The organism is Allobosea sp. GW821-FHT10B12 (assembly GCF_059415545.1).
The window spans coordinates 223,146-278,587 of record NZ_JBWKNL010000004.1 but is presented as its reverse complement, the minus strand read 5'-3'; the positions used below and the strand labels follow the sequence as shown (position 1 = coordinate 278,587).

Here is a 55,442-nt window from a genome sequence, read left to right as displayed (position 1 = left end):
GCTGCCGGTGCCGCCGGTCATCACCGCGTGGAACATGGAATTCATCATCGAGAGCGTCTGTGGCTGGATCACCGGGCCGAAATTGTTGGCCTTGCGGGCATAGACGACCTTGCCGCTGGTCGATTTGACCTCGCGGATGACATAGGGGAGCACCGACTGGCCGCCATTAGAAAAGGTGGCATAGGCCGCGGTCATCTCGAGCGGCGTCACCTCCGACGTGCCGAGCGACAGCGATGGGTTCGGCTGCAATGACGAGTTGATGCCGAGGCGCTGGGCCGTGCGAATGACCTCGCGCGGCGTCACCTCCTGGATCAGGCGCGCCACGACGGTGTTCAGCGAATGGGCGAAGGCGGTCTGCAGCGTCACCGGGCCGCGGAAGGTGCGGGAAAAATTCTCCGGCTCCCAACCCTTGATCGAAACCGGGGAATCATCGCGGATCGTATCCGGCGTCAGGCCCTTTTCGATCGCGGTGAGATAGACGAAGGGCTTGAAGGACGAGCCCGGCTGGCGATGCGCGGCAGTGGCACGGTTGAACTGGCTCTTGGTGTAGTCGCGCCCGCCGATCAGCGCGCGGATCGCCCCGTCGGGCGCCAGCGAGACCACTGCGCCCTGCGAGGCGTTCAGCTTGCCGCCCTGCGCCGCGAGCGCCTCGACCAAGATGGTTTCCGCCAAGCCCTGCAGCTTGGTGTCGATCGTGGTCAGCACGGTGACATCGCCCTCGATCGCACCGATGAAATCGTCGAGCACGTCCATGACATAGTCCGCGGCGTAGTTGACCGAGCCGGCGCCGACGCGCTCGGGCACCTCGGCCGGCGCGCCGAGCGCGGTCTTGGCCGTGGTCTGCGAGATCAGCCCCTGCTCGGCCATCGCCGAGATCACCAGCTGGGCGCGCTTCTCGGCCGCGTCGGGATTGCGGTTGGGCGCGAGCCGCGAGGGCGCCTGGACGAGACCGGCGAGCATCGCCGCCTCGGCGACCGAGACCGAGCGTGCCGACTTGTTGAAATAGCGCTGCGCGGCCGCCTCGACGCCATAGGCGCCCGAGCCGAAATAGACGCGATTGAGATAGAGCTCGAGGATCTGGTCCTTGGTGTAGGTCCGCTCCAGCCAGAGCGAGAGGATCGCCTCCTGGATCTTGCGCGCCGCGGTGCGCTCCTGGGTCAGGAACAGGTTCTTGGCGAGCTGCTGGGTCAGGGTCGAGCCGCCCTGGACGCCGCCGCGCTTGGTCAGGTTGTTGACGACAGCGCGGGCGAGGCCGATCGGGTCGATGCCGAAATGCTCGTAGAAGCGCCGGTCCTCAATCGCGACGAAGGCTTTCGGCAGATAGGGCGGCACTTCGCCGATGGTGATGGTGCGCCCACCGGTCTCGCCGCGATTGGCGAGCAGCGTGCCGTCAGCCGCGAGGATGGCGATGTTGGGCGGCCGTTTCGGCACGGTGAGCTGATCGATCGGTGGCAATTGCGCGGCGTGATAGGCGACGACGCCGCCGACGGCGAGCACCGCCCAGAGCCCCATGACGACGCCCCAGTAGAAGATGCGGCCGAGGAAGGAGCCGCGCCTGCGACGCTGCTTGCGGCCACCCTTGCTGCGCTCATTCTGCTGGCGGCGCGGTTGCTGGCGCGGTGCCACCGGATTCCTTCCTCCGCGATAGGGACGGTCCTCGGCCGACAGGCGCAGACCGCCGTCGTCGCGCTCGTAATCGTCGCGCGCACGCTCGAATGACGGCTCGCGCCGCTCACCGCCTCGTTTCGACCGGTCGTTCATCCCGCCCCGTTCAGGCCCCGTCACCGCGCTGCGATCCACAGCCCGACGATTTTCCAGACAGGATTCAAACATGGCGCTTTTAAGGGGTGGTTAAGCCCGATTCCGGCGAATTTTCCGCAATGGTGAACGAGGCCGCCGCTGTTGCGGATTTGCCGCGTAATGATTTTGCTGCACTGCAAACGAAAACGTGACTTGATCGACCTTGCTTGCACAGAGACAAGCGCATGGCGACGAGGAAGAGTTCTTCGCCAGCAAACCCAATCACTTAGCAAATTTTTCCAATTCGAAACCGGACGGAAGGCAACCGCCCATGCAGGCTCTCAACTCATTGACTCGCTATGCGCCGCAGGCGCTCGCGCTGCTGCGCATCGCCACGGCGCTGATCTTCATCGCCCATGGCACGCAGAAGCTGTTCGGTTTCCCGGCTCCTCCGGCCAGCGGGCTGCCGGCAATGTTCACCCTGTTCTGGTTCGGCGCGATCCTCGAAGCCTTCGGCGGCCTGCTCATCCTGATCGGCCTGTGGACGCGCCCCGTCGCCTTCATCCTCGCGGGCGAGATGGCTTACGCCTACTGGATGTTCCATGCGCCGCGGAACGTCTACCCGCTGCTGAACAATGGCGACGCTGCGATCCTCTACTGCTTCATCTTCTTCTATCTGGTCTTCGCCGGCGCTGGCGCCTTCGCGCTCGACAATCGCTCGAAGTGACCCGGCGCACAGCCTGAAACGAAGAAGGCCCGCCCTCGATGAGGGCGGGCCTTCTTGATTCTGCGATCGTCGGATCAGACCGCAGCCGAGATCCAGCGCGACAGATCGCTCTTGGGGGCGGCGCCCACCTTCTGCGAGGCCAGTTTGCCGTCCTTGAACAGCATCAGCGTCGGGATCGAGCGGATGCCGAACTGGGCTGGGATCTGCTGGTTCTCGTCGACGTTCATCTTGACGATCTTGACCTTGCCGTCGAGCTCGCCAGCGATCTCCTCGAGCGCCGGGCCGATCATCCGGCAAGGGCCGCACCACTCGGCCCAGAAATCCACCACCACCGGCTCACTCGACTTCAGCACATCGGCCTCGAAGCTCGCATCGGTCACTTTGGTCGTCGCCATGGCTTACCGCCTTTCGATTCGCATGCGGCCACACTGCCGCTATTCATCGCCGAAGCTATGAACGAGCGGCCGCAGGGTCAAGGCTGGCTCACCTTCCGGTGAAGCGGGGCTGATCCGTCATATTCGCCAGGGTGGCGTCAAGCAGCTCGGCGCTCGGCTCCAGCGGCTTCAGGCTCGCCGTGTAGATCGCCACCGCGCGGACGCGGCGACCGGGATAGATCTCGCCGATGAGCCGGCGATAGACCGCGAGCTGCGCCAGCGTCGAGGCCGGCAGCGCAGCTGCGTTCGCGGGCGGGCGGGCCGCGGTCTTGAAATCGGCGATCAGCACCTCGTCGTCGCTGACGGCGAGCCGGTCGACCCGGCCCTGCACCGGCCGCCTGCTGCCATCAGCCATGGTGATCTCGCCAGCAAGCGGCACCTCAGCGAGGCTGCCCGGTCCGAACAGTGCGCCGAATTCCGGCGTGGCGATCAGCGTAAGCGCATCCTCGATGATCTGCTTGCGACGCTCCTGCGGAAGCGAGCCGCCACGTGCCTCTGCCAGCACATGGGCGGTGCTGGCACGCCGTTCGGGCGGCACCTCCGGCAGGACCTGCAACAACAGATGCGCGAGCCGGCCGGCCGCCGCCGCATTGGCGAGGAAGGGACCGTCATGCGGCCGCTCCTGCGCATCGGCGGCGGACAACGCGCTCGAAGGTCGTAACGGCGGCGCCGGCTCGGCCTCAGCAGGCGCGGCATGCATCAACCAATCGGGCGGCGTGGCAACAATCGATGCGGCAGCGCTCTCCTCGGCCGCGATTTCCCCCAGCTGCGAGACCATGAAGCGACGGACCTCGCCGTCGCCATCGGGAGCCGGCACGTCCCGCAGCCAGGGCTCGGAGCCGGCGAGGCCGAGCTCGGCCATGGCGTACCAGGAGCCTTCCGGCGCCTCGCCCTTGGCCTGGACGCCGCAAAGGATCAAGCGCTCCTCGGCGCGGGTCAGCGCGACATAGAGCAGGCGGTGATGCTCCTCGACCATCTGCGCGACGATCGCGTCCTTGGCCCGCCGCATCGCCGCGGGATCATCGGCCCGCTTGCTCGGCCAGACCGGGACCTGCGCGCCGCGCGGCGGTTCGACCGCCATCAGCTTCGGCAGGCGCCGCTCGCCCGGGGCGATGCCGAGATCGGCGAGGATGACGACCGGCGCCTCCAGCCCCTTCGAGCCATGCACGGTCATCACCCGGACCTCGCCGGCACTGGCCGAGAGGTCGCGCTTCACTTGCGTCGCCACGGCACCGATATGATGCAGGAAGCCGGCGAGCGAGGGGCCGTAGCGGCGCTCATGATCGAGCGCGGCGCTGAGGAAGGCGTCGAGCGCATCGCCCGCCTCCGGGCCGAGCCGGGCGAGGGCGAGATTGCGGCCACCGCCCGGGCCGAGCAAGCCGGCGAAGAAGCGGAACGGGCCGCAGCGCCCGGCTTCTTCGGCAAGTTCTGTCAACCGTGCCTCGATCGCGGCATAACGTGGCTCATCCTTCGCAGCGGCGAGGAAAGCCTCGCGCAAAGAGCCCTTCCGCTCCGGCGCGAGCCGCATCAGGTCGTCGTCGTCGAGGCCGAAGAGCGGTGTCTTCAGCGTGATCGCCAGCGAGAGATCGTCCTGCGGCAGCAGGATGGTGCGCCCGAGCGCGACGAGATCCTCGACCGCCGGATGGTCGGCGAGCGTCAGCCGGTCGCGGCCGGCGACGGGCACGCCGCGATCCTTCAGCGCCTTGACGATCGCTTCGAACAGCGCGCCGCGCTGGCGCAGCAGGATCATCACGTCGCCCGGCCTGAACGGCCGGCCGATATCGTCGCGGCCAGCCTCGCTCCAGCGCTTCAGCACATCGGCGATGCGGGCGGCGAGCTTGACCAGCCCGGAACGTCGCTCGGGCGCATCGACCGGCGTCGTCCAGGCATCGGGCTTCTCGCCGGCATCATCGGCCGAGACCGGCCAGAGATCGACGGCGCCGATCGAGGCACGCCTGACCGTGTCGTGCCGCTCGGGCCCGGCGCCGCCGTCGAAGACCAGGCCGCGCCAGTGTTCCCGTGGCGCGAACACCGCATCGACCGCGCGCATGATGTCGGGCGCCGAGCGGAAGGAGGTGGTGAGGCTGATCGGCTCGAAGCGCTGGCCGGCCTCCTGGAGGCGCCGGCCGAGCAAACGTCGCTCCTCGCTGAAATGGGCGGGCGCCGCGCCCTGGAAGCCGTAAATCGACTGCTTCTCGTCGCCGACGACGAAGACGGTGCGCGGCCGGACCAGCTCGCGCGCACCCTCGCCGGCCGAGAACTCCTCGGCGAGGCGGCGCAGGATCGCCCATTGCGCCTCGCTGGTGTCCTGCGCTTCGTCGAGCAGGATGTGGTCGATGCCGGCGTCGAGCTTGTAGAGCGCCCAGGCCGGATCGACCCGGTCGAGCAGCGAGCGTGCCTTGGCGATCAGGTCGTCATAATCGAGCAGCGAGCGCTGCGCCTTCAGCCGGCGATAGGCAGCGAGGATATGCGTCACCAGCACGGCCAGTGCCGCGCTGCGCTCGCGAACGATGATGGCGTTGAGCTGGTCGATCGCTTCGGTGAGGCAGACGGCGAGCGCATCGAGCGCCGCGTCGAGATCGGCCGGCAGGACGCTGTTGCCCTTGCCGCGGACATGCTGGGCGACGTTGCCCTCGGCGGTGAGCAGGCCGGCGCGACAGGCCGCGACCGGATCGATTCCCGGCGCATTCGAGGACGCCAGCCTGATCGCGGCGGCCGCCTTGGCACGTGTCGCGCTGCCGGCCTCGAAGGCGGCGACGAGCCGCTCGAGATCGGGCACGGCGGCCAGTTCGCGCTGGAAGCGCTCGAGCACCGTCTCAGCCGTCAGCTCCGGCGCGATGCCGAGGAACGCCGAGAGCCCAGCGACGATCTCCTCGGGCCTCCGCGCCCGGCCATCGGCATCGCTGAACACGGCGCGCTGGTGCAGCGCCTCGCGCATGATCTGGTCGAAGGTGTCCTGCGCGGCATGCTCGGCCATGAAGCGCAGCGCCCGCGCCTGCGGCCCGTCCGGATCGGCCTCGGCGGCGGCGAGCAGGTCGCGCCTGGCATCGCGCATCAACTCGTCCTGGGCGAGGTCGTCGGCGACCTCGAAGCGCGGCGGGACATTGGCCTCGAAGGGAGCGCTCTGCAGCACGCGGGTGCAGAAGGCGTGGATCGTCTCGATCTTGAGGCCACCCGGCGTCTCCAGCGCCTGCGCGAACAGGCGCCGCGCCCGGCTGATATCGCTCGGGGCCGGCAGCTGCCCTGTCAGCGCCGACAGGGCCGCCCATAGCACGGAATCTGAGGCGACGGCCCAGACCGAGAGCGCCCGGAAGACCCGGTTCGACATGTTGGCGGCGGCGGCCTTGGTATAGGTGATGCAGAGCATCCGGCCGGGCGCGACGCCGTCGAGCAACAGGCGCAATACGCGATTGACCAGCACATGGGTCTTGCCCGAGCCGGCATTGGCCGAAACCCAGGCGCTGAGATCGGGCTCGGCCGCCAGCGCCTGGTTGCGGCGCGTCTGCTCGGGGATGGTCCAGCCGGAGGTCATGGCGCGCCTCGACGAAGCTCCGGAACCACGACAGGCCCTCTCTCCCGGAACGGGGGAGAGATGGAGAGGGGGCTGGTGCCGCAGTCGATCAGCGTTAGAGCAAATGCCCCCTCCCAACCCTCCCCCGTTCCGGGAGAGGGCTCCCGCGCTTCACAAGCACGGCCGAGACGCTGATATCGGCCCGAATTTCCCCTGCTCATGCCTCGTCTCCGGCATCGCCGCCGAGATCAGGCGCCGCCGACCATTCCTTGACCCGGGCGAGCTGGTCATAGGGGCTGGCGTATTTGATGTAGGCCGGCGCACGGCGCGACAGCCAGGGCTCGCGACCGGCGCGCAGCACGGCGAGATGGTCGAGCAGTTGCGCGAGATGGCGGGCGGTGACGTCGGCCTGCGCCTCGTCCTTGAACGACAGCTTCTTGTCCTTCTCCCAGCTCTTGGGATCGTGGTTGAGCCTGAGATAGAGCAGCGCCTCGACCGGGCCGGGCAAGATATCCGGCGAGAAGCCGTGGCGCTGGGCGAGCTCGGCTTCGAGCGTCAATTGCGGAGCGAAGCCGAGGCGGACCTGCTCCTCGCTCGGCGGCGCGCCGGTCTTGAAATCGATGATGCGCAAGGCGCCCTCGCGCGTGACCTCGACGCGGTCGGCCCGGCCGGTCAGCAGGATCGAGGAACCGTCGATCAGCGGGAACTCGGCTTGCGTATCGCGCTCGACCGCGACGCGGGCGAGCCCGGGCCGACGCCTTTCCTCCCAGCCGATGAAGTTCTGCGCGATCAGCAGGAAGCGCGGCCACCAGAAGGCGCGCACCTCCGGCGTCTCCTCATAGGCGCGGAAGAAACGCTCGCCGATCTCTGTCAGGCTGCCATAGGCGCCGGCCGGCACCTGCTCCGGATAGGTTTCGGCGAACGTACCGACGATGTCGTGCAGCAGCGAGCCGCGATCGGTCGCGCCAGGGTCCTCGACCAGCTCCGGCAGGGCGTCGAGCCTGAGGATCTTGCGGGCGTAGACCGCATAGGGGTCGCGATAGAGCGTCTCGACCTCGGTGACGCTGAGCCGCTTCGGCTGCAGATGCGCCGCCGGATAGGGTTTTGGCCGCGGCACGGGCAGGAGGTCGGCGGGCTTGCCGAGCAACCCGGCCCAGGCGGTGAGATCGCGCCCGCGCGCCTCGGCCGCCTGCCAGGCTTCGGGCGGAGCGACCGCCTTGAGGCGCTGCCAGAAGCGCGAGGGGATCGTCTCGGCTTCGCCGGCCTTGCGGGCGCGGGTCAGCGTCACCCTGCCGGCCAGAGCCGCCGCGACGAAGTCATGCGCGGTCTGGCCGATGCGCCGTTCCGGTGGCGAAAGGCCGAGCTCGGCCCGCATCGGCCGGTTGACGAAGGAATCGGTCTCGGTCGCCGGTGGCCAGACGCTCTCGATCAACCCGCCGAGCACGACATGCTCCGCTTCGAGCAGGCGGGCTTCGAGCAGGCCCCAGATCTTGACGCGGGGATGGCCGGGATCGCGACGCTGCACGACGCGCTCGCCGATCAGGCCTTCGAGAATGGCGATCCAGTCGCGGGCGCGGCCTTCCCCGGGCGCCTCCCGCAAGGCGGCATCGAGATCGTCGAAGAGCGCGGCGAGCGCCTCGCCATCCGGACCGCGCCAGGCGAGGACGGCGCCGGTCTCGTCGGCGCTCAGCTTTTCGACGGCGCGCTGGGCCTGCGCCGCGATCTCGCGCAGTTCGGGTGCAGAGCCGGCCAAGGCTGCCATGAGCGGCGCGAGCGCATCTTCCAGCGCCGCCAGCACCTCATCGGCCGCGCCGACATCCTCGTCTGTCAGCTTGCGGCGCGGACGCGGCGCATAGGTCGCCTTGCGCAGCTCCGGCATCGCCTCGAAGGCGCGGCGCAGGCCGGCGAAACCGGGACCGACGGCCTCACCGCGCCAGCAGCCAATCTCCAGCGTCGCCGCGCCCTGGCGCAGGCGGGCTTCCGTCAGTCCGAGGCGGCAGAGCGGATGCGCCAGCAGCGCAACCAGGCTCGCCGGCGAGAGATCGCCATCGACCGCATCGAGCGCCAGCCGGAGCAGGGCGCCCGCCGGCCAGCGGCCGAGCGGCATTCCGGCGGAATCATCGGCCTGGATGCCCCAGCGCTTGAGCTCGACCGCGACGCGCTCGGCAAGGCCGCGATCGGGCGTGATCAGCGCAGCACGGGCGCCCGGCTCCTCCAGAGCTTCGCGCAGGGCGAGCGCAGCCGCCAGCGCCTCCTCGCGCTCATCCGCCGCCTCGACGATCCGCAGGCCGTCGAGCGCTTCGGCTGCAAGGGGCGCGGCGCCGGCCCAGTCGTCGGTGACCGAGGCCGGCAGCAAAGCGCGGCGCAGCAGATCACGGCGGGCTTCCAGCCCGGGCGACGGCTCGGCGACGGCGACAACCTCGTCACGGCTTGCGCCGATCTCGTCGAGCAGGCGATGCAAGGCCGCCTGCGGATGCGAGGGCGCCGGCTCCTGGACAATGGCGCGCCAGCCCTGCTCGGAGAGCGCCTCGTCGAGATCGGGCAAAACGACGGCGCCGTTCGGGGCGCGGGCGAGCGCGGCAAGCAGGCGCGCCGTCGCCGGCACAGTACCGGTCGAACCGGCCGCGATCACCGGCCCATGGAAATCGCCGGCGAGCAGGCGCTCGCGCTCGGCCGCGAGCATGCGGTTGCGGAATTCGGCCGGATCGCACTCGCCGCGCTGTTCGAGAATCGCTGGCCAGGCTCCGGCGATGATGTCGAGGAAGCGGGCGTTGAACTGCCAGATCTCGTCGAAGCGGGCGGCGTCGAGCCCCTTCAATCGCGCCGGCGAGACGCCTTCGGTCTGGAGCTGGTCGAGCAGATGGGCGAGGTCGCCGGCGAGCGCCCAGGCCTCGGCCAGGGTCGCCGGCATCAGCGACGGTTCGGCCGGATCGAGCTTGAGATGCTGGCGGTTGGCGGTGCGACCCCAGGCCGAAATCAGCGTCGTCAGGATGAAGCGACGACGCAGCGGATCGATCGGCGCGACCCGCCCAAGCGCCAGTGCATCGCCCGCACCGGCGATCAGCGCCGTCTCGGCTTCGTCGACATCGCCGAGCGGGACGATGCGCGGCAGCAGCAATGGCCGGCCGCCGAGCTTTTCTGACAGGATCGTGCCAAAGGCCCGCGCCGCGCGCTGCGTCGGCAGATAGAGCGTGGTGCGCGAGAGGGCAGCGGGATCGCCGGGGTCGAAAGCCCGGCCGAAGCGGCCGGCGATCAGCGCTTCGGCCAGCACGGAGAGGAAGGGCGCGCCGGCCGGGATGCTGAACAGGTTGAGCCCGGCCATCGCGGCTCACCCGCTCTGATGGGCGGCGTAGGCCTGCTCCGCCAGCGGGATCGCCTCGGGCGTGCCGACATGCAGCCAGCGCCCGTCGAGCAGATGGCCGAACAGGGTTCCCCTGGCGATGCAGCGGTCGAACAGCAGGTTCAGCGAGAACGGCCCATCCGGCGTATCGACGAAGAGTTCCGGCTTGATGATCGCGACGCCGGCATAGACGTAAGGCGCGCTCGCTGCCTGCCCGCGCCGCGCCAGCCGGCCGGCTTCGTCACGGAAGAAGTCGCCGGCGCCGTCGAAGCCAACACTGCTCTCACGCTCGGCGAGCAGGAGCAGCATGTCCATGCGCGCCGCATCCCAGGCCACGGCCATGGCGGCAATGTTCGACGCTCCCCGTTCGCTCCAGAGCGAATCCGAGTTGATGTGGAAGAAGGGCTCGCCGCCGAGCAGCGGCAGCGCCTTCTTCACACCGCCGCCGGTTTCGAGCAGCAGGTCGCGCTCGTCGGAGATGGTGATCTGCGGACTGGTGCGGCCGGCGACGCGCGCCTCGATCTGCTCGGCGAGGTAATGGACGTTGACCACGGCGTCCGCGACGCCGGCCTCGGCCAGCCGGTCGAGCGCATGGTCGAGCATGGTCTTGCCGGCAATCGCCACCAGCGGCTTCGGCATCCTGTCGGTGATCGGGCGCATGCGCTTGCCGAGCCCGGCGGCGAGCACCATGGCCCGGCGGATCGGCGGCGAACTGGTCTGCATGACGTGAACGAATCTCCCGCCGGCCAAGACTGCTACATCAGCCATGGCCGGCGCGATTGCTCAAGTCCGGCAGCAGCTCAAAGGAAGCTGGCGATCTCCTCCAGCGGCTTCTTGCCGATGGCGGGCACGACGCAGCCCTCGGCGGGATAGCCGACCACCAGCAGGATCAGCGCCTTCTCGTTGTCAGGCCGGCCGCAGAGCTGGTTGAGGAAATTCATCGGCGCCGGCGTATGCGTCAGCGTCGCCAGGCCCGCCTGATGCAGCGAGGCGATCAGGAAACCGGCGGCGATGCCGACCGATTCAGGCACGTAATAGTGCTTCACCTTACGACCTTCGGCATCATAGCCCCAGCGCTGGGCGAAGATCGCGATCAGCCATGGCGCCGTGTCGAGGAAGGGCTTGTGCTCGTCGGTGCCGAGATGCTCGAGCGCATCGAGCCATTCCTCGCCGGCGCGGCCGGCATAGAAGGCGCGCTCCTCCTCCTCGGCGCCCTCGCGGATTTTCTTCTTGATCTCGGGGTCGGAGATGCAGACGAAGGTCCAGGGCTGCTGATTGGCGCCTGATGGCGCGGTGCCGGCCGTCGCAACCGCCGCTTCGATGATCTCTCGCGGCACCGGCCTATCGGAATAATCGCGCACCGTGCGGCGCTTCTTCATCGTCTCCAGGAATTTGAGCGCCTGCGCCTTCATCTCCTCCTCCGGCAAGCCCAGGAAGGCGAGCGGCATGGTGACATAGGCGTTCATCGATTTCCTCCTGACAGCTTCTTGCGGGCACTGCTGCTTGCACAATAGACCATCCCGGCGCGCAGCCCTATGGTCCCGGCCATGACGAACGACAGCTCCCAGCTCAAGCCCGGCGACCACCTCTTCCTGGTCGATGGCTCGAACTTCATCTTCCGCGCCTATTTCCAGTCGATCAACCAGGACCGGAAATACAATGCCCGCTCGGACGGTTTGCCCTCGGGCGCGGTCCGCTTGTTCGCGACAAAACTGTTCCAGTTCGTGCGCGAGGGCGTGCTCGGCGTGAAGCCGACCCATCTCGCCATCGTCTTCGACAAGAGCGAGAACTCCTTCCGCAAGGAGATCTACCCGGCCTACAAGGGCAACCGCTCCGACCCGCCGCCGGACCTGATCCCGCAATTCCCGCTGATGCGCGACGCCGTGCGCGCCTTCGGCCTGATCCCGGTCGAGCAGGACATCTACGAGGCCGACGACCTGATCGCGACCTATGCGAGGCAGGCGCGCGAAGCCGGCGCTGACGTGCTGATCGTCTCGGCCGACAAGGATTTGATGCAGCTCGTGCGGCCGGGCGTCGCCATGTACGATCCGGCCTCGGGCGACGCCAAGAAGGGCGCCGGCTTCCGGCCGGAGCGGCGCATCGGCGAGCCCGAGGTCGTCGAGTATTTCGGCGTCACCCCCGACAAGGTCACCGATGTCCAGGCACTCGCCGGTGACGCTACCGACAATGTCCCGGGCGCGCCCGGCATCGGCATCAAGACCGCGGCGCAGCTCATCGGCGAGTACGGCGATCTCGAAACGCTCTTGAAGCGTGCCGGCGAGATCAAGCAGCCCAAGCGCCGGGAGACGCTGACCAATCCCGAGGTGGTCGAGAAGGTCCGCATCTCGCACAAGCTGGTCACGCTGGTCGAGGACGTGCCGGTCGAGACGCCGGTCGGCGAGCTCACCTTGAACCAGCCCGATCCGGCCAAGCTGATCGCCTTCCTCAAGGCGATGGAGTTCACCACCATCACCAAGCGTGCAGCTGAAGCTTACGAAGCCGATGTCGCGGCGATCGATGCCGATCCCGACCTCGCCCCGGGCGGCGCCCGCGCCGCTGCGCTCAAGGCGCTCTATGCCGAGACGGACCTGCCGGTGGTCGGAGCGGCTGTGGCGGTCGCCACCGATGGCGACACGACAGTCGTCGCCGCCGCGGTGGTGGAAGGCAAGGCTGCGCCCGTGGCCGATGGCTGGCTGCGGCCGGCCGATCTCGCCGCGGCGCGCAAGGATGCGGCGATCGCGGTCAAGATCGATCATGCGGCTTACGAATGCGTGCGCACTATCGCCGATCTCTCGCGCTGGATCGGCTGGGCCTATGAGGCCGGCCAGGTCGCGCTCGACACCGAGACCAACTCACTCGACGTGATGCAGGCCGATCTGATCGGCATCTCGCTCGCGGTCGCGCCCGGCAAGGCCTGCTATATCCCGCTGCAGCACCGGGCCGGCGACGGGCTGTTCGATTCCGGCCTGCTCGAAGGCCAGATCCCGCTCGACCAGGCGCTGGCCGAATTGAAGCCGCTGCTCGTTGATCCCGGCGTGCTCAAGATCGGCCAGAACCTCAAATACGACATCGCGGTGTTCAACCGGCATGGCGTCGAGGTTGGCCCAATCGACGACACCATGCTGATCTCCTACGCGCTCGACGCCGGCAATGGCGGGCAGGGCATGGACCGGCTCTCGGAGGTTCATCTCGGCCACAAGCCGATCGCCTATTCGGAGGTCGCCGGCACCGGCAAGAGCCAGGTCACCTTCGACAAGGTGCCGCTCGACAAGGCGACCGCCTATGCCGCCGAGGACGCCGATGTCACCTTGCGGCTCTGGCTGGCGCTGAAGCCGCGGCTGGTGCCCGAGCGCAAGACCACCGTCTACGAGACGATGGAGCGCCCGCTCGTGCCGGTTCTCGTGCGGATGGAGCGGCGCGGCATCTCGATCGACCGGCAGATCCTGTCGCGCCTCTCCGGCGAGTTCGCCCAGTCGCTGGCGCGGCTGGAGGACGAGATCCACACGCTCGCCGGCGAGAAGTTCACCATCGGCAGCCCCAAGCAGCTCGGCGACATCCTGTTCGGCAAGATGGGCCTGCCCGGCGCCAAGAAGACCGCGACCGGGCAATGGGCGACCGGCGCCGGCGTGCTCGAGGACCTCGCCGAGCAGGGCAACGAACTGCCCGCCCGCATCTTGGATTGGCGCCAGCTCGCCAAGCTGAAATCGACCTATACCGACTCGCTGCCGACCTATGTGAACCCGCAGACGCACCGGGTCCATACGTCTTACGCCTTGGCTGCGACCACCACCGGCCGGCTCTCCTCCTCCGAGCCGAACCTGCAGAACATCCCGATCCGCACCGAGGCCGGGCGCAAGATCAGGACCGCCTTCGTCGCCGAGAAGGGCCACAAGCTGGTCTCGGCCGACTACAGCCAGATCGAACTGCGCATCCTCGCTCACATGGCCGACATTCCGCAGCTGCGGCAGGCTTTCGCCGATGGCGTCGACATCCATGCGATGACCGCCTCCGAGATGTTCGGTGTCCCGGTCGCGGGCATGCCGAGCGAGGTGCGCCGGCGCGCCAAGGCGATCAATTTCGGCATCATCTACGGCATCTCGGCCTTCGGCCTCGCCAACCAGCTCGGCATCTCCCGCGAGGAGGCCAGCGCCTATATCCGCAAGTACTTCGAGCGCTTCCCCGGCATCCGCGACTATATGGACCAGGCCCGCACTACGGTGCGCGCCAAGGGCGCGGTCGAGACGATCTTCGGCCGGGTCTGCCATTTCCCGGCGGTCGCCTCGAAGAACCCGTCCGAGCGTGCCTTCGTCGAGCGCCAGGCGATCAACGCGCCGATCCAGGGCTCGGCCTCCGACATCATCCGCCGCGCCATGATCCGCATGGAAGATGCGCTCGCAGCCGCCAAACTCGATGCGCGCATGCTGCTGCAGGTGCATGACGAGCTGGTCTTCGAGGTGCCGGAGGCGCAGGTCGAGGCGGTGCTGCCGGTGATCCGCAAGGTCATGGTCGAGGCGCCGCAGCCGGCGGTCGCGCTCAAGGTGCCGCTCGTCGTCGATGCCCGCGCCGCCGACAATTGGGACGAGGCACACTGAGAGCCGGCTTCGGACCGCCGGAACCTTCGCCGCAACAGCCGCGTTGAGCAGCCGAAGTGCGCCGGGGGGCGCAGCAGCGCGCTGGATGGTCAAAAATGCTCAACGCCTCGGCCTGGAGACCCTTTCCTCGCTACATGGCGGAACCGGAGGACGACGCGCCCTCCAGCGAGATCACGCCCCAGGACCATGACCTGATCGTCCGCTATGCGATCGTCGGCATCTTCGTCATCCTCGCCACCGCTTCGCTCTACCTGACGCGCGTCATCGCGCTGCCGATAACCGCCGGGGTGATCTTCGGCTTGGTGCTCGGGCCCCCGGTCGATGCGATGGTGCGGCGTGGCGTGCCGCAGCATCTCGCCGCGGCATTGGTGGTTCTCCTCGGGGCGCTCCTGCTGCTGCTGCTGATCGGCACGTTGACCGTCCCGATCGCCGCCTGGAGCGACCAATTTCCGAAGATGGTGGCCGCGCTGAAGTTCAAGCTCGTCGGCGTGCTCGCCTTCATGGAGGACTTCAAGAAGTTCGCCGAGAATTTCTCCGGCAGCGAAGGCGCCAAGGTCAGTGTCTCCGACGGCAACCCGCTGGTCTCGATCGCGGTCTCGTCGACCGCAGCGGCCGGCGGCCTTTTGATCTTCATTGCGACGGTCTATTTCTGGCTGGCGACGCGGCGCCATCTCAAGGCCCGCACCCTGCGGCTCTGCCTCGGCCGCGGCGCGCGCAAATCGGCTGGCAGCTTCTTCCAGGAGATCGAGACCCGCACGGCCCGCTATTTCGGCCTGGTGACGCTGATCAATCTCGGCATGGGCGTTATCTCGATGGCGATCGCCTGGGCGGCCGGACTGCCCTATCCAGTCTTCTGGGGCGCGCTCGCCTTCTTCCTCAACTACCTCGCCTTCATCGGGCCGATCATGGTCACGGTCGCGTTCTTCGCAGCCGGCCTGCTGTCGCCATCCTCGCTGCTCGTCGCGGCCTGGCCGGCAGCGACCTATTTCATCGTCCATCTGATCGAGGGCAATGCTGTGACGCCGATCGTCGTCGGCCGCCGCCTGACGATCTCGCCCTTCCTCGTCTTCATCTCCTTCATCTTCTGGCTCTGGCTGTGGGGACCGATCGGCGCGGTGCTCTCGACCCCGATCCTGCTCGTCGGGTTCGTCGCCCGCGAGGAGTTCGCCAATTATCGGAAAGCGCTGCAGGAGGCCGAAGAGGCCGCGAGCGAAGCGGCGTCCGCCAGCGATGCTCCGGCCGGAACCGCTCCAGCCCTGGTGCGTTGAGCTTTGCGCCACGTCACCGCGCGTGGCATCGTCATCATTCCAGCATCATGGGAGCCGTTGATGGCCGCAACCAGCACCACCGCCAAGCGACAGGCCGCGGCCTCGGTCAAACGCGCCAAGGACGAAGCAGCCGACGCCGCCTCCGGCACGGCGGAGCGCGCTCGCAGCGCCGGCCGCCGTGTGAAAGATGAAGCGGATGAGATCGAAGCCAGCCTGACGCGCGGAGCCGAGGACCTCGCCGCGACGGTCAGCGAGAAGCTGAAATCGGTCGGCGTCGACACCGACCGCATGGTCGAGGTCGCGCGCGAGCAGGCCAGCGATCTCGAGGAGCTCATCATCCGTGAGATCCGCGAGCGGCCCCTGCGGGCGCTGGGCCTGGCGGCTGCGGTTGGATTGTTCGTCGGCTTCCTGTCGGCGCGCTGACCATGCTTGGGGGGCTGACCGGTCTGGTCACGCGCGAGGTCGGCGGCGTCGTGCGCCGCAACGTCACGGTTCTCGTGCTCTATCTGCTGGCAGGGCTGCTGGCGGCCGGCGCCGTCGGCTACGGTCTCGACGCGCTGCACACCGTCTTGACGCTGCATTACGGGGCGATCATCGCCAGCTTGGCGATCGCCGGCGGACTGCTCGTCGCTGCGCTGCTCATGCTCGGCATCGCGCTCTATGTGAAGAGCCGGCCGCGCCCGGACCGGCGCCTGGCCGCTGCGGTCGCCGCCGCTCCGATCGCGGCCTCGCTGGTCGGCAGCCGCAAGCTCGGCTGGCGCGCCGGTCTGGTCGGCGGCGTCGTGCTGCTCGGGCTCATCCTCGGGCGGCAGTTCGCGCAAGGCGATGACGACGCTGAAAAATAAGGCAAACTCTCCCTGAATCGATCGACTTTCGGCAGTCGGTTCGCACAGACCTGTCTTTTTACCTTGGGCGATCGGGTTTCAGCGTCTATTCAAGGCGGCGATGAATGCCCAGCTGAAGCTCCGTCCACGCTGGCTGTTGCCGGGACTGCCCTTGCTCGGTGCGCGCCTTTACACCGCCTCCTCGGCGGCGATCGCGATCGTCGTGGTCGCTGCCGCCGTCCTCATCGCCGGGTGGATCAATATCCAGGCGGATGAGGCGTCGCGACTGGTCTCGCGTTCGATCGACATCCGCGAACGCAGCGAACGTTTCCTCAGCAATCTGCTCGATGCCGAGACCGGGCAGCGCGGCTTCCTGCTCAGCGGGAACGAGCACTATCTCGAGCCCTACAATGAGCGGCAGGCGGAGCTGCTCCCGAGTCTCGACCAGATCGAGCGTCTCGCAGCCTATAGCCCGACGCAGACCGAGCGCGTGCAGCAGGCTCGCTCCATCACCATCCGCAAGCTTGCCGAGATGGCCGAGACCGTTGCGCTGATGCGCGCCGGCAAGCGCAGCGAGGCCATCACCCTGGTGGCGCAAGGCACCGGAAACCGGCTGACTCAGGATCTGCGGAACGTCATCGGCGCGATCCAGCTGGAGGAGAATCATCGCCTCACCGCCAGCAGCCGCCGCGAGGCCCGTCGCCGCGTCCTCGCCAGCGCCGGCATCCTGATTGCCCTCGCCGGCCTGTGCTTTGCCGCCTGGCTGCAATTGCGGGTTCGGCACCGCCGGACGGTCTCGTTGTCGAGCTCCAATGCCGAGCTGGAACGGAAGGTGGCCGAGCGCACGCTCCAGCTTGAGAACGAGCGCTTGCGCATCGAGGCACTGCTGCGCGACGTCAATCACCGCGTCGGCAATAATCTGGCGATGGTCTCCGCCCTGCTCAATGTCCAGACCCGGCAGACGCGTGAGCCGGCGGTCAAGCAGGCACTGGCCCAGGCGCAGTCGCGCATCCAGGCGATCGCGGCCGGGCAGCGCCGCCTGCGACTCGATATCGAGGCCGACGAGATCGAGGCCCGGCCCTATCTGGAAGACCTCCTGGCCGAGATCGGCAAGGCGGCGGAGGGGCGGCCGATCGAGATCGTGCTGGCGATGGACGCGATTCGCCTGCCCGGACGGGATGCCGTCTCCTTCGTCGTCGTCATCAACGAGTTGGTGACCAATGCGATCAAGCACGCCTTTGCGGACGGGGCCGCAGGCAAGATCACCATCCGCCTTGCTCGCACGCCCGAGGATAATCTCGTCCTCTCGATCGAGGATGACGGCGTCGGGATGCCGGAAGATCAGCAGACGGCCGGACTGGGCAAGTCCGTGATCAACGCCCTGCTACGCAGCATGCGGGCCGATATGGAGATCACGCCGCTATCGCCCGGCACCGCGCGACCGGGCACGCGTGTCGCCGTCACCTTTCCGAAACGGGAGCAGCCGGCCGAGGAAGAAGCGGCGGAATAGACCGCCTTCAGCGCTTGTTCACGGCCTTGGAGACGAAGCGGCCGAGCTCGTCGGCAGAGAAGGGCTTGCGCACAAAGCGCACGTCGCGCAATTCGGGCGGAACCTCGCTCGGCGCCGATCCGGAGACGAAGACCAGCGGCGTTCCCTTGGCGCGCAGGCTGGCGGCGATGGCGAAGGTCTTGCCGCCGACGACGTCGATGTCGAGCAAGGCGCAATCGAGCGGCTGATCGGCCGCGCGGCGCGCCTGCGAAACCGATTCGACCACGATCAATTCGGCAGCGTCGCCGAGCTCCTCGCTCACGGCGCTCTCGATATCCATCGCGATAAAGGGGTCGTCCTCGACGATGAGGACCCGAATACCGGACATGAGCCCCAGATTACCTTCCAACTTCACGACACTGCCCCAAGTCAGTTGCCTGCTTGTGAGCCTGTTGAACGCCCGCTTGGTCGGCCTTGTTCCGTTCTGAGGCGGATTGTCCGTCGCAAACCTCTCAAATTCAATTCAAATTGGTTCAATATGGTTAGGAAATCGTAAGTATCCGCTGATCAGCGCTTGCGCGGGGCGCGGACGAGATTGAGCTCGAAGGCGGTGACGCCAAGGGCGACATTGGCGCCCCGCTGCAGCGGCAGGGCTCGCGGTACCAGTCGCACGTCGCCGTCGTGGCTGCCGGTCAGAGCAACCTCGCCCTGCTTGCGGGCATAGCCTCCGCTGAGGACGCCGAGAGGCGCACGTGCATAGGGACCGTAGACGCGCCAGGCGAGCAGGCTGCGCCCGACCGTCTTGGCATCGAGTGCAAAGCCGCGAATCACACCGGTATAGGTCTGCAACGGCCCACGGCGCGGCCGGAAGCGGCATTCGAGCGGCTTCTGGGTGGCGACAGCCTGGGTAAGACCAGCGCCGATCGCGCAGGTCAGGCGACCGGCCGGCGCGCCGCTCTGCGCCAGGGCTGGAGCAGCGGACAGGCCCGGTCCGGCCATCAGGAGGATCATTGCGATCAGACGTCTCATTCGCGCACTCCTGCACCCTGCCCGGGAAACACCCGATCTCCGCCCGGAACCGCTTCTACCATCCGAGCCGCCTCGAAACCGCACCAAAGCGCCGCAATCGTTCCATAGTTCCCAAATAATCCGGAACCTCAATCCGGTGCTCGCGTTAACGGGAACAGACCAGTGGGCGCGCAAATGCCAAAGCAAGGACGGACTGACCCGGTGCGGATATTCCCAACCCCTACGCTGGCGCGTGATCTTCCGCCATTCTGGGAGCTCGAACAACTTCTGCGCGAGGGTTTCGACCATGATTCCGCGCTGGCCGAGCTCGCCCGCCGCCGCGAGAGCTGGTCGTGTGGACGACGCATGCCGCCAGCGACCGCTCAGTCCGACACTCCGGACGGTATCTTCACGATCGTGTCATAGGACTGTGCCGGGCCCATCCAGCAGAGATCACTGGCAGAACCGGCTCGACGCCGCGCGTCGCTCCTGAATGTCGACATGGAGATGGTTGGCGTGAGCTGCGTCCGACCCGGGACCGAGCACGGTCATGAAGGCGCCGCAGGCCGATTGGCGTACAGCATCGAGAAAACGCGTCTGCTCCAGGCCGCTGGGCCGTTCGACTGATACAGCCGTTCCGCCCTGCTTCTGATCACCGAGCTCGAAGGCGAAAATGTCGAGCGCCCGTCCTGTGGCGTGCTCGCTGAGCTGCCCCTGCGTCTGACGGTTGCGCCGGCGGCATTCATGCCCGCCACCGACGCGAAGCGCCGTCAGCTCGCGGCCGAACGCGCCGCGGGCCAAGGGCTGCAGACTCGTGTCGAGCCAGAGCGAAACCGAGCGCGCCAGCTCGCAGCTGATCGTCGGCGGCGGCATCAGTCCGACCTGTCCCGGACCTGAAGCCGTGCGAACTGCCAGAGCCTCGACAACGACAGGATCGACCACCCGGCAGTCCTCCGAATCAGGTTTCGCTGCGGGCCCAGCGGGGCGAATCTTGTTCCCCGGCACACTGGTCAGAACCCGGATGCAGGCGCTGACTTCAGCCGCGGCGCCGGGCACCATCACGACTGACGCGGCCGGCCGCACGGGAGGCGGAGCCGGCAAGGAGGCCGGGCGGGACGGGGGCCGCGTCGTGGTGACCGGCCGGGTCTCGCGGCTCCATACGGAACTGCCGATGGCAAGCCCAACCGCTGCGATCGCTGCCGGCCAGAGAGGCGTGAGCTGTGACATGCCGTCAGCCGACGGCCGTGAACAGGACTGTCAGAGAAGCTGCGACGATCAGCGCCGCCAGCAGAGCCATGGACATGACCGATCTCCCTCGCATCGCCCGGGCCGGGGCAACGCGAGGGGCGGCCGGTTTGTTCCCGGTCACCTCGAAGCGGCGAGTCAGGCGGCCTTGCGGCCGGCGCGGCGGTCGAAGAACAGCGCCTGGCTGATCGCGGCCTTCACGGCTTCCGGCTGGAAGGGCTTGGTGATCAGGAAGGCGGGCTCCGGCCGGTCGCCGGTGAGCAGCCGCTCCGGATAGGCGGTGATGAAAATCACCGGTACCTCGATGGCGCTGAGGATCTCGTTGACCGCCTCAAGGCCGGAGCTGCCGTCGGCCAGCTGGATATCGGCGAGCACCAGGCCGGGCCGCTTCTTGGCAACCAGCGCGATCGCCTCACGATGCGTCCTGGCCACACCGGTGACCCTGTGGCCGAGCTCCTCGACCATGGTCTCGATGTCGAGGGCGATGATCGGCTCGTCCTCGATGATCAGCACGTCGGTGGCGACCTGCTCGGCGATCTCCTGGCCGGCGGTCTGCACGAGGCCGGCTGCATCGCTGGTGGAGATGTTCATGATCTGCGCGACCTCCTCAATGGAGAAACCTTCGACCGTCCGCAGCAGGAAGGCCTGACGCGAGCGCGGTGTCAGCGCATCGAGATTGCGCTCGGCAGCAGAACGCTCGGCCTCCGGCGTCGACGCCTGGGTGTTGAGCCCCACGGACGACCACATCTGCAGGAAGAGCCGGTAGAGACCGACCCGCGGGCCGAGCTCACGCGGGAAGGTGCCTGGGTCGGCGATCAGCGCTTCCAGCGTCGCGACGACATAGGCATCGCCGCCGGCCTGTGTGCCGCTCAGCGCCCGGGCGAACCGACGCAGATACGGCAGGTGCGGCGCGATTTCAGTGGCGATCGACATCTTGCTATCCCCCAGAGAACCTCGACCGATCATCTTGCGGTGCAAGCCGATCGGACCGGGCTCCATCCAAATGGAGAGACGGATTCACCGATCAGGCTGCTTCAGCCCGATCGGATCCGACTCTGGACAAAGTTGCTGGAGAAGAGCACCCAAGTCACTGTTATGACAAGAAAAATATTTTTTGTTCCCGGCGGAACCTTTTGCCTTCGACCTCGTTATTGGGCCGAATGAAGGTGCGTTTCGGGGCAGTCGCGCGTAGGCGTCTCAACGAGCGTGCGACACGTGGTTTGGTGTGACCGGCGGAATGGCGGCGCGCCGATGGAGCGAGGGATCATGAATCTGATGAATGTCGATCCGCCCAAAGCGGCCCGAGCCGAACCGGACGACGAGATGGCGCTCGACCCGAGGGTGCAGGAGTCGATCGGCCGGTCCCTCAAGGCGCACTATGACGAGCTCGTCAATGCGCCGATCCCCGATCGCTTCCTGGTGCTGTTGGCCCAGCTCGAAGATACCGAACGGCGGCTGAAGGCCGAGGGCGGTGCCGATGAGCGCAGCTGACTTCAAGGATGGGCTGATCGCCGAGATTCCGAACCTGCGCGCCTTCGCGGCGTCGCTGTCGGGGTCGATGCAGCTCGCCGACGATCTGGTCCAGGACACCTTGCTCAAGGCCTGGGGCAATGCCGACAAGTTCCAGCCTGGAACCAGCCTGCGAGCCTGGCTCTTCACCATCCTGCGCAACACCTATTACTCGCTCTACCGCAAGCGCGGGCGCGAGGTGCAGGACAGCGAAGGCACCTATGCCGACCGGCTCGCCACCCATGGCAACCAGGAGAGCCATCTCGACCTCGCCGATTTCCGCAGAGCGTTGGCGAAGCTTCCCGAGGAGCAGCGCGAAGTGCTGATCATGGTCGGCGCCACCGGATTGTCCTATGAGGAGACCGCCGAGATCTGCGGCGTCGCGATCGGCACGATCAAGAGCCGCGTCAACCGGGCACGCTCCAAGCTGGCGGAGCTCCTGTCCATCGGCGGCATCGACGATCTCGGTCCTGATCATCGGATCACCGCGGCCGTCCAGCGCGCCGGACCCGAAACCGTCGGCAGCTGATGGCCCTCTCGCTGTTCAGGACGGTCCGCGGACGCCTCCTGGCACTGATGGTCGCGATCGTCCTGCCGATCGCCTGCCTGACGGCGGCGGCGGCGATCGCGACCTATCGCACCGTCTTCGAGGCGATCGAGACGGCGCAGGTGCGCGCGGCCGACGATTTCGCCGTGCGCGCCCGCGTCTGGTACCGCGGCGCGTTGCGCTCGCTCGTCGTCGGCGCCGCGACCATCCGGGCGGCATCGCCGCCCTCGGATACATGTGAGCGCATCGCCGAGAGGGCGCTCGCCGCGGTCTCGGGCTACGAGGCCCTGCTGCTCCGGGTCTCCGGCCGGCCGGACTGCGTCGGCGGCCTCGACGCCAGCATCCCTCCCGGCGAACTGATTGCAGTGGCGAATCGACTGGCCGCCCGCGCACCCATCAAACTCTGGGGCGGCACCGAATTCACCAAAGCCCGCTACGATCAGGTCACGATCGCGGGCCGTTCCTATCTCGCGATCTACAGCGAATTCGACGAGGGCGATGCGCTCCTGCTGACCAAGCCGGACCCGCTCGACGACACCTTCGATCTCGGCGGCAGCGACAAGGGCATGATGGCAGCGCTGCTGCGCCGGGGTGGCGACGTCGTCGTTGCGCGCGGCGGCGCGCAAGCCGATGGATCATGGCTTCCCAGGACCGAGGTCGTGCCCGATCAGACCGAGCATTGGAGTGCCCAGAGTCGCGCCGGGCCAAGCCGGACCTATGCAGCCCGCATGGTGGCGGAACCGGATCTTTATGTCGTGGTGAGCTTCGACGGTACGGCGGAACAGGCCGCGAAGACCCAGTTCTATGCGCTCTTGCTCGCACCGCTGCTGACACTGACCCTGCTTGGTCTGGTCTATATGAAGGCGATCGATCAGCATTGCGTGCGCTGGCTGCGCAGCATCGAGAAGACCGCGCGGGCGCGGTCGAGCTCGGCCAGCGCCCATGTCCCCCTCACCGAGGAGATGCCACGCGACATCCGCAGCGTCGCCGAGGCCTTCAACGCGATGGTCGACGAGCAGGAGGTGCGCCAGAGCAAGCTCCGGCTTGCGCTCGACGACAACCGCTTCCTGGTCCGCGAGCTGCATCACCGGGTCAAGAACAGTCTCCAGGTGGTGCAGAGCTATATCGGCCTTACCAAGCGCGACCATCAGGGCGAAGCGCGCATGGCCCTGTCAGACGCGGAGTGCCGCGTCCATGTGCTGTCGGCCGCCTATCGCTTCACCCTTGCCGATGGCGAAATGCAGCCGGTGCGCATCGATCTCTTCCTCGACGACGTCATAGCGATGATCTCGAACCTGATCCTTGCCCGAACCCAGCGGCTCGAGAGCCGCGTCGAGACGCAGGCCACGTTGCCTATCGACCGGATCATTCCGCTCGGTTTCCTGATCGTCGACGTCGTCAGCCGGGCGCTGCGGGCTGCGCCCGGTATCGGTATCGCGCTCGCCGTAACGAATGCCGGCGACGAGATCATCGACGTCGCCATCACCACCGACCGCGACATTGCCCAGATCGCTCCGCCGCGCCTGTTCGCAGGGCTGCTGATGCAGATCGAGGCGGTGGAGATCAGCCCGCCACAGGGCCGCAGCCTCGGCATCTGGCGGCTCGGCCATGGCGCCCCGCGCAGGGGCGACGAGGCTCAGCCCAGCCCATCGGCCGGCGTGATCTCGACGCCGACGCTGAGCCCGATGAAGGCGCCGGTCGGACCGATATAGCTGCCTGAGATCGGCGAAGCGTCTGCGGGCACCCGCGCCACCGCGACGCGCAGCAGTTGCCGGTCGGCGACGAGGTTGTTGGTCGGATCGAACTCGACCCAGCCGTCATTGGGGATGAAGACCTCGGCCCAGGCATGGGTCAAGCCGACGACAGATCTCATCCCCCCGGCCTCCGGCGAGCGGTCATGGATATAGCCGGTGACGAAGCGTGCGGCGAAACCGAGCCGGCGCGCCAGCTCGATGAACAGCCAGGCGTAATCGCGGCAGGAGCCCATCCCAAGTTGCAGGGTGTCGAGCGGGTGCTGGGTGCCCTCGTCATAGCGAACGGCATAGGTCAGGCCCGTGCTGATCTCGCGCGCCAGCGCCCGCAAGAGATGGCCGCCGTTCAGCCGTGCCCGGAACTCCTGCAACCAGATGTCGAGCGCTCCGGCAGGGTCGGCGGCGGCGAGGTCGAGATAAGGCTGAAGCACGGCACGCTCGGCCGGCGTGTAGCTGATCTCCGAGATCTCGATGTCCGGCTCCACTCGCGTGCGGGGAAGTGCCGAGCCGAAGCGCTGGACGATGAGCTCACTGACAATGTCGAGCGTATCGGCGGTGCCGGCGAACGCCGCCATGGCAACCGGGTTGCCATAGGCATCGTGCATCCAGCGCAAATTGGCCTGCGGCGAGATCGCGATCGCCGTATCGAGCACGCGCAGATCGAAGGAATCGCGCGGCCGCAGCATCAATCGATGCGGGCCGAACTGCACCGGCTGCGCATAGCGATAGGTCGTCGCGTGGCGAATACGCAGGTACATGGTCGTCCCCAGCCGGTCTTCAACTCGCCGTCACGGCAAAAAGCCGCCTCGCGGCGGCTCTGCTGGTCAGGCACATCAACTACGCGCGAGCGGCGGATCGGTTCCGCCGCCGGCTCGGCTCAGCGCAGGACGGTGTTGCCCTTGAGGCTGGCCTCGCGCTGTGAGGTCGGAACGACCCGGTGGGCGAGATCGCGGCGAACTTCCGAGGGATTGACCGCCGCGAACTGGACATCGGCCGGGACACCGCGCTGGAGCTTGGCCTGGGCCACCGCCTCCGAGCTTTCGCCGAACCCGTTCTGGAACGAAGCACCCATGGTCAGTGCGGTCACGACCAGCGCCATGCCGCCGAAGAAGGTGGCAGCGCGCTTGAGGGGGGCAAGGCTGGCAGTCGTCATCTTCGCTCTCCCGGTTCGTGTGATCGCTCTTGAAAGGCGGGAACGGCTTCTCAACCCGTTCGGCTGGGATTTGTTCCGGTTTGCCGGGAATTCGAAGCGATCCGGATTCTTTTTCAGGCGGCGGGCTGATCGTTGGCGGCCTCGCGGCGGCGGAACAGCCGCCAGAACGATTTGCTGAGACTCCTCGAGGTCAGGTGCGCGCCGGCCTCGCGCTTCTCGAAGGTGATCTTGCGCTCATGGAAATCCTCGAGGGCCGGGCGGTGCCCGACACTGATGATCGTCGCATAGGAGAGCTCGCTCTCGATCAAGCCGAGCAGCGAGTCTTCGCTGGCCTCGTCGAGCGCCGAGGTCGCCTCGTCCATGATGATGATGTCGGGCTTCTGGATCAGTAGCCGAGCGAAGGCGATGCGCTGACGCTCGCCGCCCGAAAGAGTCTGATCCCAACGCTCTTCTTCATCGAGCCTGCGGCCAAGATAAGCGAGGCCACAGCGCTGCAGCGCCTCCGTCACGACCGCGTCCTCGACCCGGCTTTCGGCCTCCGGGTAGAGCAGCGCGTTGCGCAACGTGCCGATCGGCAGATAGGGCTTCTGCGGCACGAAGGCGACGCGCTTGCCCGGCGGCAGCTTGATCGAGCCTGCTCCCCAGGGCCAGAGGCCGGCGATCGCCCGGATCAAGGTGCTCTTGCCGGTGCCGCTCTCGCCGGCGATCAGCACCTTCTCTCCGGCCGCGATCACCACGGACGCGTCGGCGACGACGATGCGGCCGTTGCTGTGAGCGATCGAAAGATCGGCGATGTGGATGCCGCCATCCTCGCTCTCGCCCAGTTCGATCTGGGTCTCGCCCTCCATGATCGTGCCGACATCGAGGGCCTCCAGTGCTTCCGCCAGCTCGTCGACGCGCGTCACCGAGGCGAACCACTCCGCCAGCCGGACGAAATTGTCGACGAACCAGATCAGGGCCGCCTGCACCGCGCTGAAGGCGGCGACGACCTGCATGACCGCCCCGAGCGTGATCTCGCCCGACAGGTATTTCGGCGCGATCAGCAGCAGCGGCACGATCGGGAACAGCGCGCCGTTGGTGTTGAGCACGATGGCGATGACGCCCTGCTGCCGGATCACCTTCAGCCAGGCGGCAACGACGCGGCCATAGTTCTCGCCGACCGAATCGCGCTCGTCGGCATCGCCCTTGATCAGCGCGATGCTCTCGGCATTCTCGCGCAGCCGCGTCATCTCGGCGCGGAACTGGGCTTCGGCCTCGTTCTTGGCGGCGATGCGCGGCACCAAAGGCCGCCCGGCGAAATAGGCGGCGAGTGAGGCGATCACCGCATAGACGATCGCTGCGAGCGCCATATAGCTCGGGATCACGAACTCGGTCCCACCGAGCGTGAAGCGCGCCGTGCCGGCGACCTGCCAGAGGATCGTGGCGAAGGTCACCGCCGTCACGAAGGCGCTGAGCAGCCCGATGGCGAACTCGACCAAAGGCTCGATGGCGAGGCGGACATCCTCGGCGATGCGGTATTCCGGCGCGCTCTGGTCGGGCGCGACGAACTGCATCCGATAATAGCGCTGGTCGGCGATCCACCAGCCGGCGAGGCGATGCGTCAGCCATTCGCGCCAGCGCATCTGCAGCAGCATCCGGCTGATCACCAGGCAGGACAGCGATGCTGCCGAAGCCGCGATGATCAATGGCAACCAGCCGATAGCCGTCCAGACCTTGTCGAGATCGCGCTTTTCCAGCGCGTCGAAGAACAATCGGTTCCAGGTGTTGACGCCGACCGCCGCGCCGAGCTGGGCGGCGACGAACAGCAGCACGGCGAGGGTGAGGGCCCAGGCCCGCAACCGGCTCTCGCCTGCCCAGAAGCGCAGGGCCACGCGAAAGAACTGGCGCATGCGCGAGCGCCGCAGCCCGGAGCCGGGTGATTTCATGCGACGGCCTCCAGAGCCAATCCGGTGTGCAGGGACGGGGCGCGATTGCTAAGCGGCGGCTTTCGCGCCACACAGAAAACGCAAGCGTTCGCCGTGAGTTCCGGGTGGGCGAGGGAGCCGGGTGTGATCGTCGCATCGAGCAATCATCGCAATCACCGCAGCCCGTCCTGCCTTGCCTGCCCATTGCGGCTGAAGCCGGCCTTCAAGGACAAGTCCGACGAGGAGATCCGCTTCATCCAGCGGATGAAGCTCGATCATCGGCAATTGCCGGCCGGCAGCGACATCATCCATCCCGGCCAGGAGGATGCCGAGCTCTACACGCTCTTCTCCGGTTGGGCCTTCCGCTACAAATCGCTGCCTGACGGGCGCCGCCAGATCCTCAACTTCCTCCTGCCAGGCGATCTCGTCGGTCTGCAGGCCTCGCTGCTCAGCGCCGCCCAGCACGGCATCGAGGCGTTGACCGAGGTCGAGCTCTGTGTCTTCCCGCGCCGGCGCACCTATGAACTGTTCGGGCGGATGCCGGCGCTGGCCTATGAGCTCGCCTGGCTCGGCTCGCGCGAGGAGAGCCTGATCGACGAGAACCTGACCTCGGTCGGCCAGCGCAGCGCGCAGGAGCGGATCGCGGCGCTGGTGATCTCGCTCTATCGCCGGGCCGAGACGCTCGGCCTCGTCGCCGAGAAGAGCTTCGCCTTCCCGCTGACGCAGCAGCAGCTCGCCGACGCGCTCGGCCTGTCGCTCGTCCACACCAGCAAGACCTGGGCCCGCCTGCGCAAGGCCGGCATGTTCTCGCTGGAACGCGGGCGCCTCACCATCCACAATCCGCGCCTGACTGAGCGCATGGCCTTGCTCTTCGACAGCGAGCGCCACCCGCGGCCGCTGATCTGATCGACGACGCTCGGACAGCCGCAAGAAATCGCTGGATTCGCTCCGCTCTTGACCCCATATGACAGCGGCGTAACGTCACAGCATTGTCATGTCACTTCGGCGCGGGCCATTCGCCTCGCCGCATTGAGGTTCTGGATGGCCCATTCCGCTTCCGGTCCGCGCCTGCGCGCCACCCGCTTCGGGCGTTCGTCCGTCGCCGCGCGACTGGAACACGAAGTGCGGCTGACCGCAGCGGATTTCGCCGACAGCGTCGCAGAGGCGAGGCTTCGGGTCGCAGCGGCGCGCTACAAGGTCGAGGACGAGGTCCGCAATACGGCCGGCAAGCTCAAATCGCATGTGCGCAAGGCTGCTGACGAGGCCAAGGCGCGCTTCGGCGACGATGCGCGCTTCCTCAAATCCTGGATCGATTCGCCGGGGCGCACCGGCGCCGTCGCGCCCTCGAGCCCGTTCCTGGCCAAGCGGATGGCTTCTTACGTCGATCCGCAGGCCGAGGGACCGGTGGTCGAGATCGGCCCCGGCACCGGCCCGGTCACCGAGGCGCTGATCGCGCATGGCATCGAGGAGTCCAGGCTGATCCTGGTCGAGTACAGCCCGGAATTCTGCGAACTGTTGCGTCGTCGCTTCCCGCAAGCCACGGTCATCGAGGGCGACGCCTACGCGCTCTCGACCACGCTCGCCGGGCATCTGACAGAAAGAGCGAGCGCGGTGGTGTCCTCGCTGCCGCTGTTCAACAAGCCGCCGGCCGAGCGCACGGAGCTGGTGCAGGACGCCTTTACCAATGTACTGCGCCCCGGCGCGCCCTTCATCCAGTTCACCTATGCGGTGATTTCGCCGGTGCCGCGCAAGGGCTCCGGCCTCAAGGCACAGGTCTCCGACTGGGTGCTGCGCAACATCCCGCCGGCACGCGTCTGGGTCTATCGCCGCGCCAAGCCGTGACGGCCTGGGCTTGACGCCGGCCCTGCATCCCTCCGACATCGCGAACTGAGAACGCCGGGCCCATTCGGCCGGCTATCCAGTCGGAGTGACCATGCCCAAAATCCTCGTCTTCGCCGGCTCCTGGCGCCCGGGTTCGATGAACGCCCGGCTCGCGACCCTGATCGCCAAGAACCTGCAGGATGCGGGGGCCGAGGTGACGCAGATCTCGCTCGGCGACTATCCGCTGCCGCTGATCGACGCCCGCGCCTATGACAACGACCCGCCAAATGAGGCGAAGGCGCTGGCGGCGCTGGTCGACGCCCATGACGGGCTCTTCATCGCCAGCCCCGAATACAATTCCGGCTATCCGCCGGCGCTGAAGAACGCGCTCGACTGGATCAGCATCGTCCGCTCCGGCGGCCCCGGCCTGCGCGAGAAGGTCGTCGCGATCGGCGGCGCCTCGGCCGGCAATCTCGGCACCTATCGCTGCCTGACGCAATTGCGGACCGTGCTCGAGCTCGGCTTCGGCGCGCTGCTGGTGCCGGAGATGCTCGCCGTCAACGGCGCCGACAAGGCCTATGGCGAGGATGGCGACTTCACCGAGAAGCGCCTCAGGGGCATGCGCGACAAGATGGTGGCGCGGCTGGTGAAGGTCGCAGCGCTTCACCCCTAGTCGCTATTCCAGTCCACACGGCCCGCTCGCCGGTGACAGGCGCCAGAGCCCGTCGTCCGGCTTCGCGGGAATCCGCGCCGCGCCGTCGGCGATCTCCTCGGCATCGTAGGGATTCGGATTGGCAATGATGCCGGCATTGCGGATATCGAGCGCGCCGTTCGGTCCGCGCTCGATGCGCCAGCTGCCGGCCTCCCATTCCGGCACGCAGCGCAGGCCCTGCCCGGCCGTCTTGCAGATGCCGCCAAGCTGGTAGTCGAAGCTCTGATCGGCCTTCACCCGCTGGCGCAGGTTGAGATAGAGCGAGATATAGAAGCCCCCCTGCCCGGCCTCGGGCCAGTTCTGCGGCAGATGGACCAAGCGGATCCGCGCGACCTTCTGCTGTGGATGGCTGGCGAGATGTGCGGCATCGTAGACCCGTTCCCAGCAGGCGGCTCGCGCCGGCGGCAGTTCGCGTTCAAGCGGCCGGGCCTGCGCAAGGGCGGCAAGGCAGCAGATGACGGCAGTCAGGGGCAGGCGCATCGGGCTCTCCTTGCCGGCTGCCGCAGCGTGAGACACGGGCCGCGGCCAATCAACCCGGCTTGCGCGAACCGGGGACGGAATCGCGCAATGGCTGGCCATGACCTTGCGAATCCGGCACATCCGGCGGATGTCGTCGCCCCGCGAATCAGAAGCCCGCGCGATCCTGAAGTCGGTCTTCGGCTATGACGATTTCCGCCCTGGACAATGGGAGGTGATCGAGGCCGCGCTCGCTGGCGGCGACGTCTTCGCGGTGATGCCGACCGGCTCAGGCAAGTCGATGTGCTACCAGCTGCCGGCGCTGGTCGCGGGCGGGCTGACGCTGGTGGTCTCGCCCTTGATCGCCTTGATGCGCGACCAGGTCGGCCAATTGGTGCGCGCCGGCGTATCGGCCGCCTCGCTCAACTCGATGAACAGCGAGGCTGAGGCGGCCCAGGCCTGGGACAAGCTCAATTCCGGGAACTTAAGCCTGCTCTTCGTCTCGCCGGAGCGACTGGCGGGCGAGGGCCTCGTCGCCCGTCTGCGTCGGCTCGGCGTCGCCCGGCTCGCCATCGACGAAGCGCATTGCGTCTCGCAATGGGGCCATGATTTCCGACCGGAGTACCGGCTGCTCTCGAAGGTCCGGGAGGCATTGGGCGACGTCCCGGTAACGGCGCTGACGGCGACCGCCGACCGCCAGACCCAGGCCGACATCGCCCAGCAGCTCTTCCCGCAGCCGCCGAAGCTGGTGATCCATTCGTTCGATCGGCCGAACCTCAAGCTCGCCTTCGCACCGAAGGAGCAGCCGCGCCGGCAGATCGACGACTTCCTGAAGGTGCATCGCGGCGGCTCGGGCATCGTCTACTGCTCGTCGCGCGGCCGCACCGAACGGCTGGCACAGGGCCTGAGCGAGAAGGGCTGGAAGGCCTATCCCTACCATGCCGGGCTGGAGCAGGCGCAGCGCAACCGCAACCAGGACATCTTCCTGCAGGAGGACGGCGTCGTCGTCTGCGCGACGATCGCCTTCGGCATGGGCATCAACAAGCCCGATGTCCGCTTCGTCGTCCATGCCGACATGCCGGGCTCGATCGAGAGCTATTACCAAGAGATCGGCCGTGCCGGGCGCGACGGCCTGCCGGCGGATACGCTGACCCTTTACGGCATCGACGACATGGCGCTGCGCCGGCGCCAGATCGACGAGAAGCAGATCGACGACGAACGCCGGCGCATCGAGCACAAGCGTCTCAACGCGATGATCGACCTGTGCGAATCGGCGCTCTGCCGGCGTTCGGCGCTGTTGTCCTATTTCGGCGAGCAGGTGCCGCCTTGCCGGCATGGCCAGGCGGAGTTCCGCTGCGACCTCTGTGGCCCGGCCGCACCCGAGCTCGGCGATGCCACGCTCGATGCGCGCAAGCTGCTCTCGGCGGTGATCCGCTCCGGCCAGCGCTACGGCGCCGGCCATCTCGCCGATATCCTGACCGGCACGGCGACAGAAGCGATCCGGCGCCAGAACCATGACGGGCTGAAGACCTTCGGCGTCGGCAACGACAAGCCCAAGGGCGCCTGGATGGCGCTGACGCGCAAGCTCTTCGCTGCCGGCGCGCTCGCCGAAGCCAGCATCGAGCATGGCGGTTTCTGTCTGACGGCGAAGGGCGAGGACATCCTGTTCGGGCGCGAGCCGATCGCGGTGCGGGTCGATCCGCTCGCCGAGCGCCGCTCGCGCCGCGGCCAGCGCGAGGCGGCACGTGCCGACGGGCTCGATGGCGACACCGCTGCCCTGTTCGAGCATCTGCGCCAATTGCGCCTGAGCATCGCCCGCGAGGAAGGCGTCGCCGCCTACATCATCTTCACCGACCGGACGCTGATCGCCATGGCGCGCGAGCGGCCGCTCGGCCTCGACCAGATGCGTGGCATCGAAGGTATCGGCGAACGCAAGCTCGCGCAGTACGGCGAGGTTTTCCTGGATGCGATCGCGACGTTTTCGGGCTAGAAGACCCTCTCTCGCGTACGCGTGCGCACGCACGTGAAAAAGCCATCCTGAGCGCTTATATTCGTAAGCCGAATCAAGTTGATCCGCGGGCGCCGTGCTCGCCCGCCGAAGGACCTCCCGCATGACAGACGTCACCAACGGCGCCGAAGACTACGGCGCCGACTCGATCAAGGTGCTCAAGGGCCTCGACGCGGTCCGCAAGCGCCCGGGCATGTATATCGGCGACACCGATGACGGCTCGGGCCTGCACCACATGGTCTATGAGGTGGTCGACAACGCCATCGACGAGGCGCTCGCCGGCCATGCCGACCTCGTCACGGTGACGCTGAACGCCGACGGTTCGGTGACTGTCTCGGACAATGGTCGCGGCATCCCGACCGATATCCACAGCGAGGAAGGCATCTCGGCGGCCGAGGTCATCATGACCCAGCTCCATGCCGGCGGTAAGTTCGACCAGAATTCCTACAAGGTCTCGGGCGGCCTGCACGGCGTCGGCGTCTCCGTCGTCAACGCGCTCTCGGTCTCGCTGAAGCTGCGCATCTGGCGCGCCGGCAACGAGCATTTCATGGAGTTCCGCCATGGCGACGCGGTTGCCCCGCTCGCCGTGGTCGGCCCGGCCGGCGACAAGCGCGGTACGGAGGTGACGTTCACGCCCTCCCAAGAAACCTTCACGATGATCGAGTTCGACTACAAGACGCTCGAACATCGGCTGCGCGAGCTCGCCTTCCTCAATTCGGGCGTGCGCATCGTCCTGACCGATGCCCGCCATGCCGAGGTCGTGCGCGAAGAGCTGATGTACGAGGGCGGCGTCGAGGCCTTCGTGCGCTATCTCGACCGCGCCAAGACGCCGATCATCGCCAAGCCGGTGATGCTCTCGAACGAGAAGGACGGCATCACCGTCGACGTCGCGCTGTGGTGGAACGACAGCTACCACGAGAACGTGCTCTGCTTCACCAACAACATCCCGCAGCGCGATGGCGGCACCCATCTCGCCGGCTTCCGTGCCGCGCTGACGCGACAGGTTACTGGCTATGCCGAGACTTCCGGCATTTCGAAGAAGGAGAAGGTCTCGCTCACCGGCGATGATTGCCGCGAGGGCCTGACCGCGATCGTCTCGGTCAAGGTGCCCGATCCGAAGTTCTCCTCGCAGACCAAGGACAAGCTGGTTTCGTCGGAAGTCCGTCCGGTTGTCGAGAATGTCGTCAACCAGGCACTCTCGACCTGGCTCGAAGAGCATCCGAACGAGGCCAAGACCATCGTCGGCAAGGTCGCCGAGGCCGCCGCAGCCCGCGAAGCGGCGCGCAAGGCGCGCGATCTCACCCGGCGTAAAGGCGCGCTCGACATCGCCTCGCTCCCCGGCAAGCTCGCCGACTGTCAGGAGAGGGATCCGGCCAAGTCCGAGCTCTTCATCGTCGAGGGTGACTCGGCCGGCGGCTCGGCCAAGCAGGGCCGCGCCCGCGAATACCAGGCCGTCCTGCCGCTGCGCGGCAAGATCCTCAACGTTGAGCGGGCGCGCTTCGACAAGATGCTGTCTTCCGACCAGGTCGGCACGCTGATCACCGCGCTCGGTACCGGCATCGGCCGCGACGAGAAGGATTCAGGCGCCTTCAACATCGAGAAGCTGCGCTACCACAAGATCATCATCATGACCGACGCGGACGTGGACGGCGCCCATATCCGCACATTGCTCTTGACCTTCTTCTACCGGCAGATGCCGGAGTTGCTCGAACGCGGCCACCTCTTCATCGCCCAGCCGCCGCTCTACAAGGCGGCGCGCGGCAAATCACAGACCTATCTCAAGGACGAGCGCGCGCTCGAGGACTACCTGGTCGATTCGGCGCTCGACGGCGCCGTGTTCCGCACCGGCGAGGGCAGCGAGCGCGGCGGCGCCGATCTGCGCGCCCTGATCGAGGAAGCGCGCAGTATCCGCCACACGCTGTCGCAGCTGCATTCGCGCTATGACCGGCGCGTCGTCGAGCAGACCGCGATCGCCGGCGCCTTACGTCCGCATGGCGAACGCAGCGAAGCTGAACTCACCGAGGCGGCGTCCTATGTCGCGCGCCGGCTCGACGCGATCTCCGACGAGATCGAGCGCGGCTGGGAGGGCAAGGCGGCCGATGGCGGCTTCATCTTCTCGCGACTGGTGCGCGGCGTGAAGCAGGTCGTCCTGCTCGATTCCGGGCTGCTCGCCAGCGCCGAGGCCCGCAAGCTCGATGCGGCAGGCTCGTCGCTGCAGGAGGCCTACGCCAAGCCGGGCGTGCTCAGCCGCAAGGGCGACGACCATATCGTCAACGGCCCGAGCGACCTGTTCGACGCGGTCAACGCCATCGGCAAGAAGGGCGTTTCGCTGCAGCGCTACAAGGGCCTCGGCGAGATGAATCCCGACCAGCTCTGGGAGACGACGCTCGACCGCGACGTGCGCTCGCTGCTGCGGGTCAAGAACGACCAGAACGACGAGGCCGACGACCTCTTTGTCAAGCTGATGGGCGACGTGGTCGAGCCGCGCCGCGAATTCATCCAGACCAACGCGCTGAACGCGACGGTCGATACCTGAGCGACGCTGGATTGTTCGCAGACGGAGAAGCGGGACCTCAGAAGCCCGCTGGCAGAGTGCCGCCACCATAAAGCTCGCCTGAGCGAGGCGAGCTGGTGACGCCGGAGCGGACATAGGCCGGTCCGCCCTCGCGGGCCGGAGGCAGTCCGAGATCGAGATTGCCGCGATCCGTTGGCGGCGCCGTCCGCACTACCCGCGTCCGCATCGCCGGAGCAGGCTCGGTGGCAACCGGCTCCTCGCGCGAGACGCAGCCGCCCAGCAGGACGACGAGAACGGCGGCAGTGCCGGACCGATAGAGGTTCATGGCTTTTCCAGTGCAGGGCGCAATCCGCGGCGAGCGGAACGAGTCGGGCGCAACCTGCATGAGCGGCGCAGTCCGCGCAAGCTCTCAAAGCGAGCTCTAGCGGTGCGTCAGGCGCCGGTCGAAGCGCATCATCAGCGCGTTGCAGGTGACCGCGAAGACGGTCAGCAGCAAAGCGATCGCCATGATCGTGTCGATCTGGCCGATATTGATCGCGCTGGTCAGCAGGAAGCCGAGACCGCGCTGCGAGGCGAACATCTCGCCGATCAGCACGCCGAGCAATGTCAGCGAGAAGCCGAGCCTGACGCCCGAGATGATCTCGGGCAGGATCGCCGGCATGATCACGGTGAAGGCGTTCTGCGACGGTGAGAGCCGCATCACCTGCGAAGTCCGGCGATAGACCGGCTTCATCTGGCGGATCGCGTTCATCGAGAACAGCGTGATCGGGATCAGCCCATGCATCACGCCGAAGGCGATCTTGGCGGAGATACCGAGGCCGAAACAGAGCAGCACCAGCGGATAGAGCACGACCTTGGGGATCGAATAGAGCGTCGTCAGGATCGGCTCGGCGACATTGCCGGCGAGCTTGCGCACGCCGAGCACGATGCCGAGCGCGATGCCGCCGAAGAGCGAGATCGCGAAGGCGGCGACGAAGGCCCGCATCGTCTCGGAGATGTTGAGCCAGAACTCGCCGGTCGCGAGCAGGGAAGCGAGCTTGCTGACAGTCTGCACCGGTGAGGCCAGCGAGGAGGCCCCGACCAGGAGATGCAGGCCCTGCCAGAGCACGATGAGGGCGAGGAGGACGACGAGCGTGCCGGCTGACCGTGGCATGAGAGCTGTCATGGCGTCACCGCTGCCGGCGCGCCTGGAGGCGCCGATCGATCATGTTGAGGAAGGTGTTGACGACGGTGACGACGATCAGGACGAGCAGCATCAGCGCGTACATATGCCCGTTCTCGAACAGGTTGTAGGCATAGGCGATGGCGTAGCCGACACCGGCGCCGGAGAGGATGAATTCCGAGGCGATCACGCCGATGAAGGAATAGGCGACCGAGAGCTTGACCCCGGTGAAGAGATAGGGCGTCGCCGCCGGCAGCTCAATCAGGAGCGCGGTCTTGACCCGTGACATCCGGTAGATCTGCCCGGTCTTGCGCAGCACGCGCGGGATGCGGTCGAGCCCGTTCAGCGTCGCCGTGATCATCGAGACGATGGCGAGCAGCACGGCGATGGCGATGATCGAGGCCGAGCCAACGCCGAAGAGGGTGATGAAGATCGGGTAGAAGACGAAGGTCGGGACGGCGTAATAGCTCGCCAGCAGCGGCTCGATCGCGTCGCGCAGGCTCGGCAGCGAATAAATGATCACGCCGGCGGCGAAGCCGAGCAGGACCGAGAGCACGGTCGAGATCGCGATATTGGTGAAGGTGATCGCGATATCCGCCGAGAACTGGCCGGAAGCCAGGATCTTGCCGAGCTCGACGACCATGTCGGACGGGGCGATCATTACCATGCGCGGAATGACGCCGATGCGGCAAAGCGCCTCGACCAGCAGGATCATCGCGGTGACGACCGCAACGCGCAGCCATTTCTCGGACATGGCTCAGGCCTTTCCGGCCGACATGATCTTCAGCGCTTCGATGCGCAGCTTTTCCCAGAGTCGGGCGGTGATGTCGCCGAAATGCGGGGTGGAGACGACGCGGCTGTCGCGGTCTCGCTCCCAGCCGGTCTCGACGAAGTCGATGAAGGTGCCCGGCCTTGTCGACATCACGCCGACGCGATCCGACAGCATCGCCGCCTCGTCGAGCGCGTGGGTGATCAGCAGCACGGTGGCGGAGGTCTCGCGCCAGAGCCGCAGCAATTCATCGCCCATCAGCAGGCGGGTCTGCTGGTCGAGCGCGCCGAAGGGCTCGTCGAGCAGGATCAATCGCGGCTGCAGGACCAGGGTGCGGGCGATGCAGACACGCTGGCGCATGCCGCCGGAGAGTTGCGCCGGATAGGAGCCGGCGAAGTCCTTCAGTCCCATGAAACCGACGGCATAATCGACGCGCCGGGTGATCTCGGCCGGATCCATGCCGGCGCGCCGCAGCCCGAAGGCGACATTGTCGCGGACATTGAGCCAGGGAAACGACGCGTCCTCCTGGAAGACGACGCCGACGCCATCGGGCACGCCGTCGACCGGCTTGCCCTCGAACTCGGCGGTGCCCGACTGCGGCGCGCTCAGGCCAGCGAGAATGTCGAGCAGGGTCGACTTGCCGCAGCCGGAGGGGCCGACCACCGAGAAGAACTCGCCCTTGGCCAGGTCGAGATCGACCGGGCCGAGTGCATGCAGCGTCGATTTCGGCAGCTGGAAGACCCGGGTGACACCGCGCAGCCTTGCATGGGCCGGGACGGCTGCAGCCTGGGGAGCGAGCGGCACGACCTTGGCCCCTGACGCCGCGCTCATTGCTTCGCCTGCAGGTCGGCCGGCAGATAGGACTTGTCGAGCACAGTCGACCAGTCGACGTCGCTCTTGACCTCGCCGATCAGCTTCAGGCCTTCGACCATGCGGTTGAGCTCGGCGACGTTGAACTCGCCCTCGCTCCACATCTTCGGCGGGATCATGTTGTCGACCGCTTCCTTGGCGATCGGCGCATCGAGCTTGTAGAGCTTCTCGATGATCTTGGCGGTCTCGGCCGGGTCCTTGTAGATCGCCTGCACGCCGGCGCGGCGGCCGGCGAGGATCGCCTTGAGCTTCTCGGGGTTCTCCTGCGCGAATTTGCGCGTAGTGATGCCGACCGAGGTCGTCATCGGCTTCAGAATGTCGCCGGCCCTGTAGAGCGTGCGGTACTTGTCCTTGCGGATGATCGAGAGCGGCTCGATCAGCACCGAGCCGACGACCGCGTTCTGCTCGAGCATGGTCAGCGCCGGGACATAGCCGCCCGCCGCGACGCGCTGGACCTTGCCCTGGTCGACGCCCTTCTCGCGCAGCACCATCAGCAGCAGCATTTCGGAAACTGATTTCGGCGAGGTGATCGCGACCTTCTTGCCGGCGAGATCCTCGACGCTCTTGAGCTCGGAGTTCGGCATGACGACCATCGAGGCCTCGGCGACGCTGCGCGTGCCGGTGTTGACGATGATCAGGTCGAGCCCCTGCGCCTTGGCGGCGAGCGCGGCCGAGACGGCGACCTCGCCATAGGGCGTCGCGCTGGCGAGAATGTTGCGCACCGTGGTGCCGCCGCCGCCCGAGCCGATGATGCCGGTGATGTCGATGCCGGCCTGCTTGAACAGGCCTTTCTCCATCGCCACCGCATAAGGCGCGCCATACATGCTGGCGCCCCATTGGGTGACGGAAATCTCCTCGGCGCGTGCCGGCGCCTGCAAGGTGAGGACGGCCGCAGCGGCCATGGCCGCGAGACGATTGAACGAATTCAAGCCAAGCCAAGCGGTCATGTCACTCTCCCATTGAGGCACGCCGCCGATCGTTATCGTTGCAGCAGGCCGGACGCTCACGTCCAAATTTCATTTGTATGCAAACAACGATCTCAACGGATTTCAAGCTTGTCAAGCGATTTGAGCTCGACGACTTGCAAACTGCTCGCGGCAGCCGGGGAGCGAGACTATCGCGCGGAAAGCCGTTCGCAACCGCGAAGTGAAACCCTGCTCATGCGCCGTCCCACCGTACAGATTCGGCGATAAATTAAGGGGTTGGATCGATCGCCGGTTCTATCGCGATTGGGCATCAAGCACAGGCTGGGGCGCTGCCGACTCGCGACATCGTCGACAGTTCGGACGCTGCTGCGGGAAACGGCAGGCTCGCCTTATTTGTATGCAAATGATCTGAACCGCCTCTTTCAAGCCTCCCCAACCCCACGGTGACGGCTTGCTGAAGCGGCCGGGCGCCGGCCGCCATCTCCCGACTCGACTCTGACGTATGGTTAAGCAACCATAAGTTGTTGTCGACTGCGGAAGCACTCCGCTGCGGCCCCGAGGGGATGGGGATGGAGGCTTTAGCTTGGCCGCAGGCCGGCGCAGCTGAGATGCGCGTGTTCGGCCTGCCCGCCGAGATCGCCTTCCTGGCCGACCACGGCGTGCCGCCCGCAGGATTGCGGGAGGCTACCCAACTTGCCGAGCGGATCGGCGTCGCACCAAGCCGGCAGGTCATCGCCTCCGGTCTCGTCACGGAAGAGCAACTCTACCGTGCGCTGGCGGCCGAGCTCGGCCTGCGCTTCCAGTCGCGCCCGCCGCCCCTGCAGCCGGGCGGGGACATCTCGGCGATCCTGCGCGAGGGTGTAGCGGTCACGAGCACACGCCCAGACAGCCCGCTCCGCTTCGCTGTCGCGCCGCCGCCCGGGCGGGCGCTGCGCCGTTTCCTCGCAGCGAAGCCCCATGCCCGACGAGATTTGGTGATGCTGACGCCATCGACGCTGGCGGCCGAGCTGCGGCGTAGCAATGCCGAACCGCTCGCGCGCAAGGCGGCCTGGACGGATGAAGCGGGGCTTCAGCGCTTCAGCGCCCGAACCGGCTCAAACTGGCTCCAGAAACTCGTCGCCTTTCTCCTCGTCGGCCTCTTTTCGGTGATCGGCACGCTGGCGCCGGTCACGACGCTGACCGGCATCGCCCTCGCTTTGGGCCCGCTCTTCTTCGCCACCATCATCCTGCGGCTCGCTGCCTTGATAGAGAAGCCGCAACTCGACCTCTGGCACGATCATCGCTGGCAGATCGACGACAGCCGCCTGCCGATCTACACCGTCGCCGTCCCGATCTTCGGCGAGGAGAATGTCCTCGACCAGTTGATCGAAGCCCTGTCTGCGATCGACTACCCCGTCGCCAAGCTCGACATCCGCATTCTCGTCGAGGAAATCGACTGGGGTCTGCGCCGCCTCCTTGCGGCGCGCGAACTTCCCCCGTTCATGCAGGTCATGATCGTTCCGCGTGGACTGCCGCAGACCAAACCGCGCGCGCTCAACATCGCGCTGGCGGAGGCGCGCGGCGAGCTGTTCACCATTTTCGACGCCGAGGACATTCCCGACCCGCGCCAACTTCGGCTGGCAGCGGCGCGCTTCCTGCGCTCCGATGGCGACCTTGCCTGCCTGCAGGCTCATCTCGTCATCGACAATACCGAGGACAGCTGGCTCAGCGGTTGCTTCGCGCTGGAGTATGCCGGGCTGTTCGACGTGCTCAATCCCGGCCTGCTGCAAGCCGGCCTGCCGATCATGCTGGGCGGCACCTCGAACCATTTCCGCACCGAGGCGTTGCGGCGCATCGGCGGCTGGGACCCCTGGAACGTCACGGAGGACGCCGATATCGGCTTCCGGCTCGTCCGCGCCGGCGGCTATATGGCCGACCTGCCTTGCCATACCCTGGAGGAGGCGCCGGCCACGCTGCGCGGTTGGCTCAAGCAGCGCACGCGCTGGCACAAAGGCTATCTGCAGACCCTGATCAGCCACCTCCTGTCGCCGTGGCAATTGCTGCGCGAAGCCGGCATAGCGGCGACGCTGACCTTGCTTGCGCTGTTGTTCGGCACGCTTCTCGGCATGCTCGGCTATCCGTTCTTCATCGTGGCAGCCGTCACGATCTGGCTGGAAGGCTCGCTGTTCACGACCGGACAGCCGCTCGAGATGCTGGTGTCCTCGCTCGCTTTGGTGCTCACCGCGAGCGGGATCTGCGTGCTCTTCCTGGTGCCTGCGCTCGGCGCCTGGCGACGCGGCGCACCCGGGCTATGGCGCTGGCTGCCGCTGTTGCCGGTCTACCATCTGCTGATCTCGCTCGCAGCGTGGCTGGCCTTGTACGACTACCTCGACCGTCGCTTCGTCTGGAACAAGACCGCGCACGGACTGGCTCGCTCCTCGCGCTATCGCAGCTCCGCCCAGCCCGCTCCCGGCATGGCTACAGATGCCGCAACCACTCCTGCGCCGCCTCCGCCGGTGGACGCTCGATATTGAAGGCTCCGACGAAACCGCCATTCTTGTCCATCAGATAGACCAGGGCGGTATGGTCCATGGTGTAGTCGCCGTCCTTGAGCGGCACCTTGCGGGCATAGGCGCGATAGGCCTTGATCGTGGCGTCGACCGCAGCGCGGTCACCGGTCAGCCCGACGATCCGCGGATCGAAGGAGCCGAGATAGCTCTTCATCGTCTCGGCCGTGTCGCGCTCGGGATCGACCGTGATGAACAGCGCCTTGAGCTTGTCGCCCTTCGCACCGGCCGCGCGCAACACTTCCGAGATCTCGAACAGCTTGGTCGGGCAGATGTCCGGGCAATGGGTGAAGCCGAAGAAGACCAGGAAGGGCGCGCCACGCAGATCCTTGTCGGTCAGCGTCTTGCCCTCGCCGCTGGTGAGCGTGAACGGCCCGCCAACGCTCGAGGCGAGATTCTGCCCGCCCTGACGTGATCCGGGCGCAAAGGTGATGAAAGCGGCGGCAGCGAGCGCGGTAGCGCCAAGCACGAAGACCAGCAGGGGCAGGAGCAGGCGGCGGTTCACGGGGAATTCCTCGAAGGCGGACGAAACGCCGCTCAGAAGCAGGCCAGAAGCGCTGCGATCAGCCCATCGGTGAACAGGCGATCGCCCTCGCGCCACCAGAGCAGCAGGCCTGCCGCCAGCAGCAGGCCGAAGCCACCGGCGAGAAGCCAGAGGCCGAGCCGGGACGCCGGGGCTGCACCTTCAGTCTCGATCTGCGGGGTTGCGCTCATGGCAGCAATCTAGCGCCGCCGGCCGCTGGCCGGAAGCGGCGTTCATGCCGCAGGGATCCTCCGAAAGAAGCAGAAGATCCGATGGTCGAATGATTGGAGCGGGCGATCGGGATCGAACCGACGACATTCAGCTTGGGAAGCTGACGTTCTACCACTGAACTACGCCCGCGCTGTAGCCCGTATAGCCGGGCGGAGCGGCCGGCCGCAAGCCGGTCGAGAAGAGATTTCGCCGCGAATGAAGAGAACCGCGCCGGGCCCCTGTCGCCCGGCGCGGCTCGGTTCAGGCGCTGCCTGCCTTACCAGCAGCCATAATAGCCGCAGCCATAATAGCCATAGTGACGGCGGGACGAAGCGGCGATGACCGCACCGCCGACAGCGCCGGCGACGACACCCGCCGCGACCGCATTGCTGGCCTGGGCGTTGGAGCGGCGGAAACTCTGGAACACGTCGCTGCGGCAGCGCTCGAAGGCGCGGGTGCCGGGCTTGTGGCCGGCATCAATGCAGACCGTGTCGGCTTCCGCGGCCGATTGCTCGACGCTCTGGCAGCCGCCGAGGGCGGCGGCGAGAACGCCGGCGATGATGAGGGCGCGCATGAGAAATCCTTTCCCTGTAGACATTTGGCCACGAAAGCCATGAAGCGGAAGGCGGCAACGGCCTCCCGCCGGTGACACAAGCTTGAACACGCCGCAGGCCAATGGCCGGCAACGCCATCGGCGCTTGCTGCCATCTGACACGGAATCGCCATTTTGTCGCCCCGAAGGTTGCCGTGAGGGCAACTTTTGAGCGCCGGTTCCGATTTGCGGCTAACGAAGGGTTGAACCGGCCGCTCGGGAGATCGACCTCTTCCCGACCCCACAGGCGCCATCGACGCGGCCGCTGCCCAGGCCGAGCGGAGCCTGCCTGGAGAGCTTCGGCGCCTGGCAGAATCCTTCCGCCGGATCCTTCCAGCATCATTGGACAGAATCGGCCAGGGAGCACTTTTCGATTTGAAAGCAAGGGCCGGAGAGAGGTTTGCTGCGCGGGTTCCTATGCTCACCCGACACTCAGTTTCGAGGATTGGGACGATGAAAGAGATCATCCGCTTTGCATGGGGGATCAGCTCCCTCGGCGACTTCCTGGTCGCGATCTCCGACAAGGGGATCGTCGCCGTTGAATTCAGCTCCGATCGTGCGGCGATGGAGACTGCACTGCAGGCCCGTTTTCCGGATGCCATTTCGGAGCACAGCCAGGATGGGCTAGCGGAAGTTGCCGCGACTGTGGCGCGCGTGATCGATGACCCGACGACCGCTTGCGATCTGCCGCTCGATCTGCGCGGCACGCCCTATGACGTGACAGTCTGGCAGATGCTCCGGGAGATCCCGCCGGGCGAGACCACGAACTATGGTGCGCTGGCGTCCAAACTCGGCACGCGCGACCCGCGCGACGTGACGCAGGCGATCGCCAACAACGCTGTCGCTGTCATCGTTCCCTGCCATCGCGTCATCAGGAAGGACGGCTCGATCTCGGGCTATCGCTGGGGTGTCAGGCGCAAGCGGGCGCTGCTCTCGCGTGAGCAGAGACCGCAGACGCGGTGATGGAGCTCGCCGGGCTGGATTGACCGACGCAGCGAAGACTTCGAAACCGACACGCGAAACCCCGGCGGTCAAATCGCCGGGGCTCCTTGCACTGACGATCACATCGAACAAGCCGATGCGCGTCGTCAGCGTGCATCATGAAAGATGATGCCGACGGTGTGGCGCCTGCCGGAGCGGACACGGCTGACGCCATGGCGCAGATTGACGCGATAATTCCCCTTCGAGCCCTGCACCGGCCGGTTATGGACGGCAAAGGCGACGGCATCGCCCTGGCGCAGCGGCACGACCTCGACACGGCTTTGCATGCGCGGGCGCTGCTCGGTCAGGGCGAACTCGCCGCCCGTGAAGTCACGCCCCGGCTCGGAGAGCAGGATGGCGACCTGGATCGGAAAGGCGAGGTCGCCATAGAGGTCCTGGTGCAGGCAGTTGAAGTCGCCCGGGACGTATTGCAGCAGCAACGGCGTCGGGCGCGCCTGTCCGGCCTCGTGGCACTGCTTCAGGAACGCGGCGTGGGCATCGGGATAGCGCTCCTCGATCCCCATGCGGGCGTTCCAGGCATTAGCGACGCCGGCGAGATGCGGATAAAGCGCCGTTCGCAAGCCGCCGATCAGATCGGGGAGCGGGTACCTGAAATAGCGGTACTCACCCTTGCCGAAGCCGTGGCGCGCCATGACGATATGGCTGCGAAAATGGCTCTCGTCGGGATAGAGCGCCGCGACCGCGCGGCACTCCTCCGGCGTCAGCAGCCCGGGCAGGACGGCGCAGCCGAAGCCGTCGAGCTCGCCAGCGAGCGCCGCCCAGTCGTAAGCGGCGACCCGCGCCATGTCCGGGGTGATCATGAGGTTCATCGTCCTAGCTCCATGTTCAGCTCGTCCTGATCGAAGACTAGGTGCGGCAGCGGGCTCCCGAACTCCGATCCTTGCGCTCAAACCGACACGCTGCAGACGCGGAGCCGTGCGTCACGACGAAAGCCCGACCTATGGGCCCCGGCCCCCGGGTCTCTGCCGGGCGGGTTTTCTCAGGCGAGCCGCAGGATCGTCGTTTCGGCCAGCAGATAGGTCTCGCCGGTGGCGAAGCGGACCTCGATCTCGCCATTGTCGCGCTTCTCCCAGGCGGCAAAGCCAGCCGCGACGAGCTGGCCGATATAGGCCATGACCAGCGCCTTGTCGGGATTGCCGCGGGCGAGCGCGGCGAACTCGGCAATGGCCGCCTCGGTCCCGGACAACCTGCGTCGGCTCGTCCTTGCATCGATTCCGCCACGCGAGACCATGTTTCCGATGGTCCTTCTCAGCCGCTGCGTGCTTCCCGATCGAGCAAAGTTCGCTTGCGCTCGACGCCCCAGGCATAGCCCGAGAGCGCGCCGTCGTGGCGAACCACGCGATGGCAGGGAATGGCCACGGCGAGCGTGTTCGCCGCGCAGGCTCCCGCCACGGCGCGCACCGAAGCCGGCGAGCCGATGCGGCGGGCGATCTCGGAATAGGCTACGCGCTCGCCGACCGGGATCGCCTGCAGCGCCTGCCAGACACGCCGCTGGAAGGCGCTGCCGCGCACGTCGAGCGGCAGGTCCAGGCCGACAGCGGGATTCTCGACGAAGCCGACGACGCGAGCGACCAGCGCTTCATATTCGCGGTCGGCGCCGATCAGTCGTGCCTTCGGAAAACGGTCCTGGAGATTGCGGACGAGGGCTTCGGGATCGTCGCCGAGCAGGATCGAGGCGACGCCCTTCGTGCTCGACGCGACCAGGATCGCCCCGAGGACACTCTGGCCGACCGCGAACCTAATCTCCTCATCGGCGCCGCCGCCGCGATACTGCGTCGGCGTCATGCCGAGCATGCCGGTCGACTTCTCGTAGAAGCGGCCGCTCGAATTGAAGCCGGCATCGTAGATCGCCTCGGTGACACTGCTGCCGGCATCCAGGCCTTCGCGAACCTTCTTCGCCCGCTCGCCCGCCGCGTAGTCCTTCGGCGTCAGGCCGGTCGCGGCTTTGAAGACGCGGTGGAAATAGCTCGGGCTGCGGCCGACCGCCTCCGCCAACGCCTCCAGCGAAGGCTCTTCCTCGCTCTCCTCGATAACTCGGCAGGCCTTGGCGACAAGGGCAGCGTTTTCGCAGTCGAGCGAAGGGCCCTCCGGATTGCAGCGCCGGCAGGGCCGGAAACCCGTCGCCCGTGCGCTCTCCAGCGTGTCGTGGAGCGTGACATTCCGGGGATTGGCCGTGCGCGACGGGCAGGACGCGCGACAATAGACCCCGGTCGTCGCGACGGAATACCAGAGTTGGCCGTCGGCATTCTTGTCGCGCGCGACGATGCGCGCCCAGCGCGGGTCGTCCGCGGCGGACAGGATCGGCATTCTCGGGCCCAGCGCGGGCCTTGTCGCGATCGTCATCGCCGTCATCTCGCAATGTCCTTGTTCGACCGTGCCTGCGACCAGCCTCCGTCACACTCCGATCCTTGCTGGCGAGTTCGATGCCCGCCACCCGATTTCCGCCTGGCTTTGACCGGGCTGCCTGGAGACCCCTGCCGGCACGCTCGCGCCGCATTGGCGGCAAACGGAAAAGGCAAGGGCCCGCGCCGGACGCGCGAGCCCTTGCCGCTTCTGCAGCGCGTGTCGCCTGCCGAAGCGCGCCCGTTCCTGGTCAGGCGGCCTTGACGAGGCCGAGCTGGGTCATCGCGGTCAGGCCGTCGTCCAGGCCGATCTCCTCGACGATCTTGCCGTCGATCACCTTCAGGACGGTCGTGCCAGTGAAATGCATCTTGCGGCCGGACGCAGCGGGGAGAGCCTCATAGCCGGGCAGGACATCGTCGAAAACCGCGCCCGTATGCGTGCCGCCGCCCTCCCACTGACCGACGACATAGTCGCCCTCGGCGATCAGATCCGCCGTGCCCCAGAAGTTGAGATCGGGGAACGCAGCGCGGAAGTCGGTCATGAACGCCTTGATGTCGTCATGGCCCCGGCGCGGCTCGTGCAGGGAATATTTGAGCAGCATGTCGGGCGCGGCGATCTCGTCGACGACTGCGAGATTGACCTCCTTGCCCCAGAACTCGGTGAACCAGCGCACCACCACGGCTTTGTTGTCGTATTCCTTGCTCATTGGAACAGGCCCTCTCATCGATCTCTGACAGTCATCGAAACCGCTCGATGACCTGGATCGAAGGCTAGGGAGGCGTCGTTCCAGCCAAACTCCGTTTCTTGCCGCCGAACCGGAAACGCTGTCCGGTAGGCACTCGGCGAAAACGGTTCTTCGAAACAGGAATTTGCGGCGAACGAAGAATTGGGCCGACCACGAAGAGTGAGCGGTTTTTACTCCGAGGCTAGCTGCGGAAATGCTTGGAGAGCTTCAGCGCCTGACCCTGATAGTTCGAGGTTCCGATCGCCCCATAGAGAGCGTCCGGCTCGGCTGCCATGCGCTCGAAGGCGAGGCGCCCGACCACCTGCCCATCCTCGAGCAGGAAGGGCACCTCATGGCTCCTGACTTCGAGCACGCCGCGGCTGCCGGGCACGCCGTCGGCGCCGACGCCGAAGCCGGGGTCGAAGAAACCGGCATAGTGGACGCGGAACTCGCCCATGGCCGGATCGATCGGCGCCATCTCCGCGGCGAAGGCCGGCGGAATGTGCAGCCGCTCCTTCGAGGCGAGGATGTAGAACTGGTGCGGGTCGAGGATGAGCCGCTTGCGCTTGGCCGGGATCGGCGTCCAGAAATCGTCGATCTCGTAGCCGCCGACACGATCGACATCGATCACGTCGGTGAAGCGCTGGGCCTGGTAGCCGATGATCTCGCCCTCGGCATCGCCAAGATGGATGCTGAACAGGAGACCATTGCGGATCGTCGCGGGACCATCGACCAGCGCCGTGCGGCGATGGACCTCGCGCAGCTCCCGGTCGGAGACGCGGAAGCTCTCCGCCTCCTCCTGGCCGGAGCTGCGGCGGCGGAAGCGCAACTGGTTGAGGCGGCTGCCTTTGCGCACCTTGATCGAGAAGCTCGACGGCGAGATCTCGGCATAGAGCTTGCCGGAATAACCGCCGGCGACGCTGTCGAAGGCCTCGCTGCGGTCGGCGATCAGGCGGGTGAAGACGTCGAGCCGGCCGGTCGAGCTCTTCGGATTGGCGAAAGCCGAGATCGTCGCCGGCAGTTCGTGCAGCGACTCCATCAGCTCGACGACATAGACGCAGTTCTTCTCGAGGATCGCGCCCTCCTCGAGCGAGACCTCGTCCTGGGTCAGATCGGCGAGCATCTGGGCGACGCTCTTGTTCGGGCCGGGCAGGAAGCTGGCGCGGACGCGATAGGCCTTGTGGCCGAGCCTTAGGTCGAGGCTCGCCGGCTGGTACTGGCTCTCGGCGAAGGTGCCGGAGGTCGAGCGGACCATGCCGCGATGGACGAGCTTGCGGATGTCCTGGCGCGGCAGCACGCCGGAGGGGCCGGCGAGCGAAGCCGGCGCGGTCGCGATCTCGGCCAGCATGTCGGGCGATGTCGCCATGGCGCTATCAGACCACCTTGTGAAGCGCGGCGCAAAGCCAGCCAGCCAGCCGCGAGATTGATCGTTCTTCCTGCCGCACCGGGGAGCCGCTGGCGAGTCCGACGCTACGTTTTCCACATGCCCGCGCAACCGCTGATCATCGGGTCTACAGCCGATTGGCGGCATTGACGCTGCGCCGCCTCAAGTCATAACAAGGCCTTCCCGCCACACCGGCGTCCGCCGCCATGCGGCGGCACGGAGCCGCGATCATGTACCAGGCCGAAACGCATGGCGTGCGCGTCACCGCCTCGCCCAAATTCATGGACTCTGAGTCCACGCCCGACCAGAGCCGCTATTTCTGGGCCTATACGATCGAGATCGTGAATCTGTCGCCCCGCACCGTGCAGTTGATGACGCGCCACTGGGTCATCACCGACGGGCGCGGCGAGGTGCACGAGGTCCGCGGCGACGGCGTGATCGGTCAACAACCGGTGCTGCAGCCGGGCGAGCGCTTCAGCTATACCTCGGGCTGCCCGCTGATGACGCCCGACGGCAGCATGCGCGGCTTTTACGCCATGCTCGGCGAGGACGGCGCGATCTTCGATGTCGAGGTGCCGCTCTTTCCGCTCGACTCGCCCTATGTGAAGAAGGTCCTGCATTGACGACTGCAACACCGACCGGGCAGCGCTACCAGCCGCTCGACATGCTCGCCCGTCTCGTCGCCTTCGACACGGTGAGCCACAAATCCAATCTCGAGCTGATCGCCTTCGTCGAGGACTACCTCACGGGCTGGGGCGTGCCGTCGGTGCGCTTCCCCAATGCGACCGGCGACAAGGCGGCGCTCTTCGCCACGATCGGCCCGCAGGACCAGGGCGGCATCGTGCTCTCCGGCCATACCGATGTCGTGCCGGTCGAGGGCCAGGCCTGGTCGCGCGACCCATTCACCCTACATGTCGAGGACGGCCGAGCCTATGGCCGCGGCTCGGTCGACATGAAGGGCTTTGTCGCGCTGGCGCTGGCGCTGGTGCCGGATTTCCTGGCGGCGAACCTGAAGACACCGATCCACCTGTTCTTCTCCTATGACGAGGAGGTGACCTGCCTCGGCGTGGTCGATGGCATCGCCGCGATGGGCAAGAGCCTGCCCAAGCCGCGCGCCGTCATCGTCGGCGAGCCGACCTCGCTCGAACTCGCCGACGCGCATAAGGGCATCCGCACCTTTTTCACCACGATCACCGGCTTTGCGGCGCATTCCTCGAAGCCGCATCTCGGCGCCAGCGCGGTCCATGCCGGGACGCGGCTTGCAGCCGGCCTCGTCGCCATGGCCGACGAGCACGAAGCCCGCCTCGACGAGAGCGGCCGCTTCGACCCGCCCTACGACACCGTCCATATCGGCAAGTTCCATGGCGGCATTGCCCGCAACATCCTGGCCGATCGCTGCGATCTCGCTTGGGAGGTGCGCACGCTGCCGGGCTCCGATCCCGAGGAGGTGCCGGCACGGTTCGCCAGGCTTTCGGAGGAGGTGCTGGCCCGAATGAGCAAGACGGCGCCGTCGGCCGCGATCGAGACGGTGATGAGCTCGGACGTGCCGGGCCTGGCGCCCGATCCCGGTTCGGAGGCGGAGACGCTGGTGATGCGCCTCGCCGGGCGCAATCGCACCATCGCCGTCGCCTATGCGACCGAGGCCGGGCATTTCCAGCGCGCGGGCCTGCCGACGATCGTCTGCGGCCCGGGCTCGATCGACCAGGCGCATCAGCCGGACGAATACATCACGCTGGAGCAGGTAGCTGCCGGTGAGGCCTTCATGCGGAAGCTGATGGCGGAGTGCCGGGTGTAGGTGAGTACCGTCATGGTCGGGCTTGTCCCGACCATCCACGCCTTCGCTTCAATGCGTGAGGGCTGTGTTCAAGACGTGGATGCTCGCCACAAGGGCGAGCATGACGCCGGGCCCTTTATTGCCCCGCCGAGATCTCCACCTCGACCTCGGCCGGGTCGAAGCTGTAGCGGCGCGAGCAGAATTCGCAGGTGACGCCGAGCGTGCCGTCATCGGCGATCATCGCCTTGCGGTCGTCTGCCGAAAAGCCCCTGAGCATGCCGAGCACACGCTCGCGCGAGCAGCGGCAGGCCTCGTGCACCGCGACGGGCTCGAAGACATGGGCGCCGCGCTCATGGAAGAGTCGGTAGAGCAGCTGCTCGCTTTCCAGCAGCGGATCGAGCAATTCGTGATGCTCGATCGTCTCGACCAGAGAGCGCGCCTCGGTCCAGGCGTCGTCGCTGATGCCATCATCATCGCCGGCTGCGAGGATCTCGTGGCCCTCCGGCGCATCGCCGGGATGGAGGTCGGCGGCGCGCATCCGGTCAGGCGAGTTCGGCATGAACTGCACGATCAGCCCGCCGGCGCGCCAGGCAAGGCCGGCACCGGTCAGGACCGTGCCGACGCCCAGGCGGATACGGCTCGGGATCTGCTCGGACTGACGAAAATACTGATGGCCGGCCTGCTCGAGCCCCTGGCCATCGAGGGCGACGATGCCTTGGTAGCGCGTCGCCTCCGAGCCCTGGTCGACGGTCATGGCGAGGTGGCCCTTGCCGAGCAGCTCACCGGTCGAGACCGTATCGGCGTCGATCGCCGCCGCCAGCCGGTCGGCGTCATAGCGCGCCATGGCCCGGTAGTTGTCGGGGGCGTTGAAATCGACGACCAGCATCGAGATCGGACCGTCGCTCTTGGTCTGGAGCTGGAAGCGGCCCTCACCCTTGAGGGTCGTGCCGAGCATGACGGTCAGCGCCGCGGCCTCGGCCAGGACGCGCGAAACGGGTTCAGGGTAGTGATGCCGCGCGAGGACCTGATCGAGCGAGGTTCCGAGCCTGACGACCCGGCCCCGCACGTCGAGCGCCGGCACGGCGAAGGGCAGCACCCGGTCGTCGGGTGCTGCCGCTGTCACGGTCTCGGCCATCAGGCAGCCACTCCGCCGAAGCACCAGGCCAGGATGCCCTTCTGGGCATGCAGCCGGTTCTCGGCCTCATCGAACACAGCCGATTGCGGACCGTCCATGACCTGATCGGTCACTTCCTCGCCGCGCGAGGCCGGCAGGCAGTGCATGAAGATCGCATCCTTTTCGGCGCGGCCGAGCAGGCGCTCGTCGACCTGATAGGGCCGCAGCAGGTTGTGGCGCGTGCCTTCCTCGTCGCCCATCGAGACCCAGCAATCGGTGATGACGCAGTCGGCGCCCTCGACCGCGGCTTCGGGCCGGGTCGTCAATTGCAGCCTGGCACCCTGCTTGCGGGCCCAGTCGAGCAGCGCCGGCGGCGGCGCGAGCTCCTCGGGCGTCGCGATGGCGAGCTCGAAATCGAGCCGGCCGGCGGCATGGACCCAGGAGGTCAGGACATTGTTGGTGTCGCCGGTCCAGGCGATGCGCTTGCCCTTGATCGAGCCCTTGCGCTCCTCGAAGGTCATGACGTCGGCCATGACCTGGCAGGGATGCTGGCGCTTGGTCAGGCCGTTGATCACCGGCACGGTGGCGTATTTCGCCATCTCGACCACGGCGTCATGATCGAGCATGCGGATCATGATCGCATCGACATAGCGCGACAGCACGCGGGCGGTGTCGGCGATGGTCTCGCGCTCGCCGAGCTCGATCTCCTGGCCGGTCACCATCATCGGCGAGCCGCCGAGCTCGCGGATGCCGACGTCGAAGGAGACGCGGGTCCGAAGCGAGGGCTGCTCGAAGATCATGGCGATGACCTTGCCTTCGAGCAGGCGGTCGCCGGCGGCCGCGGGCGTGCGCCGGCGGGCCTTGATCTCCTCGCCGGCCTTGAGGATCGACCTCAATTCGCCGGCTGAGAAATCCGAGAGATCGAGAAAGTGACGCGTCGCAGACATCATGCTCACTCCGCCGCCGGCCGGGCGAGTTCCGCCTCGACCGCGCCCGCCGCCTTGTCCAGCCGGGCCACCGCCTCGGCCACTTCGCTCTCGCCGATGATCAAGGGCGGCAGCAGGCGCACGACATTGTCGCCGGCCGCGACCACGAGCAGGCCGGCGGCCCGGGCCTGGGCAACGAAATCGGTGTTCGGGGTCTTGAGCTTGAGGCCGAGCATCAGGCCCTCGCCGCGGATTTCCTCGATCACCTGCGGATGCTGATCCTTGAGCTGGGCCAGCGACTGGCGCAGGCGCAGCGCCGTCTTCTGGACGTGATCGAGGAAGCCCGGCGCCAGGATGACGTCGAGCACGGCATTGCCGACCGCCATGGCGAGCGGATTGCCGCCGAAGGTGGTGCCGTGGGTGCCGAGCGTCATGCCGGAGGCCGCTTCTTCAGTGGCAAGGCACGCCCCCATCGGGAAGCCGCCGCCGATGCCCTTGGCGATCGACATGATGTCGGGGGCGACGCCATTGTGCTCATAGGCGAAGAACTTGCCGGTGCGGCCGACGCCGGTCTGGATCTCGTCGAAGATCAGCATCAGCCCGTGCTCGTCGCAGAGCTCGCGCAGCAGCTTCAGGAAGCGCATCGGCACCGAGCGCAGGCCGCCTTCGCCCTGGATCGGCTCGATCATCAGCGCAGCCGTCTCGGGCGTAATCGCCGCCTTCAGCGCCTTCTCGTCGTCGAAGAGCACCTGGTCGAAGCCATCGACCTTCGGGCCGAAGCCGTCGATATATTTCTGCTGGCCGCCGGCGGCGATGGTCGCGAGCGTGCGGCCATGGAAGGCGCCCTCGAAGGTGACGATCCGGTAGCGCTCGGGATGGCCCTTCGCGGCGTGGTATTTGCGCGCCATCTTGATCGCGCATTCGTTCGCCTCGGCGCCCGAATTGGTGAAGAAGACGCGCTCTGCGAAGGTCGCCTCGCAGAGCCGGCGCGCCAGCTTTTCACCCTCGGGCATCGTGTAGAGGTTTGAGGTGTGCCAGATGCGCTGCGCTTGGGCAGTCAGCGCCTCGACCAGATGCGGATGGGCATGGCCGAGCGAGTTGACGGCGATGCCGGCGCCGAAATCGAGATAGCGCGTACCATCGGCGGTGATCGCCCAGGCTCCTTCGCCACGCTCGAGGGCGATCGGGGCACGGGCATAGGTCGGCAGGAGAACGGAGGAAGCGGTGCTCATGGAGCGAAATCCTTGCGGCGAGACAGGGAGAAAGCGCGGAATCTCAGGCCGGGAACGGCAGTGCGGGACGCAAGCGGCAGGATGCCGGCATGATGCGACCCGCCGGCGACATTATCGTCGCTGGCCGTTCCCGCCGTCTCGTCGCGCGTCAAGCCGCATCGAAGGAAAATCCCGATCGCTCAAAAACATAAGCGCCGCCCTTGGGGGCGGCTGCGTGATGTGACTATGCAAAACCGGCCCGGCCCTGTCAATTGCGGCTGACCTGGAGCCCGTCCCAACGGCCTTGCTCCGCAAGCCGTTGGGATAAAGCGGTCTCCATTCTAAAAGTGAGAGACGGATTCACCGACCAGGGTGTGCCACCCTGATCGGATCCGGCTCTCGCGGCAGCGTTGCCAATTAGACTCACCGGGCGGCCGTCTGCAGTGATTGGCTGGGGAAAAGCCGAATTAGGATTCGGCGACTCTTGTGGCCGAGTCAGGCCATCTTGTATGGTCTTCTTCGTCAGATACGACATCTCGTGCGGCGTCTCCAGTATCGTCAGTTCCGGGCGTAACGGCTTCCGTTCAACCACGGACGCTGCCGGTATCGGATTCCGCCATGATCTCTCCCTATGCCGCACCGGCTTGCCGGTAAGGCATGACGAAGACAGGTGCAACTCCATGACCGAAGCCGGAGCCTGGACCGACGAACGCGTCGAACTGCTCAAGAAGCTCTGGAATGACGGCCTGAGCGCGAGCCAGATCGCCGCCGAGCTCGGCAATGTCACGCGCAACGCCGTCATCGGGAAGGTGCATCGCCTCGGCCTTTCGGGCCGGGCCAAGAGCCCGGGCTCGGCCACGCCGCGTCCGCGCAAACCGGCGGCGCGCCCGCCGAGCCACCCGGCCGGTCATCACAGCAACGGCAGTGCCGGGCTGACCCGTGGCAACACCGCGCTCGCCCCGCAGTTTTCGCCCGAGATCGAAGCCGAGGCGCAGGTCGCACGCGCACCGGCCCCGTCCGAAGACGTGGTCGTGCCGTTCTCCGAGCGGGTCACCATCATGGAGCTGCGCGAATACATGTGCCGCTGGCCGATGGGCGATCCGACCTCACCGGAGTTCCGCTTCTGCGGCGGCCGCAGCGCGACCGGCCTGCCCTATTGCGCCTACCATGCCCGTATCGCCTACCAGCCGGCGGCCGACCGCCGCCGCGACCGCAGGGCGATCCGCGCCTGAGCCTGGCAGCGTCGCGGCAAGAATGTGAAAGCCGGCCGAAAGGCCGGCTTTTCTGTTTCCAGGGAAGGCCCGGCTCAGAGCAGGAAATGAAAGCCGAAGCCCAGGATGACGAAGCCCGCCGCGACCACCTGCGCCACGAAGAGTGGCTGCAGCCGCGAGGCCTTTTCGGCGTCATCAGAAGCTTTCTCGGCGCGCGACATGCGATCCCTGGCCTTGAACTGCTCAGGCCCGCCATCCCGCTCCAGATCCATCCGCACCGCGATGAAGCCGATCACCAGACCGAGTATGCCGAGCCCGAAGAAGCCGACGAGACGAAGCGCGCCGTAGCCGACGCCAATCAGCAGCGCGGCGAGAAAGGGAAATGCGAGATAGTCCCATCTGGTGAAGCGCATGGCTGATAGTCTGCGGGAACCGCGCATTGGCGTCCAGCCGGCACGATCGAAGACCGAGCCTCAAGGGGAGATGATGAAGCCGATCGAATACGCCTGCGCGTTACCGCTGAAGGGACAGCGCGTTCTCTTGGGCCTGCGGGCTCCGCATCGGCGAAATCGGCCGTCCTGCTGGGACACCATTGGCGGCCATGTCGAGCCGGGCGAGGCCATCGAGGCTGCCCTCGTTCGCGAACTGCAGGAGGAGCTCGGCATCGCGGCGACAGCCTTTCGCCATGCCGAGACCATCGAGACAACCGAGACGGATGGCGTCACGCCCGCGCTCTGGCATCTGTTTGTGGTCGCAGAATGGGCCGGCGGCGAACCCAAGATCGCCAATGACGAGCACAGCGAGATCCGCTGGTTCACGTTCGGCGAGGCCGAGGCGCTGACGCCGCTGGCCTCCGAAGCCTATCGCCCGGTTTTCGCCAGGCTGGCCACGGCTTGCGCACCGCGATCATAGGCACCGACATGGCGACCTTCGCGATCTATGCAGGAGCGGCGCTGGCGGAAATCGCCGGCTGCTTTGCCTTCTGGGCCTGGCTTAAACTCGACAAGCCGGTCTGGTGGCTGCTGCCGGGCGTCTTGGCGCTCGCAGCCTTCGCCTGGCTGCTGACCCTGGCCGACAGCCCCGCGGCCGGGCGCGCCTTTGCCGCCTATGGCGGCGTCTACATCGTGACGTCGCTGACCTGGATGGCGCTGGTCGAGAAGGTGCCGCCGGATCGCTACGATCTTGCCGGCGCCGCGCTCTGCCTCGCCGGCGCGGCGGTCATCGTCGCCGCGCCGCGCTGACGGAGGCTGTCAGCCGCGGGCAAAAGTCTCGTCGAAGGCGTAGCCGGCGCCGCGCACGGTGCGCAGCGGGTCCTTGGAATTGGCCGGGGTGATCGCCTTGCGCAGCCGCCCGACATGGACGTCGACGGTGCGCTCGTCGATGTAGACGTCGCGGCCCCAGACCGCATCGAGCAGTTGCGCCCGCGAATAGACGCGGCCTGGCGCCTGCATCAGGAATTCGAGCAGGCGGAACTCGGTCGGGCCGAGATGCAGTTCGGCGCCGGCGCGACGGACGCGACGGGTCGTGCGGTCGAGCTCGAGATCGCCGGCCGCGAGCAGGCCGGCGACATGGCCGGGCTTGGCGCGGCGCAGCAGCGCCTG

General features: G+C 67.0%; 53 protein-coding genes and 1 tRNA gene (2 of these 54 cut by a window edge). 21 read left to right on the top strand and 33 right to left on the bottom strand.

The window, feature by feature from the left end; genetic code table 11:
* On the bottom strand, positions 1-1,761 hold the 5' portion of the coding sequence (locus tag AC07O0_RS15945) for a transglycosylase domain-containing protein (RefSeq protein ID WP_494624666.1). Its footprint begins 390 nt before the window's first position; 1,761 of the gene's 2,151 nt are visible here — the first part of the coding sequence; it begins with the start codon at positions 1,759-1,761; its stop codon lies off the left edge, out of view.
* A gap of 310 nt (positions 1,762-2,071) precedes the next feature.
* Between AC07O0_RS15945 and AC07O0_RS15940 the strand changes: the two genes are divergently transcribed.
* The gene (locus AC07O0_RS15940) at positions 2,072-2,467 is read left to right on the top strand and encodes a DoxX family protein (RefSeq protein WP_494624665.1); all 396 of its coding nucleotides are present in this window, start codon (positions 2,072-2,074) and stop codon (positions 2,465-2,467) included.
* 74 nt (positions 2,468-2,541) lie between these two features.
* Here the strand turns inward: AC07O0_RS15940 and trxA are convergent, their stop codons facing one another.
* The 5 genes from trxA to AC07O0_RS15915 form a co-directional block, all read right to left on the bottom strand.
* Positions 2,542-2,862, bottom strand: a complete 321-nt coding sequence (gene trxA, locus AC07O0_RS15935; protein WP_137883921.1) for a thioredoxin — start codon at positions 2,860-2,862, stop codon at positions 2,542-2,544.
* Positions 2,863-2,950: 88 nt separating this feature from the next.
* Entirely contained in the window at positions 2,951-6,433 is a 3,483-nt protein-coding gene (gene addA / locus AC07O0_RS15930; protein WP_494624664.1) for a double-strand break repair helicase AddA, read from the bottom strand.
* Positions 6,434-6,629: 196 nt separating this feature from the next.
* The gene (gene addB, locus AC07O0_RS15925; protein WP_494624663.1) at positions 6,630-9,734 is read right to left on the bottom strand and encodes a double-strand break repair protein AddB; all 3,105 of its coding nucleotides are present in this window, start codon (positions 9,732-9,734) and stop codon (positions 6,630-6,632) included.
* Between the two features lie 6 nt (positions 9,735-9,740).
* Positions 9,741-10,475 (bottom strand): nucleotidyltransferase family protein, encoded by a 735-nt coding sequence (locus AC07O0_RS15920; protein WP_494624662.1) that lies wholly within the window; start codon positions 10,473-10,475, stop codon positions 9,741-9,743.
* Positions 10,476-10,552: 77 nt separating this feature from the next.
* Positions 10,553-11,218: a nitroreductase family protein gene (locus AC07O0_RS15915; protein WP_494624661.1), complete on the bottom strand. Its 666-nt coding sequence runs from the start codon at positions 11,216-11,218 to the stop codon at positions 10,553-10,555.
* An 81-nt stretch (positions 11,219-11,299) separates the two neighbouring features.
* On the opposite strand from AC07O0_RS15915, the gene polA reads away from it, so the two are divergent.
* From polA to AC07O0_RS15890, 5 genes are all read left to right on the top strand, one after another.
* Complete coding sequence (polA, locus tag AC07O0_RS15910; protein WP_494624660.1) at positions 11,300-14,344, top strand: DNA polymerase I; 3,045 nt, start codon at positions 11,300-11,302, stop codon at positions 14,342-14,344.
* A gap of 95 nt (positions 14,345-14,439) precedes the next feature.
* Positions 14,440-15,612, top strand: a complete 1,173-nt coding sequence (locus tag AC07O0_RS15905) for an AI-2E family transporter (RefSeq protein WP_494624659.1) — start codon at positions 14,440-14,442, stop codon at positions 15,610-15,612.
* A gap of 60 nt (positions 15,613-15,672) precedes the next feature.
* Positions 15,673-16,035, top strand: coding sequence for a glycine zipper domain-containing protein (locus AC07O0_RS15900; RefSeq protein WP_494624658.1), 363 nt, complete (start codon positions 15,673-15,675; stop codon positions 16,033-16,035).
* A gap of 2 nt (positions 16,036-16,037) precedes the next feature.
* Positions 16,038-16,457 carry a hypothetical protein gene (locus AC07O0_RS15895; protein WP_494624657.1) on the top strand — a complete coding sequence of 140 codons (420 nt, stop codon included), beginning with the start codon at positions 16,038-16,040 and terminating at the stop codon, positions 16,455-16,457.
* Between the two features lie 100 nt (positions 16,458-16,557).
* Positions 16,558-17,946 carry a sensor histidine kinase gene (locus AC07O0_RS15890; protein WP_494624656.1) on the top strand — a complete coding sequence of 463 codons (1,389 nt, stop codon included), beginning with the start codon at positions 16,558-16,560 and terminating at the stop codon, positions 17,944-17,946.
* 7 nt (positions 17,947-17,953) lie between these two features.
* On the opposite strand, the gene AC07O0_RS15885 is transcribed toward AC07O0_RS15890, so the two are convergent.
* From AC07O0_RS15885 to AC07O0_RS15870, 4 genes are all read right to left on the bottom strand, one after another.
* Positions 17,954-18,313 (bottom strand): response regulator, encoded by a 360-nt coding sequence (locus AC07O0_RS15885; protein ID WP_494624655.1) that lies wholly within the window; start codon positions 18,311-18,313, stop codon positions 17,954-17,956.
* 179 nt (positions 18,314-18,492) lie between these two features.
* Positions 18,493-18,954, bottom strand: a complete 462-nt coding sequence (locus AC07O0_RS15880; protein ID WP_494624654.1) for a DUF992 domain-containing protein — start codon at positions 18,952-18,954, stop codon at positions 18,493-18,495.
* A gap of 432 nt (positions 18,955-19,386) precedes the next feature.
* On the bottom strand, positions 19,387-19,992 hold the full coding sequence (locus AC07O0_RS15875; RefSeq protein ID WP_494624653.1) for an extensin-like domain-containing protein: 606 nt from the start codon (positions 19,990-19,992) through the stop codon (positions 19,387-19,389).
* Positions 19,993-20,316: 324 nt separating this feature from the next.
* A complete protein-coding gene (locus AC07O0_RS15870) occupies positions 20,317-21,111 on the bottom strand; it encodes a response regulator (protein WP_494624652.1) in 795 nt (264 codons plus the stop codon).
* A 333-nt stretch (positions 21,112-21,444) separates the two neighbouring features.
* Here AC07O0_RS15870 and AC07O0_RS15865 point away from each other — a divergent pair, with 333 nt between their 5' ends.
* From AC07O0_RS15865 to AC07O0_RS15855, 3 genes are read left to right on the top strand one after another with little or no spacing between them, the layout of a single operon-like run.
* The gene (locus tag AC07O0_RS15865) at positions 21,445-21,669 is read left to right on the top strand and encodes a NepR family anti-sigma factor (RefSeq protein WP_494624651.1); all 225 of its coding nucleotides are present in this window, start codon (positions 21,445-21,447) and stop codon (positions 21,667-21,669) included.
* Positions 21,656-22,216, top strand: a complete 561-nt coding sequence (locus tag AC07O0_RS15860) for a sigma-70 family RNA polymerase sigma factor (protein WP_454029077.1) — start codon at positions 21,656-21,658, stop codon at positions 22,214-22,216. Before AC07O0_RS15865 ends, AC07O0_RS15860 begins: the two co-directional genes overlap by 14 nt.
* Positions 22,216-23,946, top strand: coding sequence for a sensor histidine kinase (locus AC07O0_RS15855; RefSeq protein WP_494624650.1), 1,731 nt, complete (start codon positions 22,216-22,218; stop codon positions 23,944-23,946). The genes AC07O0_RS15860 and AC07O0_RS15855 overlap by 1 nt, the downstream gene beginning before the upstream one ends.
* Here the strand turns inward: AC07O0_RS15855 and AC07O0_RS15850 are convergent.
* The 3 genes from AC07O0_RS15850 to AC07O0_RS15840 form a co-directional block, all read right to left on the bottom strand.
* Positions 23,871-24,743, bottom strand: coding sequence for a transglutaminase family protein (locus AC07O0_RS15850; protein ID WP_494624649.1), 873 nt, complete (start codon positions 24,741-24,743; stop codon positions 23,871-23,873). The genes AC07O0_RS15855 and AC07O0_RS15850 overlap by 76 nt on opposite strands.
* Positions 24,744-24,862: 119 nt before the next feature.
* Positions 24,863-25,138 carry a hypothetical protein gene (locus AC07O0_RS15845; RefSeq protein ID WP_494624648.1) on the bottom strand — a complete coding sequence of 92 codons (276 nt, stop codon included), beginning with the start codon at positions 25,136-25,138 and terminating at the stop codon, positions 24,863-24,865.
* A 113-nt stretch (positions 25,139-25,251) separates the two neighbouring features.
* Entirely contained in the window at positions 25,252-27,063 is a 1,812-nt protein-coding gene (locus AC07O0_RS15840) for an ABC transporter ATP-binding protein/permease (RefSeq protein WP_494624647.1), read from the bottom strand.
* 123 nt (positions 27,064-27,186) lie between these two features.
* On the opposite strand from AC07O0_RS15840, the gene AC07O0_RS15835 reads away from it, so the two are divergent.
* The 3 genes from AC07O0_RS15835 (at position 27,187) to AC07O0_RS15825 (ending at position 29,536) form a co-directional block, all read left to right on the top strand.
* Positions 27,187-27,948 carry a Crp/Fnr family transcriptional regulator gene (locus AC07O0_RS15835; RefSeq protein ID WP_494624646.1) on the top strand — a complete coding sequence of 254 codons (762 nt, stop codon included), beginning with the start codon at positions 27,187-27,189 and terminating at the stop codon, positions 27,946-27,948.
* A gap of 135 nt (positions 27,949-28,083) precedes the next feature.
* Complete coding sequence (locus AC07O0_RS15830) at positions 28,084-28,884, top strand: class I SAM-dependent methyltransferase (protein WP_494624645.1); 801 nt, start codon at positions 28,084-28,086, stop codon at positions 28,882-28,884.
* 91 nt (positions 28,885-28,975) lie between these two features.
* On the top strand, positions 28,976-29,536 hold the full coding sequence (locus AC07O0_RS15825) for an NADPH-dependent FMN reductase (protein WP_494624644.1): 561 nt from the start codon (positions 28,976-28,978) through the stop codon (positions 29,534-29,536).
* 3 nt (positions 29,537-29,539) lie between these two features.
* Here the strand turns inward: AC07O0_RS15825 and AC07O0_RS15820 are convergent, their stop codons facing one another.
* Positions 29,540-30,055, bottom strand: coding sequence for a hypothetical protein (locus tag AC07O0_RS15820; RefSeq protein ID WP_494624643.1), 516 nt, complete (start codon positions 30,053-30,055; stop codon positions 29,540-29,542).
* A gap of 127 nt (positions 30,056-30,182) precedes the next feature.
* Between AC07O0_RS15820 and recQ the strand changes: the two genes are divergently transcribed.
* Together recQ and gyrB are read left to right on the top strand one after the other, a co-directional pair.
* The gene (gene recQ / locus AC07O0_RS15815; protein WP_494624642.1) at positions 30,183-32,021 is read left to right on the top strand and encodes a DNA helicase RecQ; all 1,839 of its coding nucleotides are present in this window, start codon (positions 30,183-30,185) and stop codon (positions 32,019-32,021) included.
* A 121-nt stretch (positions 32,022-32,142) separates the two neighbouring features.
* Positions 32,143-34,575 carry a DNA topoisomerase (ATP-hydrolyzing) subunit B gene (gene gyrB, locus AC07O0_RS15810; protein WP_494624641.1) on the top strand — a complete coding sequence of 811 codons (2,433 nt, stop codon included), beginning with the start codon at positions 32,143-32,145 and terminating at the stop codon, positions 34,573-34,575.
* A gap of 37 nt (positions 34,576-34,612) precedes the next feature.
* Here the strand turns inward: gyrB and AC07O0_RS15805 are convergent, their stop codons facing one another.
* From AC07O0_RS15805 to AC07O0_RS15785, 5 genes are all read right to left on the bottom strand, one after another.
* On the bottom strand, positions 34,613-34,879 hold the full coding sequence (locus AC07O0_RS15805) for a hypothetical protein (RefSeq protein ID WP_494624640.1): 267 nt from the start codon (positions 34,877-34,879) through the stop codon (positions 34,613-34,615).
* Between the two features lie 96 nt (positions 34,880-34,975).
* Entirely contained in the window at positions 34,976-35,707 is a 732-nt protein-coding gene (locus tag AC07O0_RS15800; protein WP_494624639.1) for an ABC transporter permease, read from the bottom strand.
* 16 nt (positions 35,708-35,723) lie between these two features.
* Positions 35,724-36,470 (bottom strand): ABC transporter permease, encoded by a 747-nt coding sequence (locus AC07O0_RS15795; protein WP_494624638.1) that lies wholly within the window; start codon positions 36,468-36,470, stop codon positions 35,724-35,726.
* Positions 36,471-36,473: 3 nt separating this feature from the next.
* Entirely contained in the window at positions 36,474-37,316 is an 843-nt protein-coding gene (locus AC07O0_RS15790; RefSeq protein ID WP_494624637.1) for an ABC transporter ATP-binding protein, read from the bottom strand.
* A complete protein-coding gene (locus AC07O0_RS15785; protein ID WP_494624636.1) occupies positions 37,313-38,302 on the bottom strand; it encodes an ABC transporter substrate-binding protein in 990 nt (329 codons plus the stop codon). The genes AC07O0_RS15790 and AC07O0_RS15785 overlap by 4 nt, the downstream gene beginning before the upstream one ends.
* A gap of 548 nt (positions 38,303-38,850) precedes the next feature.
* Here AC07O0_RS15785 and AC07O0_RS15780 point away from each other — a divergent pair.
* Positions 38,851-40,794 (top strand): glycosyltransferase, encoded by a 1,944-nt coding sequence (locus AC07O0_RS15780; protein ID WP_494624635.1) that lies wholly within the window; start codon positions 38,851-38,853, stop codon positions 40,792-40,794.
* Here the strand turns inward: AC07O0_RS15780 and AC07O0_RS15775 are convergent.
* The 4 genes from AC07O0_RS15775 to AC07O0_RS15760 all read right to left on the bottom strand — a co-directional run bounded on the left by AC07O0_RS15775 (position 40,739) and on the right by AC07O0_RS15760 (position 42,134).
* Positions 40,739-41,332 carry an SCO family protein gene (locus AC07O0_RS15775; protein WP_494624634.1) on the bottom strand — a complete coding sequence of 198 codons (594 nt, stop codon included), beginning with the start codon at positions 41,330-41,332 and terminating at the stop codon, positions 40,739-40,741. The two genes, AC07O0_RS15780 and AC07O0_RS15775, sit on opposite strands and share 56 nt — an antisense overlap.
* A gap of 32 nt (positions 41,333-41,364) precedes the next feature.
* A complete protein-coding gene (locus AC07O0_RS15770; protein ID WP_454029059.1) occupies positions 41,365-41,541 on the bottom strand; it encodes a hypothetical protein in 177 nt (58 codons plus the stop codon).
* A 94-nt stretch (positions 41,542-41,635) separates the two neighbouring features.
* A tRNA-Gly gene (locus AC07O0_RS15765) sits at positions 41,636-41,710 on the bottom strand.
* A 127-nt stretch (positions 41,711-41,837) separates the two neighbouring features.
* Positions 41,838-42,134 (bottom strand): hypothetical protein, encoded by a 297-nt coding sequence (locus AC07O0_RS15760; protein WP_494624633.1) that lies wholly within the window; start codon positions 42,132-42,134, stop codon positions 41,838-41,840.
* Positions 42,135-42,605: 471 nt separating this feature from the next.
* Here AC07O0_RS15760 and AC07O0_RS15755 point away from each other — a divergent pair, with 471 nt between their 5' ends.
* Positions 42,606-43,115, top strand: coding sequence for a methylated-DNA--[protein]-cysteine S-methyltransferase (locus AC07O0_RS15755; RefSeq protein WP_494624632.1), 510 nt, complete (start codon positions 42,606-42,608; stop codon positions 43,113-43,115).
* A gap of 125 nt (positions 43,116-43,240) precedes the next feature.
* On the opposite strand, the gene AC07O0_RS15750 is transcribed toward AC07O0_RS15755, so the two are convergent.
* The 5 genes from AC07O0_RS15750 to AC07O0_RS15730 all read right to left on the bottom strand — a co-directional run bounded on the left by AC07O0_RS15750 (position 43,241) and on the right by AC07O0_RS15730 (position 47,587).
* Positions 43,241-43,963, bottom strand: a complete 723-nt coding sequence (locus AC07O0_RS15750) for a 2OG-Fe(II) oxygenase (RefSeq protein WP_494624631.1) — start codon at positions 43,961-43,963, stop codon at positions 43,241-43,243.
* 170 nt (positions 43,964-44,133) lie between these two features.
* The gene (locus AC07O0_RS15745) at positions 44,134-44,340 is read right to left on the bottom strand and encodes a hypothetical protein (protein ID WP_494624630.1); all 207 of its coding nucleotides are present in this window, start codon (positions 44,338-44,340) and stop codon (positions 44,134-44,136) included.
* A gap of 62 nt (positions 44,341-44,402) precedes the next feature.
* A complete protein-coding gene (gene ada / locus AC07O0_RS15740; RefSeq protein ID WP_494624629.1) occupies positions 44,403-45,506 on the bottom strand; it encodes a bifunctional DNA-binding transcriptional regulator/O6-methylguanine-DNA methyltransferase Ada in 1,104 nt (367 codons plus the stop codon).
* Between the two features lie 241 nt (positions 45,507-45,747).
* Complete coding sequence (locus AC07O0_RS15735; protein ID WP_494624628.1) at positions 45,748-46,203, bottom strand: ester cyclase; 456 nt, start codon at positions 46,201-46,203, stop codon at positions 45,748-45,750.
* 220 nt (positions 46,204-46,423) lie between these two features.
* Positions 46,424-47,587 carry a 2'-deoxycytidine 5'-triphosphate deaminase gene (locus AC07O0_RS15730; protein ID WP_494624627.1) on the bottom strand — a complete coding sequence of 388 codons (1,164 nt, stop codon included), beginning with the start codon at positions 47,585-47,587 and terminating at the stop codon, positions 46,424-46,426.
* A gap of 248 nt (positions 47,588-47,835) precedes the next feature.
* Between AC07O0_RS15730 and apaG the strand changes: the two genes are divergently transcribed.
* Positions 47,836-48,228, top strand: a complete 393-nt coding sequence (gene apaG / locus AC07O0_RS15725; protein ID WP_494624626.1) for a Co2+/Mg2+ efflux facilitator ApaG/CorD — start codon at positions 47,836-47,838, stop codon at positions 48,226-48,228.
* Positions 48,225-49,400, top strand: coding sequence for an acetylornithine deacetylase (gene argE / locus AC07O0_RS15720; RefSeq protein WP_494624625.1), 1,176 nt, complete (start codon positions 48,225-48,227; stop codon positions 49,398-49,400). The genes apaG and argE overlap by 4 nt, the downstream gene beginning before the upstream one ends.
* A 115-nt stretch (positions 49,401-49,515) precedes the next feature.
* Here argE and AC07O0_RS15715 read toward each other — a convergent pair whose 3' ends face one another.
* Genes AC07O0_RS15715 through AC07O0_RS15705 form a run of 3 tightly spaced genes read right to left on the bottom strand, consistent with a single transcriptional unit; the run spans position 49,516 to position 52,651 of the window.
* Positions 49,516-50,514 carry an Hsp33 family molecular chaperone gene (locus tag AC07O0_RS15715; RefSeq protein ID WP_494624624.1) on the bottom strand — a complete coding sequence of 333 codons (999 nt, stop codon included), beginning with the start codon at positions 50,512-50,514 and terminating at the stop codon, positions 49,516-49,518.
* Positions 50,514-51,443: an ornithine carbamoyltransferase gene (argF, locus tag AC07O0_RS15710; protein WP_494624623.1), complete on the bottom strand. Its 930-nt coding sequence runs from the start codon at positions 51,441-51,443 to the stop codon at positions 50,514-50,516. The genes AC07O0_RS15715 and argF overlap by 1 nt, the downstream gene beginning before the upstream one ends.
* A 2-nt stretch (positions 51,444-51,445) precedes the next feature.
* Positions 51,446-52,651, bottom strand: coding sequence for an aspartate aminotransferase family protein (locus AC07O0_RS15705; RefSeq protein ID WP_494624622.1), 1,206 nt, complete (start codon positions 52,649-52,651; stop codon positions 51,446-51,448).
* 659 nt (positions 52,652-53,310) lie between these two features.
* Between AC07O0_RS15705 and AC07O0_RS15700 the strand changes: the two genes are divergently transcribed.
* Positions 53,311-53,862 (top strand): GcrA family cell cycle regulator, encoded by a 552-nt coding sequence (locus tag AC07O0_RS15700; protein WP_494624621.1) that lies wholly within the window; start codon positions 53,311-53,313, stop codon positions 53,860-53,862.
* Between the two features lie 74 nt (positions 53,863-53,936).
* On the opposite strand, the gene AC07O0_RS15695 is transcribed toward AC07O0_RS15700, so the two are convergent.
* Positions 53,937-54,254, bottom strand: a complete 318-nt coding sequence (locus AC07O0_RS15695) for a hypothetical protein (RefSeq protein ID WP_494624620.1) — start codon at positions 54,252-54,254, stop codon at positions 53,937-53,939.
* A gap of 73 nt (positions 54,255-54,327) precedes the next feature.
* Here AC07O0_RS15695 and AC07O0_RS15690 point away from each other — a divergent pair, with 73 nt between their 5' ends.
* Both AC07O0_RS15690 and AC07O0_RS15685 read left to right on the top strand, forming a co-directional pair.
* The gene (locus AC07O0_RS15690; RefSeq protein WP_494624619.1) at positions 54,328-54,753 is read left to right on the top strand and encodes an NUDIX hydrolase; all 426 of its coding nucleotides are present in this window, start codon (positions 54,328-54,330) and stop codon (positions 54,751-54,753) included.
* A gap of 8 nt (positions 54,754-54,761) precedes the next feature.
* A complete protein-coding gene (locus tag AC07O0_RS15685) occupies positions 54,762-55,082 on the top strand; it encodes a YnfA family protein (RefSeq protein WP_494624993.1) in 321 nt (106 codons plus the stop codon).
* A 9-nt stretch (positions 55,083-55,091) separates the two neighbouring features.
* On the opposite strand, the gene phoB is transcribed toward AC07O0_RS15685, so the two are convergent.
* Positions 55,092-55,442: the 3' portion of a phosphate regulon transcriptional regulator PhoB gene (phoB, locus tag AC07O0_RS15680; RefSeq protein ID WP_137883968.1), read on the bottom strand. Its footprint extends 348 nt past the window's final position; 351 of the gene's 699 nt are visible here — the last part of the coding sequence; its start codon lies beyond the right edge, outside the window; it ends in the stop codon at positions 55,092-55,094.

Bases quoted from the DNA above. Each gene is read 5' to 3' on its own strand.
- AC07O0_RS15940 (WP_494624665.1), top strand. From the start codon at position 2,072: ATGCAGGCTCTCAACTCATTGACTCGCTATGCGCCGCAGGCGCTCGCG.
- trxA (WP_137883921.1), bottom strand. From the start codon at position 2,862: ATGGCGACGACCAAAGTGACCGATGCGAGCTTCGAGGCCGATGTGCTG.
- addA (WP_494624664.1), bottom strand. From the start codon at position 6,433: ATGACCTCCGGCTGGACCATCCCCGAGCAGACGCGCCGCAACCAGGCG.
- addB (WP_494624663.1), bottom strand. From the start codon at position 9,734: ATGGCCGGGCTCAACCTGTTCAGCATCCCGGCCGGCGCGCCCTTCCTC.
- AC07O0_RS15920 (WP_494624662.1), bottom strand. From the start codon at position 10,475: ATGCAGACCAGTTCGCCGCCGATCCGCCGGGCCATGGTGCTCGCCGCC.
- AC07O0_RS15915 (WP_494624661.1), bottom strand. From the start codon at position 11,218: ATGAACGCCTATGTCACCATGCCGCTCGCCTTCCTGGGCTTGCCGGAG.
- polA (WP_494624660.1), top strand. From the start codon at position 11,300: ATGACGAACGACAGCTCCCAGCTCAAGCCCGGCGACCACCTCTTCCTG.
- AC07O0_RS15905 (WP_494624659.1), top strand. From the start codon at position 14,440: ATGCTCAACGCCTCGGCCTGGAGACCCTTTCCTCGCTACATGGCGGAA.
- AC07O0_RS15900 (WP_494624658.1), top strand. From the start codon at position 15,673: ATGGCCGCAACCAGCACCACCGCCAAGCGACAGGCCGCGGCCTCGGTC.
- AC07O0_RS15895 (WP_494624657.1), top strand. From the start codon at position 16,038: ATGCTTGGGGGGCTGACCGGTCTGGTCACGCGCGAGGTCGGCGGCGTC.
- AC07O0_RS15890 (WP_494624656.1), top strand. From the start codon at position 16,558: ATGAATGCCCAGCTGAAGCTCCGTCCACGCTGGCTGTTGCCGGGACTG.
- AC07O0_RS15885 (WP_494624655.1), bottom strand. From the start codon at position 18,313: ATGTCCGGTATTCGGGTCCTCATCGTCGAGGACGACCCCTTTATCGCG.
- AC07O0_RS15880 (WP_494624654.1), bottom strand. From the start codon at position 18,954: ATGAGACGTCTGATCGCAATGATCCTCCTGATGGCCGGACCGGGCCTG.
- AC07O0_RS15875 (WP_494624653.1), bottom strand. From the start codon at position 19,992: ATGGTGCCCGGCGCCGCGGCTGAAGTCAGCGCCTGCATCCGGGTTCTG.
- AC07O0_RS15870 (WP_494624652.1), bottom strand. From the start codon at position 21,111: ATGTCGATCGCCACTGAAATCGCGCCGCACCTGCCGTATCTGCGTCGG.
- AC07O0_RS15865 (WP_494624651.1), top strand. From the start codon at position 21,445: ATGAATCTGATGAATGTCGATCCGCCCAAAGCGGCCCGAGCCGAACCG.
- AC07O0_RS15860 (WP_454029077.1), top strand. From the start codon at position 21,656: ATGAGCGCAGCTGACTTCAAGGATGGGCTGATCGCCGAGATTCCGAAC.
- AC07O0_RS15855 (WP_494624650.1), top strand. From the start codon at position 22,216: ATGGCCCTCTCGCTGTTCAGGACGGTCCGCGGACGCCTCCTGGCACTG.
- AC07O0_RS15850 (WP_494624649.1), bottom strand. From the start codon at position 24,743: ATGTACCTGCGTATTCGCCACGCGACGACCTATCGCTATGCGCAGCCG.
- AC07O0_RS15845 (WP_494624648.1), bottom strand. From the start codon at position 25,138: ATGACGACTGCCAGCCTTGCCCCCCTCAAGCGCGCTGCCACCTTCTTC.
- AC07O0_RS15840 (WP_494624647.1), bottom strand. From the start codon at position 27,063: ATGAAATCACCCGGCTCCGGGCTGCGGCGCTCGCGCATGCGCCAGTTC.
- AC07O0_RS15830 (WP_494624645.1), top strand. From the start codon at position 28,084: ATGGCCCATTCCGCTTCCGGTCCGCGCCTGCGCGCCACCCGCTTCGGG.
- AC07O0_RS15825 (WP_494624644.1), top strand. From the start codon at position 28,976: ATGCCCAAAATCCTCGTCTTCGCCGGCTCCTGGCGCCCGGGTTCGATG.
- AC07O0_RS15820 (WP_494624643.1), bottom strand. From the start codon at position 30,055: ATGCGCCTGCCCCTGACTGCCGTCATCTGCTGCCTTGCCGCCCTTGCG.
- recQ (WP_494624642.1), top strand. From the start codon at position 30,183: ATGTCGTCGCCCCGCGAATCAGAAGCCCGCGCGATCCTGAAGTCGGTC.
- gyrB (WP_494624641.1), top strand. From the start codon at position 32,143: ATGACAGACGTCACCAACGGCGCCGAAGACTACGGCGCCGACTCGATC.
- AC07O0_RS15805 (WP_494624640.1), bottom strand. From the start codon at position 34,879: ATGAACCTCTATCGGTCCGGCACTGCCGCCGTTCTCGTCGTCCTGCTG.
- AC07O0_RS15800 (WP_494624639.1), bottom strand. From the start codon at position 35,707: ATGCCACGGTCAGCCGGCACGCTCGTCGTCCTCCTCGCCCTCATCGTG.
- AC07O0_RS15795 (WP_494624638.1), bottom strand. From the start codon at position 36,470: ATGTCCGAGAAATGGCTGCGCGTTGCGGTCGTCACCGCGATGATCCTG.
- AC07O0_RS15790 (WP_494624637.1), bottom strand. From the start codon at position 37,316: ATGAGCGCGGCGTCAGGGGCCAAGGTCGTGCCGCTCGCTCCCCAGGCT.
- AC07O0_RS15785 (WP_494624636.1), bottom strand. From the start codon at position 38,302: ATGACCGCTTGGCTTGGCTTGAATTCGTTCAATCGTCTCGCGGCCATG.
- AC07O0_RS15780 (WP_494624635.1), top strand. From the start codon at position 38,851: ATGGAGGCTTTAGCTTGGCCGCAGGCCGGCGCAGCTGAGATGCGCGTG.
- AC07O0_RS15770 (WP_454029059.1), bottom strand. From the start codon at position 41,541: ATGAGCGCAACCCCGCAGATCGAGACTGAAGGTGCAGCCCCGGCGTCC.
- AC07O0_RS15760 (WP_494624633.1), bottom strand. From the start codon at position 42,134: ATGCGCGCCCTCATCATCGCCGGCGTTCTCGCCGCCGCCCTCGGCGGC.
- AC07O0_RS15755 (WP_494624632.1), top strand. From the start codon at position 42,606: ATGAAAGAGATCATCCGCTTTGCATGGGGGATCAGCTCCCTCGGCGAC.
- AC07O0_RS15750 (WP_494624631.1), bottom strand. From the start codon at position 43,963: ATGAACCTCATGATCACCCCGGACATGGCGCGGGTCGCCGCTTACGAC.
- ada (WP_494624629.1), bottom strand. From the start codon at position 45,506: ATGACGGCGATGACGATCGCGACAAGGCCCGCGCTGGGCCCGAGAATG.
- AC07O0_RS15735 (WP_494624628.1), bottom strand. From the start codon at position 46,203: ATGAGCAAGGAATACGACAACAAAGCCGTGGTGGTGCGCTGGTTCACC.
- AC07O0_RS15730 (WP_494624627.1), bottom strand. From the start codon at position 47,587: ATGGCGACATCGCCCGACATGCTGGCCGAGATCGCGACCGCGCCGGCT.
- apaG (WP_494624626.1), top strand. From the start codon at position 47,836: ATGTACCAGGCCGAAACGCATGGCGTGCGCGTCACCGCCTCGCCCAAA.
- AC07O0_RS15715 (WP_494624624.1), bottom strand. From the start codon at position 50,514: ATGGCCGAGACCGTGACAGCGGCAGCACCCGACGACCGGGTGCTGCCC.
- argF (WP_494624623.1), bottom strand. From the start codon at position 51,443: ATGATGTCTGCGACGCGTCACTTTCTCGATCTCTCGGATTTCTCAGCC.
- AC07O0_RS15705 (WP_494624622.1), bottom strand. From the start codon at position 52,651: ATGAGCACCGCTTCCTCCGTTCTCCTGCCGACCTATGCCCGTGCCCCG.
- AC07O0_RS15700 (WP_494624621.1), top strand. From the start codon at position 53,311: ATGACCGAAGCCGGAGCCTGGACCGACGAACGCGTCGAACTGCTCAAG.
- AC07O0_RS15695 (WP_494624620.1), bottom strand. From the start codon at position 54,254: ATGCGCTTCACCAGATGGGACTATCTCGCATTTCCCTTTCTCGCCGCG.
- AC07O0_RS15690 (WP_494624619.1), top strand. From the start codon at position 54,328: ATGAAGCCGATCGAATACGCCTGCGCGTTACCGCTGAAGGGACAGCGC.
- AC07O0_RS15685 (WP_494624993.1), top strand. From the start codon at position 54,762: ATGGCGACCTTCGCGATCTATGCAGGAGCGGCGCTGGCGGAAATCGCC.